Annotated in this window: 52 protein-coding genes, 1 tRNA gene and 2 pseudogenes (1 of these 55 running past the window's edge); 30 read left to right on the forward strand and 25 right to left on the reverse strand. The window is 62.5% G+C overall.

Annotated elements, in window-relative coordinates; all coding sequences use genetic code 11:
- Positions 1-18: 18 nt before the first annotated feature.
- The 5 genes from rplM to erpA all read left to right on the forward strand — a co-directional run bounded on the left by rplM (position 19) and on the right by erpA (position 3,218).
- Entirely contained in the window at positions 19-462 is a 444-nt protein-coding gene (gene rplM, locus WCY17_RS07345; protein ID WP_372701592.1) for a 50S ribosomal protein L13, read from the forward strand.
- Positions 459-851, forward strand: coding sequence for a 30S ribosomal protein S9 (gene rpsI / locus WCY17_RS07350; RefSeq protein WP_372701529.1), 393 nt, complete (start codon positions 459-461; stop codon positions 849-851). The genes rplM and rpsI overlap by 4 nt, the downstream gene beginning before the upstream one ends.
- Positions 852-1,024: 173 nt before the next feature.
- The gene (argC, locus tag WCY17_RS07355) at positions 1,025-2,083 is read left to right on the forward strand and encodes an N-acetyl-gamma-glutamyl-phosphate reductase (protein WP_372701530.1); all 1,059 of its coding nucleotides are present in this window, start codon (positions 1,025-1,027) and stop codon (positions 2,081-2,083) included.
- 41 nt (positions 2,084-2,124) lie between these two features.
- Positions 2,125-2,856 (forward strand): DUF6776 family protein, encoded by a 732-nt coding sequence (locus WCY17_RS07360; protein WP_372701531.1) that lies wholly within the window; start codon positions 2,125-2,127, stop codon positions 2,854-2,856.
- Entirely contained in the window at positions 2,856-3,218 is a 363-nt protein-coding gene (erpA, locus tag WCY17_RS07365) for an iron-sulfur cluster insertion protein ErpA (protein ID WP_372701593.1), read from the forward strand. Before WCY17_RS07360 ends, erpA begins: the two co-directional genes overlap by 1 nt.
- A 3-nt stretch (positions 3,219-3,221) precedes the next feature.
- Here the strand turns inward: erpA and WCY17_RS07370 are convergent, their stop codons facing one another.
- Together WCY17_RS07370 and WCY17_RS07375 are read right to left on the reverse strand one after the other, a co-directional pair.
- Positions 3,222-4,346, reverse strand: a complete 1,125-nt coding sequence (locus tag WCY17_RS07370; RefSeq protein ID WP_372701532.1) for an anhydro-N-acetylmuramic acid kinase — start codon at positions 4,344-4,346, stop codon at positions 3,222-3,224.
- Positions 4,315-5,688, reverse strand: coding sequence for a peptidoglycan DD-metalloendopeptidase family protein (locus WCY17_RS07375; protein ID WP_372701533.1), 1,374 nt, complete (start codon positions 5,686-5,688; stop codon positions 4,315-4,317). Before WCY17_RS07375 ends, WCY17_RS07370 begins: the two co-directional genes overlap by 32 nt.
- Before the next feature lie 199 nt (positions 5,689-5,887).
- Here WCY17_RS07375 and tyrS point away from each other — a divergent pair, with 199 nt between their 5' ends.
- The 8 genes from tyrS to WCY17_RS07415 all read left to right on the forward strand — a co-directional run bounded on the left by tyrS (position 5,888) and on the right by WCY17_RS07415 (position 13,133).
- Entirely contained in the window at positions 5,888-7,132 is a 1,245-nt protein-coding gene (gene tyrS, locus WCY17_RS07380) for a tyrosine--tRNA ligase (protein WP_372701534.1), read from the forward strand.
- Positions 7,129-7,761, forward strand: a complete 633-nt coding sequence (locus WCY17_RS07385) for a YbhB/YbcL family Raf kinase inhibitor-like protein (protein ID WP_372701535.1) — start codon at positions 7,129-7,131, stop codon at positions 7,759-7,761. The genes tyrS and WCY17_RS07385 overlap by 4 nt, the downstream gene beginning before the upstream one ends.
- 40 nt (positions 7,762-7,801) lie before the next feature.
- On the forward strand, positions 7,802-9,046 hold the full coding sequence (glyA, locus tag WCY17_RS07390; protein WP_372701536.1) for a serine hydroxymethyltransferase: 1,245 nt from the start codon (positions 7,802-7,804) through the stop codon (positions 9,044-9,046).
- 39 nt (positions 9,047-9,085) lie between these two features.
- Complete coding sequence (nrdR, locus tag WCY17_RS07395) at positions 9,086-9,556, forward strand: transcriptional regulator NrdR (RefSeq protein WP_372701537.1); 471 nt, start codon at positions 9,086-9,088, stop codon at positions 9,554-9,556.
- Complete coding sequence (gene ribD / locus WCY17_RS07400; RefSeq protein ID WP_372701538.1) at positions 9,540-10,694, forward strand: bifunctional diaminohydroxyphosphoribosylaminopyrimidine deaminase/5-amino-6-(5-phosphoribosylamino)uracil reductase RibD; 1,155 nt, start codon at positions 9,540-9,542, stop codon at positions 10,692-10,694. The genes nrdR and ribD overlap by 17 nt, the downstream gene beginning before the upstream one ends.
- A 44-nt stretch (positions 10,695-10,738) precedes the next feature.
- On the forward strand, positions 10,739-11,386 hold the full coding sequence (locus tag WCY17_RS07405; RefSeq protein ID WP_372701539.1) for a riboflavin synthase: 648 nt from the start codon (positions 10,739-10,741) through the stop codon (positions 11,384-11,386).
- Between the two features lie 49 nt (positions 11,387-11,435).
- Positions 11,436-11,526 (forward strand) — tRNA-Ser (locus WCY17_RS07410).
- Positions 11,527-11,630: 104 nt separating this feature from the next.
- The gene (locus tag WCY17_RS07415) at positions 11,631-13,133 is read left to right on the forward strand and encodes an aldehyde dehydrogenase family protein (protein WP_372701540.1); all 1,503 of its coding nucleotides are present in this window, start codon (positions 11,631-11,633) and stop codon (positions 13,131-13,133) included.
- A gap of 183 nt (positions 13,134-13,316) precedes the next feature.
- Here the strand turns inward: WCY17_RS07415 and WCY17_RS07420 are convergent, their stop codons facing one another.
- Genes WCY17_RS07420 through WCY17_RS07435 form a run of 4 tightly spaced genes read right to left on the reverse strand, consistent with a single transcriptional unit; the run spans position 13,317 to position 17,002 of the window.
- The gene (locus tag WCY17_RS07420) at positions 13,317-14,279 is read right to left on the reverse strand and encodes a dihydroorotate dehydrogenase (protein WP_372701541.1); all 963 of its coding nucleotides are present in this window, start codon (positions 14,277-14,279) and stop codon (positions 13,317-13,319) included.
- A complete protein-coding gene (locus WCY17_RS07425) occupies positions 14,272-15,057 on the reverse strand; it encodes a dihydroorotate dehydrogenase electron transfer subunit (protein ID WP_372701542.1) in 786 nt (261 codons plus the stop codon). Before WCY17_RS07425 ends, WCY17_RS07420 begins: the two co-directional genes overlap by 8 nt.
- Before the next feature lie 36 nt (positions 15,058-15,093).
- Complete coding sequence (locus tag WCY17_RS07430; RefSeq protein WP_372701543.1) at positions 15,094-15,795, reverse strand: GntR family transcriptional regulator; 702 nt, start codon at positions 15,793-15,795, stop codon at positions 15,094-15,096.
- Between the two features lie 40 nt (positions 15,796-15,835).
- Positions 15,836-17,002, reverse strand: a complete 1,167-nt coding sequence (locus WCY17_RS07435; protein ID WP_372701544.1) for a M20 family metallopeptidase — start codon at positions 17,000-17,002, stop codon at positions 15,836-15,838.
- Positions 17,003-17,321: 319 nt separating this feature from the next.
- Here WCY17_RS07435 and WCY17_RS07440 point away from each other — a divergent pair, with 319 nt between their 5' ends.
- Genes WCY17_RS07440 through argE form a run of 6 tightly spaced genes read left to right on the forward strand, consistent with a single transcriptional unit; the run spans position 17,322 to position 25,262 of the window.
- The gene (locus WCY17_RS07440) at positions 17,322-18,365 is read left to right on the forward strand and encodes a TRAP transporter substrate-binding protein (protein WP_372701545.1); all 1,044 of its coding nucleotides are present in this window, start codon (positions 17,322-17,324) and stop codon (positions 18,363-18,365) included.
- A gap of 59 nt (positions 18,366-18,424) precedes the next feature.
- Positions 18,425-18,937 carry a TRAP transporter small permease gene (locus WCY17_RS07445; protein ID WP_372701546.1) on the forward strand — a complete coding sequence of 171 codons (513 nt, stop codon included), beginning with the start codon at positions 18,425-18,427 and terminating at the stop codon, positions 18,935-18,937.
- A gap of 21 nt (positions 18,938-18,958) precedes the next feature.
- A complete protein-coding gene (locus WCY17_RS07450) occupies positions 18,959-20,242 on the forward strand; it encodes a TRAP transporter large permease (protein ID WP_372701547.1) in 1,284 nt (427 codons plus the stop codon).
- A 24-nt stretch (positions 20,243-20,266) separates the two neighbouring features.
- Positions 20,267-21,775, forward strand: a complete 1,509-nt coding sequence (gene xdhA, locus WCY17_RS07455; protein WP_372701548.1) for a xanthine dehydrogenase small subunit — start codon at positions 20,267-20,269, stop codon at positions 21,773-21,775.
- Positions 21,772-24,099, forward strand: coding sequence for a xanthine dehydrogenase molybdopterin binding subunit (gene xdhB / locus WCY17_RS07460; protein WP_372701549.1), 2,328 nt, complete (start codon positions 21,772-21,774; stop codon positions 24,097-24,099). The genes xdhA and xdhB overlap by 4 nt, the downstream gene beginning before the upstream one ends.
- A gap of 11 nt (positions 24,100-24,110) precedes the next feature.
- On the forward strand, positions 24,111-25,262 hold the full coding sequence (argE, locus tag WCY17_RS07465; RefSeq protein WP_372701594.1) for an acetylornithine deacetylase: 1,152 nt from the start codon (positions 24,111-24,113) through the stop codon (positions 25,260-25,262).
- 71 nt (positions 25,263-25,333) lie between these two features.
- On the opposite strand, the gene WCY17_RS07470 is transcribed toward argE, so the two are convergent.
- From WCY17_RS07470 to WCY17_RS07520, 11 genes are all read right to left on the reverse strand, one after another.
- Complete coding sequence (locus tag WCY17_RS07470; RefSeq protein WP_372701550.1) at positions 25,334-26,971, reverse strand: DHA2 family efflux MFS transporter permease subunit; 1,638 nt, start codon at positions 26,969-26,971, stop codon at positions 25,334-25,336.
- A 113-nt stretch (positions 26,972-27,084) separates the two neighbouring features.
- Positions 27,085-28,296 carry an HlyD family efflux transporter periplasmic adaptor subunit gene (locus WCY17_RS07475; RefSeq protein ID WP_372701551.1) on the reverse strand — a complete coding sequence of 404 codons (1,212 nt, stop codon included), beginning with the start codon at positions 28,294-28,296 and terminating at the stop codon, positions 27,085-27,087.
- A 6-nt stretch (positions 28,297-28,302) separates the two neighbouring features.
- On the reverse strand, positions 28,303-29,772 hold the full coding sequence (locus WCY17_RS07480) for an efflux transporter outer membrane subunit (protein WP_372701552.1): 1,470 nt from the start codon (positions 29,770-29,772) through the stop codon (positions 28,303-28,305).
- A 132-nt stretch (positions 29,773-29,904) separates the two neighbouring features.
- The gene (locus WCY17_RS07485) at positions 29,905-30,471 is read right to left on the reverse strand and encodes a MarR family winged helix-turn-helix transcriptional regulator (RefSeq protein ID WP_372701553.1); all 567 of its coding nucleotides are present in this window, start codon (positions 30,469-30,471) and stop codon (positions 29,905-29,907) included.
- Positions 30,472-30,656: 185 nt separating this feature from the next.
- A complete protein-coding gene (locus WCY17_RS07490) occupies positions 30,657-31,787 on the reverse strand; it encodes an acyl-CoA dehydrogenase family protein (RefSeq protein ID WP_372701554.1) in 1,131 nt (376 codons plus the stop codon).
- 34 nt (positions 31,788-31,821) lie between these two features.
- On the reverse strand, positions 31,822-33,639 hold the full coding sequence (locus tag WCY17_RS07495; RefSeq protein WP_372701555.1) for a long-chain fatty acid--CoA ligase: 1,818 nt from the start codon (positions 33,637-33,639) through the stop codon (positions 31,822-31,824).
- A 1-nt stretch (position 33,640) separates the two neighbouring features.
- Positions 33,641-34,447, reverse strand: a complete 807-nt coding sequence (locus tag WCY17_RS07500) for an ABC transporter ATP-binding protein (RefSeq protein ID WP_372701556.1) — start codon at positions 34,445-34,447, stop codon at positions 33,641-33,643.
- A 4-nt stretch (positions 34,448-34,451) separates the two neighbouring features.
- Complete coding sequence (locus WCY17_RS07505; protein WP_372701557.1) at positions 34,452-35,624, reverse strand: ABC transporter substrate-binding protein; 1,173 nt, start codon at positions 35,622-35,624, stop codon at positions 34,452-34,454.
- Between the two features lie 22 nt (positions 35,625-35,646).
- Entirely contained in the window at positions 35,647-36,687 is a 1,041-nt protein-coding gene (locus tag WCY17_RS07510; protein ID WP_372701558.1) for a branched-chain amino acid ABC transporter permease, read from the reverse strand.
- Positions 36,687-37,571, reverse strand: coding sequence for a branched-chain amino acid ABC transporter permease (locus tag WCY17_RS07515; RefSeq protein WP_372701559.1), 885 nt, complete (start codon positions 37,569-37,571; stop codon positions 36,687-36,689). The genes WCY17_RS07510 and WCY17_RS07515 overlap by 1 nt, the downstream gene beginning before the upstream one ends.
- Before the next feature lie 4 nt (positions 37,572-37,575).
- Entirely contained in the window at positions 37,576-38,436 is an 861-nt protein-coding gene (locus WCY17_RS07520) for an ABC transporter ATP-binding protein (protein ID WP_372701560.1), read from the reverse strand.
- 120 nt (positions 38,437-38,556) lie between these two features.
- Here WCY17_RS07520 and WCY17_RS07525 point away from each other — a divergent pair, with 120 nt between their 5' ends.
- From WCY17_RS07525 to WCY17_RS07575, 11 genes and pseudogenes are all read left to right on the forward strand, one after another.
- Positions 38,557-39,600: an AraC family transcriptional regulator gene (locus WCY17_RS07525; RefSeq protein ID WP_372701561.1), complete on the forward strand. Its 1,044-nt coding sequence runs from the start codon at positions 38,557-38,559 to the stop codon at positions 39,598-39,600.
- Between the two features lie 98 nt (positions 39,601-39,698).
- Entirely contained in the window at positions 39,699-40,457 is a 759-nt protein-coding gene (locus tag WCY17_RS07530) for a FadR/GntR family transcriptional regulator (protein ID WP_372701562.1), read from the forward strand.
- 107 nt (positions 40,458-40,564) lie between these two features.
- Complete coding sequence (locus WCY17_RS07535) at positions 40,565-42,298, forward strand: thiamine pyrophosphate-binding protein (RefSeq protein ID WP_372701563.1); 1,734 nt, start codon at positions 40,565-40,567, stop codon at positions 42,296-42,298.
- A 60-nt stretch (positions 42,299-42,358) separates the two neighbouring features.
- Positions 42,359-43,138, forward strand: a complete 780-nt coding sequence (locus WCY17_RS07540) for an SDR family oxidoreductase (protein ID WP_372701564.1) — start codon at positions 42,359-42,361, stop codon at positions 43,136-43,138.
- Positions 43,139-43,259: 121 nt separating this feature from the next.
- Positions 43,260-44,519, forward strand: coding sequence for a Zn-dependent hydrolase (locus WCY17_RS07545; protein WP_372701565.1), 1,260 nt, complete (start codon positions 43,260-43,262; stop codon positions 44,517-44,519).
- Between the two features lie 232 nt (positions 44,520-44,751).
- Positions 44,752-46,329: an ABC transporter substrate-binding protein gene (locus WCY17_RS07550; RefSeq protein ID WP_372701566.1), complete on the forward strand. Its 1,578-nt coding sequence runs from the start codon at positions 44,752-44,754 to the stop codon at positions 46,327-46,329.
- A gap of 29 nt (positions 46,330-46,358) precedes the next feature.
- Positions 46,359-47,366 carry an ABC transporter permease gene (locus tag WCY17_RS07555; protein WP_372701567.1) on the forward strand — a complete coding sequence of 336 codons (1,008 nt, stop codon included), beginning with the start codon at positions 46,359-46,361 and terminating at the stop codon, positions 47,364-47,366.
- A complete protein-coding gene (locus WCY17_RS07560; RefSeq protein WP_372701568.1) occupies positions 47,363-48,202 on the forward strand; it encodes an ABC transporter permease in 840 nt (279 codons plus the stop codon). Before WCY17_RS07555 ends, WCY17_RS07560 begins: the two co-directional genes overlap by 4 nt.
- A gap of 9 nt (positions 48,203-48,211) precedes the next feature.
- A complete protein-coding gene (locus WCY17_RS07565) occupies positions 48,212-49,882 on the forward strand; it encodes an ABC transporter ATP-binding protein (RefSeq protein ID WP_372701569.1) in 1,671 nt (556 codons plus the stop codon).
- Positions 49,879-50,166: a cupin domain-containing protein gene (locus WCY17_RS07570; RefSeq protein ID WP_372701570.1), complete on the forward strand. Its 288-nt coding sequence runs from the start codon at positions 49,879-49,881 to the stop codon at positions 50,164-50,166. The genes WCY17_RS07565 and WCY17_RS07570 overlap by 4 nt, the downstream gene beginning before the upstream one ends.
- An 18-nt stretch (positions 50,167-50,184) precedes the next feature.
- Positions 50,185-50,457, forward strand: a pseudogene (locus tag WCY17_RS07575) (histone deacetylase family protein); the annotation flags it as partial.
- A gap of 55 nt (positions 50,458-50,512) precedes the next feature.
- On the opposite strand, the gene thpR reads toward WCY17_RS07575, so the two are convergent.
- The 8 genes and pseudogenes from thpR to WCY17_RS07615 form a co-directional block, all read right to left on the reverse strand.
- On the reverse strand, positions 50,513-51,067 hold the full coding sequence (thpR, locus tag WCY17_RS07580; RefSeq protein ID WP_372701571.1) for an RNA 2',3'-cyclic phosphodiesterase: 555 nt from the start codon (positions 51,065-51,067) through the stop codon (positions 50,513-50,515).
- A gap of 53 nt (positions 51,068-51,120) precedes the next feature.
- Complete coding sequence (locus WCY17_RS07585; RefSeq protein WP_372701572.1) at positions 51,121-52,113, reverse strand: NADPH:quinone oxidoreductase family protein; 993 nt, start codon at positions 52,111-52,113, stop codon at positions 51,121-51,123.
- 20 nt (positions 52,114-52,133) lie between these two features.
- Positions 52,134-52,937 (reverse strand): enoyl-CoA hydratase/isomerase family protein, encoded by an 804-nt coding sequence (locus tag WCY17_RS07590; protein WP_372701573.1) that lies wholly within the window; start codon positions 52,935-52,937, stop codon positions 52,134-52,136.
- Between the two features lie 4 nt (positions 52,938-52,941).
- Positions 52,942-54,456 carry a class I adenylate-forming enzyme family protein gene (locus WCY17_RS07595; RefSeq protein WP_372701574.1) on the reverse strand — a complete coding sequence of 505 codons (1,515 nt, stop codon included), beginning with the start codon at positions 54,454-54,456 and terminating at the stop codon, positions 52,942-52,944.
- Positions 54,457-54,557: 101 nt separating this feature from the next.
- A pseudogene (locus WCY17_RS07600) lies at positions 54,558-55,541 on the reverse strand (NAD(P)H-dependent flavin oxidoreductase); the annotation flags it as partial.
- A 21-nt stretch (positions 55,542-55,562) separates the two neighbouring features.
- Positions 55,563-56,375, reverse strand: a complete 813-nt coding sequence (locus tag WCY17_RS07605; RefSeq protein WP_372701575.1) for an enoyl-CoA hydratase/isomerase family protein — start codon at positions 56,373-56,375, stop codon at positions 55,563-55,565.
- Between the two features lie 10 nt (positions 56,376-56,385).
- The gene (locus WCY17_RS07610; protein ID WP_372701576.1) at positions 56,386-57,633 is read right to left on the reverse strand and encodes an acyl-CoA dehydrogenase family protein; all 1,248 of its coding nucleotides are present in this window, start codon (positions 57,631-57,633) and stop codon (positions 56,386-56,388) included.
- A gap of 26 nt (positions 57,634-57,659) precedes the next feature.
- Positions 57,660-57,671 carry the final stretch of a phosphotransferase family protein gene (locus WCY17_RS07615; protein WP_372701577.1) on the reverse strand. Its footprint extends 1,035 nt past the window's final position, so 12 of the gene's 1,047 nt are visible here — the last part of the coding sequence; the start codon falls outside the window, past its right edge; its stop codon occupies positions 57,660-57,662.

Genomic DNA, 57,671 nt, shown 5'->3' on the forward strand with positions numbered 1-57,671 from the left:
TCATTCAGGAACACCATCATGAAGACCTTTGTGGCCAAGCCGCATGAAGTCCGGCGTGACTGGTTTGTGATCGATGCCCGGGGCAAGGTCCTGGGCCGTGTGGCCAGCGAAGTCGCACGCCGCCTGCGGGGCAAGCACAAACCCGAATACACGCCGCACGTCGATACCGGCGATTACATCGTCGTCATCAACGCAGCCGAAATCGTCGTGACCGGTGCCAAGGCACAGGACAAGCGCTACTATCGCCATACCAATTATCCGGGCGGTATCCGCGAAACGAACTTCGAAAAAATGCAGCAACGCTTTCCGGGGCGCGCCCTGGAAAAGGCGGTGAAAGGCATGTTGCCCAAGGGGCCACTGGGCTATGCCATGGCTCGCAAGCTCAAGGTCTACGCCGGCGCCGAGCATCCACATGCTGCGCAGCAGCCGAAAATTCTCGAAATCGAAGGGCGAGCATCATGACTGGAAACTGGAATTACGGCACGGGCCGGCGCAAGACGTCCGTCGCACGTGTGTTTCTCAAAAAGGGCTCAGGCAAGATCGTGGTCAACGGTCGGCCTGTCGATGAATACTTTGCGCGTGAAACCGGGCGCATGATCGTGCGCCAGCCCCTGGTGGTCACCGATCATCTCGAATCGTTCGATTTTCATGTGAACGTGCACGGTGGGGGCGAGTCCGGCCAGGCCGGGGCCGTACGTCATGGCATTACCCGTGCCCTGATCGATTACGACGAAACCCTCAAGCCCTCGCTCAAGCTGGCGGGGCTGGTCACGCGCGATGCGCGTGCCGTCGAGCGCAAGAAGGTGGGTTTCCACAAGGCACGTCGACGCAAGCAGTTCAGCAAGCGATAGTTCGCCTTGCCGCAGCTGTTCGGGTGCATGCAGCACCCGTATCGGTGCAGAACATCAGGCCCGGGTTTCCGGGCCTGATCCGTTCCGGTCATATCACAGGTGATTCCACTGTTTCGGGCGCATCACACGACGGTTCCACTACAATGAAAGGCTGAATCTTGTCAGAGGTCGTCATGGACACACGCCAGAGCATACGCGCCGGTATCGTAGGCGGCACCGGCTATACGGGGGTCGAACTGCTGCGCCTGCTGTCGCAGCATCCGCAAGTGAAACTGCATGCCATCACCTCGCGCAAAGAGTCCGGCCTGCCAGTGGCCGATCTCTACCCCAACCTGCGCGGTCATGTGGATCTCTGCTTTCAGGCACCCGAAGAAGCCGGGCTCGATCAATGCGATGTGGTCTTTTTCGCGACCCCGCACGGGGTGGCGATGGCCCAGGCGCAGGGGCTGCTCGAGCACGACGTGCGGGTGATCGATCTGGCAGCCGATTTTCGCCTGCAGGATGTGGCGACCTTCGAGCGCTGGTACAAGATGCCGCATCAGTGCCCCGATCTGCTCAAGGACGCGGTCTATGGCCTGCCCGAACTCGATCGCGAGCGCATCCGCCAGGCCCGGGTCGTGGGCAATCCGGGCTGCTATCCCACGACGGTCCTGCTGGGGCTGGCGCCTGTGCTGCAGGCGGGCCGTCCGCTCGTCGACACGGCGCATATCATCGCCGATTCCAAGTCGGGGGTGTCCGGTGCCGGCCGTACCGCACAGGTCAATACCCTGTACGCCGAGGCGGGCGACAACTTTGCCGCCTATGGGGTCGCGGGCCACCGCCATCATCCCGAAATCACCGAGTGTCTTGCGCGGATTGCAGGCCAGCCGGTAGGCATCACCTTCGTGCCTCATCTGGTGCCCATGATCCGGGGCATGTTCTCCACCCTGTATCTGCGCATTCTGCCCGAAGCCCTGGACACGGATTTCCAGCGCCTCTACGACGAACGCTATGCGGCGGAGCCATTCATCGACGTCATGCCCGCAGGCAGCCTGCCGCAGACGCGCTCGGTTCGCGCCTCGAACATGTTGCGTCTGGCCGTGCACCGGCCGTCTGGTGGTGATACGCTGGTCATCCTGGTGGTGCAGGACAATCTGGTCAAGGGGGCTGCAGGGCAGGCCGTGCAGAACATGAACCTGATGTTCGGCCTGCCGGAAACCACGGGCCTCGAACAGCCAGCCGTCCTGCCCTGAGTACGGCTGCGCATTCGCGCTCTTTCCAAGAGGTCACATCCATGAGTCGGCATGATTCCACCACGAACCCGGGCGGGCGCATGAGTCACTGGCTGGTGCGCATGCTCAGGCGCCTGTTGCTGTTGCTGCTGGCATTCGTCGCCGGCGCAGTGGCCATGCATGTGGGCATGCACGCAGGCGACGCGGATCACATGCGGATGCTCGAGTCCCAGGTGGCCGCCTTGCAGGCCGATCTGCTGCAGGCCCAGGCCGACAGGGCCGCCGATCAAAGCCGCGTGACAGCCGATTCTGCCGCCTTGCGCAGCTTGCAGGAAAAGACAGACGAACTCCAGGAGACCCTGGGCCGGACACAGGACCAGCTGGCGTTCTACGAGCAACTGATCCCTCCGGGGCCGGCGGGTGCGGTGGCCATTCGGGCGTTCGACATCGTGCCCGAGGGTGAGTTCCTGTCATACCGGGTGTTGCTCACGCGCAATGCGCGCCCCGATGCGGCTGAATTCAAGGGGCACCTGCGCTTTGTGGCACGCAGCATGAAAGATGGCAAACCCGTTAAAATAAGGCTGTTGCCGCCCGGGGCGCCTGATTCATCGGCACCGGATGCCGGGGCGCCAGATGCCCTGGTGCTCGATTTCCGCCAGTTCCAGCGCAGCACAGGCCTGCTTCAGGCCGTACCTGGGCAATCCATTGACAGCGTGCAGCTCGAGATCCTCGAAGGCGGTGTCGTCGTCGCTGCACAAGAGGCCCCTGTGGCCCAGAACGGGAAACAACCATGATGGCATCTTCAAGCATCTCCCGATCCAGCGTGTCGGCGGCGATCGGGCTCACTGCGGCAGCCCTGGCACGGCTGCGCCAGTTGCGGGCCGATCAAGGCAATCCGGCCCTGAAACTGCGCATTTATGTCGAAGGCGGTGGCTGTTCCGGTTTTCAGTATGGCTTTGGCCTCGAAGAATCGGCGGCAGCCGATGACCTCGTCATCGAGCAGGATGGCATGCAGCTATTGGTCGATCCGCTCAGTGTCGAGTACCTGACGGGGGCCCAGATCGATTACGAAGAAGCCCTGAAAGGCTCGCAGTTCGTGGTACGCAACCCCAATGCCGAAACCACCTGTGGTTGCGGCTCATCGTTCACGGCCTGAGGTTCAGGCGGGGTACAGGCATCCTGCGATAGTGGCGTGCCGGGCGCCGGTGACCTCGGGCAGGCAGGCCGCGCGCCCTTGCAGCCAGGCGTGGGCCAGCCAGGCGAATGCCAGCGCTTCCACAGCCTGTACAGGCACCCCTTCATCAGCCGTCGTGCGCAGTGCCACAGGCGCCAGCGCGCGGCCCAGACGCGCCATGAAAGCCTGGTTGAGCGCCCCCCCTCCGCAGGCCAGAACGGTCTGCACATGGTGTGCATGGCGCTGCAGCGCGTCGGCAATCGAGCGCACGCTCAGTTCGAGCAGCGTGGCCTGAACGTCCGCCGGTGCGAACGGCGTGCCCTGATGCGTGAATTTTTCCAGGTGGGCATGCAGCCACCCCAGGCTGAAAAGGTCGCGCCCCGTCGACTTGGGCGGTAAACGGGCGAACCAGGGCTCGGCCAGCATGCTGGCGAGCAGCGCGGGCTGGCAGCATCCGCTGGCGGCCCATTGGCCATCCTGATCGAAGGGCTGGCCCAGATGGGTCTGGGCCCATGCGTCCATGAGCATGTTGGCCGGCCCGGTATCGAAGCCGCGCACGGGGGACTCGAGCAGGGTCAGGTTGGCAATCCCGCCCAGGTTCAGCACGGCCCGGCCCCCACGGGTACCGAAGCAGGCCGCGTGGAAGGCGGGCACCAGGGGTGCCCCTTGCCCCCCCGCGGCGACATCCCGGCTGCGGAAATCGGCCACCGTGGCGATGCCACAGCGTTCGGCCAGGCGGGCGGGGGCATTGATCTGCACCGTATAGCCGGCGTCCGGCGCGTGGCGTACGGTCTGCCCGTGCGTGCCCAACACCAGGATATCCTGCGCTGACAGGCCCGCCTGGGCCAGCAGCGATTGCACCACGGCCGCCTGGCAATCGGCCAGTGCGTTGGCGGCCATGGCCGAGCGATGGAGTTCATTGGGCCCCGGAGCATTCAATGCCAGGAATTCGTCGCGCAGCGGCAATGGCAGCGGCAGGCTGGCCTGCGCCAGCAAGCGGATGGGGTGCGCAGCCAGATCGGCCAGCACCCCGTCGACTGCGTCGGTGCTGGTGCCGGACATGAGCCCTATGCAGTAACTAGGGTTCTTCGGTGGACTCTGTGGATTCAATCGTGTCTGCGCTGGCCAGCAGCAAGCGGTTGTCCTGCAGTTGGGCAAGCCGCTTCATCTGGGGGCGGTAGTCGGCCACCGTGGCCTCGAATGCCTGGCGTTCGGAGGCTTCGAGCGTGCGCCCTACGGGCAGGTCGACTGCCAGAGGATCGACTGGCTTCTGATCGATGCGGAATTCGTAGTGCAGGTGGGGGCCGGTCGCCCAGCCAGTGGCGCCGACATAGCCGATGATGTCGCCCTGACGCACCTTTGCGCCTTTCTTGAGCCCCTTGGCAAAGCGGCTTTGGTGGGCGTACAGCGTGGAATATGGGCCGTGATTCTTGAGGATGATCACATTGCCGTAGCCCCGCTGCTGGCCGATGAACTGTACGCTGCCATCTGCGGTGGCCCGTATGGGCGTGCCCGAAGGGGCTGCGTAATCGACCCCCTTGTGGCCGATCCATTTATTGTGGATGGGGTGCTGGCGCATGCCGAAGCGTGAACTGATGCGCGTGAACTTGATGGCGTTGCGCAGGAAAGCCCCTTGCAGGCTGGCGCCGGAGAAGTCGTAGTAGCCGCCCTGGCCTGCGCTGTTCTCGAACCACACGGCGCTGTACGTCTTGCCCTTGTTGATGAATTCGAGCGCCCGGATGCGCCCGGCCCCGACCGGGGCGCCGTCGTGTGTGTAGGCGTCGTAGACGATGCGGAAGCGGTCGCCCTTGCGCAGGTCGGTGAGGAAGTCGATGCGGCTGCCGAGGATTTCGACCATCTCGAGCGTGATGTGGTCTGGAATATTGGCGGCATCGGCCGCACCGAACAATGAATACTTGATTTCGCCTTCGGCCAGGCGGGTTTCGGGCATGGCCGCTTCGGTGAGTTCCTGGGCCGTGAAACCGCCGGCCTCATCGGGGCGGACTTCGAGCCAGCCCGCATCCATGCCACCGTCGGTGCGTGTGCCCGGTGTGTGCAGGTAGCGCAGCCAGACCAGATGGCCGGCATCATCCAGCGCTGCGCGCACATTGCGGCCCGGATACAGCTTGTAAATGGAGCGCGCGTCCTTGTTGGTGGTGAGGAAGGCCAAAAGCCCGTCTTCATCGACTTCGAGGCGGCGCAGCAGGTCGACCACCGTATCGCCACGCCGAATGCGCGTGGAGGTGATATACGGGGTATCCTGACGCTGGGTGAGCGTATTGTCGATGCGCAGGTCGAGGCGGGTGCGTGCTTCCATCAGCGGGCCTGGCGGCGGTGCCGGCGGCTGGACGACAGCCAGCGCGGCGGCGGTCAGGAACAGGCCCGATGCGGCCAGTAGCAGATTGCGGGTCAGGTGTCGGCGGCGTGGTGTGTGATGGGTGTCGGGCATCATGGACCAGGTGATCGGTTATGGAAATGCGCACCGGCGGGGGCAGGCTCTGCTAACATGAGACCCCGTCACTCGGAACGAGCGATTGAAACTGTTGAAGCGCTTGCATCTGTTGTGCACAAGCTGCAATCGCACGTTATGCTAACGCATGTCGGCAGTTTTTTCGAGCTTTTTTCTCTTTTTTTTGATATAAGCGTTCATCATGCCGTCTCCCATCGACCCTGCCGATCCGCAAATTGCGCACGACCTGCAGGTCGTGCAGCGGGGTTGCGACGAGCTGCTGGTGGCTTCAGAGTTCGCCGTCAAGCTGGCGCGCAGCCGTACGACCGGTGCGCCCTTGCGCATCAAGCTGGGCCTGGACCCCACTGCGCCGGACATCCATCTGGGCCATACCGTGGTGCTCAACAAGATGCGTCAGCTACAGGATCTGGGGCATACGGTGATCTTCCTGATCGGCGATTTCACGGCCCAGATCGGCGATCCCAGCGGGCGCAACAGTACGCGGCCGCCGCTCACGGCAGAGCAGATCCGTGCAAACGCCGAAACCTATTATGCGCAGGCCAGCCTGGTGCTGGATCCCGGGCGCACCGAAATCCGCTACAACTCCGAGTGGTCCGATCCGCTCGGGGCCCGCGGGCTCATCCAGCTGGCGTCACGCTACACGGTGGCCCGCATGATGGAGCGCGATGACTTCACCCGCCGCTTCAGGGCGGGCGTGCCGATCTCGGTGCACGAATTCCTCTATCCCCTGCTGCAGGGGTACGATTCGGTGGCCCTGCAGGCCGATCTCGAGCTGGGGGGTACCGACCAGAAATTCAATCTGCTGGTGGGTCGCGAACTGCAGAAAGAATACGGCCAGGCGCCCCAGTGCGTGCTGACCATGCCCCTGCTCGAAGGGATCGACGGGGTCGAGAAGATGTCCAAGTCCAAGGGCAACTATATCGGCATCACCGAGCCGGCCGACTCCATGTTCGGCAAGCTGATGTCGATTTCCGATACGCTGATGTGGCGTTACTTCGAACTGCTGTCCTTCCGTACTCTTGAAGAGCTCGCCACCCTGCAGGCCGAAGTGGCCGACGGTCGCAACCCGCGCGATGTCAAGGTCCTGCTGGCCATCGAACTGGTCGACCGTTTTCATGGCCAGGGCGCGGGCGCCCAGGCCCTGGCGCATTTCAATGCCCGGTTTCGCGATGGCGCCATCCCCGCCGACCTCCCCGAGGTCCGGGTGGCCGGCGCGCCGCTGGGCATACTCAAGGTGCTGCGCGCGGCGGGGCTGTCGGCTTCGGCATCCGAAGCGCAGCGCAATATCGAACAGGGGGGGGTGCGCATCGATGGGCAGCGCATCGAAGACAAATCCCTGCAGCTGCCTGCGGGTGTGTACATCATGCAAGTGGGCAAGCGCAAATTTGCCCGGGTGACCCTGGCCCGGGCTTCGGAGGCCTCATGAAACTGCATAGCCAATCTTTTCCCGATCACGGGGTGATTCCCGAGAACAACGCCTTCGGGCGTATCGATCCACAGGCACACGTGGCCCTGGCCGGCAATCGCAACCCGCACCTGGCCTGGTCCGACGTACCCGAGGGTACCCGGTCATTTGTCGTGCTGTGCGTCGATTCAGACGTGCCTTCGCGCCCGGATGACGTCAACCAGCCCGGGCGCGAGGTACCGGCCGATCTGCCGCGTACCGATTTTCATCATTGGGTGCTGGTCGACATCGCGGCTGACGTACGCCACATCGAAGAAGGCAGCTATTCCGACGGCATCACGCCGCGCGGCAAGGCCGGCCCCCTGGCACTGGATGGCACTCGCCAGGGCCTGAATGACTTCACCAGCTGGTTTGCCTCTGATCGCGACATGAACGGCGACTACTTTGGCTACGATGGCCCCTGCCCACCCTGGAATGACGCGCTGGTGCATCGCTACGTGTTCACCGTGTACGCGCTCGATGTGGCCGAGCTTGCCGTGACCGGCCGGTTCGATGGGGCCAGGGTGCGCGAGGCCATGCAGGGGCACATCCTGGCGCAGGCTTCGATCACGGGCACCTACACCCTCAACCCCAGGCTGCACGCCCTGTAAGCCTTTTCATTTCGTCTTCACTCTGTCAGGACCACACCCCATGTTTGATCGCTCTCGTACGCTCGATCAGGCCGACCCGGATATCTGGGCGGCCATCCAGGACGAAAACCTCCGGCAGGAACAGCATATCGAGCTGATTGCCTCCGAGAACTACGCCAGCCCTGCCGTCATGCAGGCGCAGGGTACGCAACTCACCAACAAGTACGCCGAAGGCTATCCAGGCCGGCGATACTACGGGGGTTGTGAACATGTCGATGTGATCGAACGGCTGGCCATCGACCGGGTCAAGCAGATCTTCGGCGCCGAAGCGGCCAACGTGCAACCCAATTCGGGGTCGCAGGCCAACCAGGGCGTGTACATGGCCGTGCTCAACCCCGGCGACAGCGTGCTGGGCATGAGTCTTGCCGAAGGCGGGCATCTCACGCACGGCTCGCCGGTGAATGCGTCGGGCAAGCTGTATCGGTTCCATTCCTATGGCCTGAACGCCCAGGAAGAGATCGACTACGATCAGCTCGAAGAGCTGGCCCGTCGGCACAAACCGAAGCTGGTGGTGGGGGGGGCTTCCGCCTATGCCCTGCGCATCGACTTCGAACGCATGGCCCGCATCGCACACGACAACGGAGCCCTGTTCATGGTGGACATCGCGCATTATGCGGGCCTGGTGGCGGGCGGCGTGTATCCCAATCCCGTACCGCATGCCGATTTCGTCACGACGACGACGCACAAATCCCTGCGTGGCCCGCGCGGCGGGGTCATCCTGATGAAATCCGAGCACGAGAAAATCATCAATTCAGCCATTTTCCCGGGGATTCAGGGCGGGCCGCTGATGCACGTCATTGCCGCCAAGGCCGTTGCGTTTGGTGAAGCCTTGCAACCCGATTTCAAGGTCTATGCCGCACAGGTTCTGGCCAATGCGCAGGTTCTGGCCGAAACGCTGGTCAAGCGCGGCCTGCGCATCGTCTCGGGGCGTACGGAAAGCCATGTCATGCTGGTCGACCTGCGCGCCAAGGGCATTACTGGCAAGGCGGCTGAAGCGGCCCTGGGCGAAGCCCATATCACGGTGAACAAGAACGCCATCCCGAATGACCCGGAGAAACCTTTTGTTACCAGTGGCATTCGTCTGGGCACGCCGGCCATGACCACGCGTGGTTTCCTCGAGGCCGAGGCCGAGCTCACCGGGCATTTGATCGCCGACGTGCTCGATGATCCAGACAACGCCGACAACCTGGCCAAGGTACGGGCCAGGGTCCATGAACTCACACAGCGTCTGCCGGTCTATCGCTGATTCTTACCGACGGGGGCATCGCAAGATGCCCTTTTGCACATGAAATGCCCATTTTGCCAGCACGCTGATACGCAGGTCGTCGATTCCCGGGTCTCCGAAGAGGGCGACACGATCCGGCGCCGGCGGCGCTGCATGGCCTGTGAGCGGCGCTTCACCACGTACGAGCGGGTCGAACTCATGATGCCGGCCATCGTCAAGCGCAATGGCAGCCGGGTCGAGTTCGATTCGGCCAAGCTGCGCGGCAGCATGGCCCTGGCCCTGCGCAAGCGGCCCGTCAGTGCCTCGGCCCTGGATGCGGCTCTGGTGCGCATCCAGGATCGCCTCATGGCCAGCGGCAAGCGCGAGGTGCCCTCTGAATTCGTCGGCGAACTGGTCATGACCGAACTGCGGGCCCTGGACCGGGTGGCTTACGTGCGTTTTGCGTCGGTGTACCGCAGTTTCGAGGACCTCAGCGAGTTCGTGCGCACCATCGATGAACTGGGTACCGAGCACCATGACGGCACCGACTGATTCAAGCGCATTTTCCACTCACGATCAGCGCTGGATGCGCCGGGCGCTCAAGGTGGCCGAGCAGGCGTGCACCTTGAGCAATCCCAATCCGCGTGTGGGCTGCGTGCTGGTGCGCGATGGCCATTGGCTGGCCGAGGGCAGCACCCAGAGGGCGGGGGAACGGCATGCCGAGGCCCAGGCCCTGTTCGAACTCGAGCGCCAGGGCCTGTCTGCAGAAGGGGCAACGGCCTACGTGACGCTCGAGCCCTGCAGTCACCAGGGGCGCACGCCGCCCTGTACCGGGGCCCTGATACGGGCGGGCATCCGTCGTGTGGTCGTCGGCTTGCGTGATCCCAACCCCCGGGTGGCGGGTCACGGCCTGGCCGCGCTGCGCGCAGCCGGGCTGCAGGTCGACGCCGGGCTGTTTGCCGAAGACGCGCTGGCGCAGAATCCCGGGTTCTGCGCGCGCATGGTGCGTGGCACCCCCTGGGTGCGCGTCAAGACAGCGGCCTCGCTGGATGGCCGCACTGCGCTGCCCGATGGCCGTTCGCAGTGGATCACGGGGGAGGCTGCACGGGCCGATGGCCACGCCTGGCGCGCGCGCGCCTGTGTCGTGCTCACGGGCCTGGGCACGGTGCTGGCCGATGATCCGCGCCTGGATGTGCGCGATGTGCCCACGCAGCGGCAGCCGATGCGGGCGGTGCTCGACAGCCATCTCGCCATGCCCGAACAGGCGCGCTTGCTCGATGGCCGGCCGGTGTGGATCTTTTCAGCCGAAGTGGATGCCGCGAAGGCCGGGCGTCTTGCCCGCAGGCAGGCCCGGGTCGTGCAGGTGCCGATGGCTGGCACAGGCCTGGATCTTGGCGCCGTGCTGCGCTGGCTGGGCGCTCATGACATCAACGAGGTCCATGTCGAGGCCGGGGCCCGCCTGACTGGCGCGCTGGTCGCCGGCGGGCATGTCGACGAATGGATCGCCTATGTAGCCCCGACCGTGCTGGGGGCGGGGCGGGGTCTGGTCGCGTTGACGCAGGCCGTGCAGCACCTCGAAGACGCCCCTGCATACGAATTTCTAGGCGCCGCAGCGCTGGATCGCGACATGCGCCTGCATCTGCGCCAGGCAGAGCACTGGCGCGCCCTGCGACAGGCCTGCGGGGTCTAACATCTTCGGGCGGCTGGCTCGACCGTTTCAGGAAAGCATTCATCATGTTCACAGGAATCATCACGGCGACAGGGCGCATCGACCAGATCGTGCCACTGGGCGATTCAAGCGATGCCGGTGTACGCCTGCGCATCCAGGCGGGTGGTCTGCCTCTCGAGCGCACGCGTGTGGGGGATTCCATCGCCGTGCAGGGGGCCTGCATGACGGTGGTGGCTCTGCATCCGCACGCATTCGAGGTCGATGTGTCGCGCGAGAGCCTGGACCGCACCTGCGGGCTCGATGCCGAGGGCGAGGTCAACCTCGAGCACGCGTTGCGCATGGGCGATAGCCTGGACGGGCATCTGGTGTCCGGCCACGTGGATGGTGTCGGGCGGGTCACCTGCCTCGACACGGTCGGTGAATCGCTGGATCTGCGCATCATCGTGCCTGCCCACCTGTCCCGCTATCTGGCCTACAAGGGCTCGATTACCGTCAACGGTGTCAGCCTGACCATCAATCGGGTGGATGACCAGGAAGAAGGCACCGAGATTTCCATCAACCTGATCCCGCATACGGTTCAGGTCACTACGTTGCGCAACGTGCAGGTCGGCTCATCGGTCAACCTCGAGATCGACATGATCGCCCGTTATGTGGAACGCATGGTCGGTGGGTTGGGGGTAGCGGCGCTGACCGGCGGCTCGGCGCTGGGCTGAACTCTGTTAAAATGGCGAGCTTCTTTGGGGCGTGACTGCTCGCCCTGCAGGACAGATGGCCGAGTGGTTGAAGGCGCACGCCTGGAAAGCGTGTATACGTGAATAGCGTATCGGGGGTTCGAATCCCCCTCTGTCCGCCAATAACCTGTTTTCAACATTTCTGCGCCTGACGAGCCCGCGCGCCCATTTCGTCAATGTCTGGACGACCCGCCCGCCACCGTATTCGATACACTGGGGATTCACAATGGCTTCCGACTCCACTGTCACACTCGACAAGGCCAGCAGCACCGAGCTGCAATCCATACTCTGGTTCGATCCGACCCGGATCCTGATCGACGGGCAGTGGCGCGCGGCCGCCTCGGGCCAGGTCCTGCCCGTGGAAAATCCGTCGACAGGCGGGATCATGGGGCAGATCGCGCGAGGCGGGGCGGCTGATATCGATGCCGCCGTTGCGGCGGCCCGCCGGGCCTTCGAAGGCCCCTGGGGGCGTACCACGGCCACCGAGCGCGGGCGCATCCTGATGAAGATGTCCGAACTGGTGCTGCAGCGGGCCGAGGCACTGGCCATGATCGAAGCCCTGGATGTAGGCAAACCGCTGCATCAGTCGCTGAACGACGCCAAGGCCCTGGCGCGCTACCTCGAGTTCTATGCCGGGGCCGCCGATAAGCTCATGGGCACCACCATCCCGTACCAGCACGGCTTCACGGTCTACACCTTGCGTGAGCCCCACGGGGTGGCTGGCATCATCATCCCCTGGAACTACCCCATGCAGATCGCGGGGCGCGGCGTGGCCGCGGCTCTGGCGGCCGGCAACAGCTGCGTGGTCAAGCCCGCCGAAGACGCCTCCGTGTCCACGCTGGCGTTCGCCGCCATCGCGATGGAGGCCGGCCTGCCCGCGGGCGTGCTCAACGTGGTGACCGGCCTGGGCACCGAGGCGGGCGCGGCGCTGTCCGAGCATCCAGGGCTGAATCACCTGTCATTCACGGGGTCGGTGGCCACGGGTCAGCGCATTCAGGCGGCCGCCGGCCGCAACGTGATCCCCGTCACGCTCGAACTCGGTGGCAAATCGCCCCATATCGTGTTCGATGACTGCGATCTCGATCAGGCCATGCCTACGCTGGTGGGTGCCTGCATGCAGAATGCCGGCCAGACCTGCTCGGCGGCCACACGGGTACTGGTGCAGCGTGGGCTGTACGACGAGGTGAAGCGTCGCATGGCCGACATGTACCGCGGGCTGGTCGCCGGCCCGGCCGCGGATGGCTGCGACCTGGGCCCGTTGATTTCGGCCAGGCAGAAAAACCGGGTCAGCCACTACATCGAACTGGGCAAGGCAGAGCTGAGTGTGGCGGCTGAAGGCAGTATCCGGGCCGATGCCAGTGCCGATGGTCATTTCGTGCGCGCCACGCTGTTTTCCGAAGTGCCGCCCGACCACCGTCTGGCCCAGGAAGAGATCTTCGGCCCGGTTCAGGTGCTCATCCCGTTCGAGGATGAGGCCGAAGCCCTGCGCATCGCCAACGGTACGGTGTATGGCCTGATTGCCGGCGTGTGGACGCGCGATGGCGGGCGCCAGATGCGCATGGCACGGCAGTTGAACGTGGGCCAGGTCTATCTGAACAACTATGGTGCCGGCGGTGGCGTCGAGCTGCCTTTTGGCGGCGTGGGGCACTCAGGCCATGGCCGCGAGAAAGGCTTCGAAGCCCTCAATGGCTTCACCCGCATCAAGACAGTGACCGCGCGTCATGGCTGAAGGGCCAGGGTTTCGGTTCGTGCAATATCTTTCTTCTGGGCTTTTCGGATTGCTGGCGGTTTTTACCTGAAACCCGACGATGGATGTGGCAGAGCCGTTCCCGGGGCTGGGTTCGGTCGATGTCTGGCCAGATTGCCTGGATTTTCAGCCTGCATCTGGCCCAGATCGCGCCTTGCTTCAGATTCAAAAGTGCGCAGCCCCGACCAGGTCATTGACATCGTCTATTTTTTCTTCTTTGAGAAAGAGACGCAAGTCCTTGATTGCCGTTGGCACCGCCATGGGGTTGACGTAATTGATCGTACCGAATGCCACGGCGCGTGCCCCGGCCGCCATGAATTCGACAACGTCGCGGTAATCATGGACCCCCCCCATGCCGAACAGCGGTATCTTGACCGCCTTGTACAGCTGCCAGACCATATAAATGGCCAGCGGCTTGATGGCCGAACCGGATAGGGCACCAATTTTGTTGCCGATGATCGGGCGGCGGGTTCTGTAGTCGATGCACATGGCTCGTGGCGCATTGACCAGCGCAATCGCATCGGCGCCAGCCGCTTCAACGGCCTTCGCCACGTTGACCAGAGACGAGTAGTCGGGGGCCAGCTTTGCGATCAGTGGCAGTGAGGTCACCTGGCGGGCACGGCGGATAAGATGGCCAGCTGTGTCCGGGTCGTAGCCGAAGTCCAGCCCACCTTGTTTCAGGTTGGGGCATGACAGGTTCAGCTCGATCCCCGAAAATATCCCAAGCGCAGAGCATTTCTCGACCAGTTCAACGTATTCATCTTCCGTGCGTCCTATGACGCTCTGGATGACCGGCAGCGAGAATGATTGCAATATCCTGGCATCGTTGGCGATGAATGTGTCCCAGTCGTTGCTGGGTATCCCCACCGAACTGTGCAATCCGGCAACGACCTCGTGTATGCGCGGAGCAGGGTTGCCCGGCCATTTGTAATTGCGGATGGTTTTCGGCACCAGCGCACCCAGTGTTTCCACGGGAAAGAACTGGCTGAAACGACCGTGATGTCCATAGGTTCCAGACCCCACGGTGAGCGGGTTCTTCATCTTGATCCCAGCGATTTCCACGGCCAGAATGGGCTCCGAATCCATGTGCGTCTCGGCTATCGGAGCGACGGTGACATCATCAAGCATGCAGGACCTCCCAGGTATTGAAAACGGGGCCGTAATGGCAGACTTCGCGCCAGGCCGTCTCGTTGCCCTCGGTGTTGACTTCGATGACACAGCCGTGGCAGTCGCCGAACCCGCAGGCCATGTCCTGCTCCATCGCAATTTCTGCAGGGACCTGCTGCGCGGCGGCGATCTGGTGCACGACGCGGGCCAGTCGGTTTGAGCCGCACACATAGAAGGCGTCGAATTTCATTGTCTTGCTCAGCGTGGCCAGGGGGGTGGTAACCAGTGCGCCCGGCTCCTGTTCATCGGTCTGTGTCACGACCGGGAACCCATATTCGGCAAAAATGTCCTCGGCCACGAGGTTGTCGCGGGTGCGGGCACTGAGAAAGCCGTGCACCTCGATGCCGCGTCGGGCGGCTTCGTCGACCAGTGTGGGCAACGCTGCGACGCCGATGCCGCGACCGACGACGGCAATGCGCCGCGCCTCGTCGGGCAGCGAGAAACCATGCCCCAGGGGGCCGAGTACATCACAATATCCCCCGGTCGGTATGGTCTGCGTCATGAGGCGTGTGCCCTCGCCGACGATTTTGTAGGCCACCTGGAGGCGGCGCCGATCTGCACTGACGCGGTAGACGCTGAATGGGCGGCGCAGATAAGGTGCCGGGCGGTCATCGACCAATATGTTGACAAACTCGCCGGGCCTGAGCGCGCCGGCGATCTGTGGAGCTTCTACTTCAAGCAGCCAATAGTCGCCCGTCAGGTGCCGGTTGAACGTGACGGGCGCGCGAGTTTGCTCCATGCTTCTTCCTCACATGCGGTTATTGAATGATGAAACTTAATTCTTGAAGTGGTCATGATCGGATTCTGCCAGGATGGCGACCTTGTCGACGTTGGCCATTGCATGTTGCCGCACGATTTGCTCGAGGTGCGTGGCATCCTTGAATTCGATTGCGCTGATCAGTTTCTCGTGCTCGAGGCCGAGAATTTCCATCTCGAGACTCTGGTTGTAATAATCCCGGTAATAGGGCAGCAACATGAGCCGCATCTTTTCTGTCTGGCGCGCCAGAAGTGGCCGTCGACTGAGCGAGGTCAGGTAATTGTGGAATGCATCGTGCGCCGCCATCCAGGTCGATAATGATGTGCTCGCAAGTTTCATTTTCGAGTTCAGATGCATCAATTCGTCGAGTTCGACTGTGCCGATGTTCGGCAGCGCGCAGCGCGCAGCCAGCCCTTCGAGCACGGCCCGCATCTCGATCAGCTGGGCGACTTCGGCGCGCGAGTATTTGGCGACCGCCGCCCCCCGGTTGGCGGAAATCATTACGGCGCCATCGCCCTCGAGGCGGCGCAACGCATCCCTGACAGGCGTGCGGCTGATACCCAGGACTTCGGCCACGGATTCGGTTGGAATTCGCATGCCGGCAGTCAGCTCGCCCGACAAAATGCCATTGAGTATGTATTGATAGGCCTGTTGAACAGGCGATAACGCTTTATCAATCATATCGGGGGGCAGGGCGGTGCTGGCTAATGACGGTTGCATGGGGCTTTCCTGGATCAACTGGGTGGTCCGGACCTGACGGTCACGGCGTTGGTGCAGACAGGCATTCGGCGATCAGCGCACGGTATGCATTGGCCATAGTAACGAAATCCGAAACAAGAACGTGCTCTTCGCTGGAGTGGAACTGATCGACTTCTCCAGGGCCCCACATGACTGCATCGATGCCCTGGCGGCAGAAATATCCGGCATCCAGCGCGAAGTTGCAGTGCATTGTTTCGGGCTGCTGGCCGCTGGCTTTCTGATATGCCGCTTTCAGATTCTGGTAGTAGGCGCTGTCCAGTGGCAGTTCATTGGGGTACATGACAGGCCCCGGCTTGCAGGTCGCCTGCCAGGGAGATTCCAGGGTAATGGCCTTTTGAATCGACGCCAGAGCGGCGTCTGGCTTTTCGCCCGGCAACAGGCGTCGATCATATGTGATGGTGACGGTATCGGGCACCGTATGGGTTGCCTTGGGGCTGCTGTCGATGGCGGTCGGCGTCAGGGTGGCGGGTCCGAAGGCGGGATGATCCGCAACCCCCAGGTCCAGCGAATCCAGTTGGGCAAGCACGCGCTGGGCGCCGGCAATGGCATTGACGCCGTGCCAGGGGGCCGAGCTGTGAGACGTTTTTCCCTTGATCACGACATCGAAGTCGATCCGGCCTTTATTGCCGATGGCGATCCGGTTGTCCGTACCGACGAGGATGACGACGTGCCTGGGCGGTTGTGGCAGAGATTTCATCACGCAGGCGATGGCATCGTGGCGGCCCGTCTCGCCGGCAGTGGTCAGCACGAGCGTCAGGCGCCCACCCAGCTGGCCATCACGTACGGCTTGCGTGAATGCGCCGAACGCGGCGGCCAGGGCCGTTTTTTGCTCTGCCACCCCCCGCCCGCGCACGGCCCGCCCCCGAGGCGTGTCAATCACAGTGGCTGAAAAAGGCTCTTGCATGCGCGCTGCCGGATGTGTCATGGCATAGCCTACGAACATCAGTGAGCGGCCAGTGTCTGTGGGACCCGCCTCGGCGATGAGATTCCCCATCTCATCATAATGCAGCGCGACCTCGAGCCCTTCGAGCTCGGGTGCTGCACATTCGCGGATGAAGGCCTTGACCTCGGGATCATCTTCATGCAGCTCGGTCTGCTGGCTTGGAAAGCGTACGAATGCTTGCAGGGTGGCAAGCAGTTTCGTTTCGCTGAGGGCGTCATGGCTCAAGGCGTTATCTCCCAGGTCAAAATTACATGCAAAAATACATGGATGTAATCTTAGCAGCGTTTTTCTATGCAATCAACGATTCTTCCAAGGGGAGAGACCGCCTGGCCCATCGCCCTGGAGCACACTGTAACCTACTGTATACTCCCACAATTAGCGCATAAGGGTAATCACCTGCTTGTTCCGGAAATATTGGCGTGATAACTTTCTGTCTCGTCCTCAGTTGCATACATTTATAAATGTACTCGAAGATGTGTCAATTCAACGAAGTGATTGGACATGTAACGGCAGCCGACGGCTGCAGAAAATGGAGATGAATCGCATGAAATTGCTCAATTTCTGTCGCGTGACAGCGGCCTCAATGGCGATTGCCGTTGCCGGGCTTGGGGCTGCATCGAATGCTGCAGCAGAGACCGTGCTCAGGCTCAGCCATACCACTGCAGAAAAGATGAACCAGGGTTCTCAGGCCTGGGCCGTCATCTTCAAAGAGATGGTCGAGCGCAATTCCGATCAGCAGATCAAGGTACAGATACAGGGCGCCAATGCTGCCGGATCTGAGCGCGAGCAGCTGCAAAAGGCACAGACGGGCATCAATCAGATGACCATCAACAGTGAAATCCTGATGCCCAGCTTCTTCAAGCCCGCTCAGGTTTGGGGCATCCCGTACCTCTTCAATTCTGATGCGGTCGCCTGGGAAGTGCTGGACGGGGAATTTGGCGATGCCTTCAATGAGGCCTGGCGCGAGGCAACCGGCTTGCGCATCCTGGGTGTATTCAATGCGGGCGTGCGCAGCTTTTTCAATGCCAAGCGTCCCGTGCACGGCCCCTCGGATCTCAAGGGGTTGAAGATCCGCACTGGAGAAAACCAGGGGCATATCGCCATGGTCCGTGCCCTGGGCGGCAATCCCGTGCCCATTGCCTGGTCTGAACTGTACACTTCGCTGCAACAGGGCGTGGTGGACGGCATGGAAAACCCCCCGGGGCTGGCTTACGCGATGAAACTGCACGAGCATCAGAAATACCTGACACTCGATCGCCATCTCTTCAGCATTCATGTCGCGATGATCAATGACGACGTTTATCAGTCGCTGACCCCAGAGCAGCAGAACATCGTCCAGGAGGCGGCCAGGACGGCGACAGTCGTTGCCCGTGCAACGGTTTTGCTCGACGAACGCGACGCCATAGAAGAGCTGCGCGAGGCAGGCATCGAGATCTATGCGCCCACGGCAGAGGAATACGCCGAGTATCGTGACCTGGGGCGTCCGCCGGTCGAGGAAATGGTTCGCAAGGACATCGGCGACGAATGGGTCGACAAGATGCTCGCCGGCATCAGCACCGCAGAGGCCAAGGTCGGGCAGGGCCAATAAGGACCATGGCGGCCGCCCGGCTGGCGGCGGCCGCCATTTCCGCATTCCATGGAAATACTATGCTGCGAAAATTCGATCAGTTGATTGTCGTCGCCAGCAGCGCGTTGCTGGTGCTGTTGTTGTTGCTCATGACAGGCGCCACGCTATCGGGCGTTTTTGCGCGCTATTTATTGAACGATGCGCCGGCCTGGTCTGAAGAGGTCGCTCGCTACAGCATGGTATGGCTTTCATTTCTCGGTGGCGGGCTGGTGTTTCGCCATGGCGGCCATATCGCCATCGATATGCTCATCCGCAAGATCCCGGGCCGGTTCTGGCAAAACGTTGTTTTCGGCTTTTCCCAGCTCGTCATATTTGCATTCCTGGCCGTGCTTCTATGGAAGGGCTGGGACATGTATGTACGTGGCGGACGCATGACGACGCCAGCGCTGCAACTGCCCATGGCACTGCCGTATGCGGCCGTGCCGGTCGGTGCGGCATTGATGATCTATCACCTCATGGTGGTTTCATTTCTTTCGTACCGCGGGCTGGCTGATCCTGCGCACGCCGCGCAGATAGAGCTGAAATCCGAATAAACTTCACGACAGGTTGTCTCGATGCTCGCAGCAACTCTTTTTGGATTGATGGCCGCTTTTCTGGTCCTTGGCGTTCCGGTAGTCTTTGCCGTGGGCGCAGCGGCTACGCTGGCCGTGGTGCTGCTTGTCGATACGATGCCGCTGCTGGTCGTGCCGATGAGCATGTTCAACGGCATGGATTCTTTCCCGATGATGGCGGTGCCCTTCTTCATCCTGGCCGGCGAACTCATGAACCGCGGCGGCATATCGCTGCGCCTGGTCAATTTCTCCAAGACGCTGGTTGGCCATATCACTGGCGGGCTGGGCCATTCCAATGTAGTGGCCAACGCGATCATGGCGGCCATCTCCGGTTCGGCGCTGGCCAACATTGCCGCGGTCGGCCGGGTGCTGATACCGGCCATGAAAAAAGAGAAGTATCCGGTAGAAATCGCAGCGAGCCTGACCATCTGTTCATCGCTTCTGGGGCCCATCATTCCGCCCAGCATCACGATGGTGATTTTTGCAGTCACCGCGGGCCAGTCGGTCGGCGCTCTGTTTCTGGGGGGCGTGGTTCCGGGCCTGCTCATTGCCTTGGGCATGATGGCCGTGATTTATTTTTGGTCGCGCCGGCGCGGCTATGGCGAAGTGCAGCCTTTCAGCGGCAAGGCAGTCTGGCGCGAGGCCAGGAATTCAGGGTTTGCCTTGCTGATGCCGGTCATCATACTGGGGGGTATCTTCACGGGAGTGATGACGCCCACCGAAGCGGCGGCGGTCGCCGTACTGTATGCCTTGCTGATCGGCATATTTGTGTATCGTGAGCTGACCTTCAGGGAACTGTGGCGGATACTGCTGAGTACCGGGATGACGACCAGCTTCATCATGCTGATCATCGGCGCCGCCAGGATTTTTTCGGATGTAATGCTTTCCGAGGCCGTGCCGCAGTCGATCGCGTCCGCCATGCTGGGGGTGTCCGACAATCCATATATCCTGCTGTTGTTGATCAACGTTCTGCTGCTGCTGGTAGGCTGTGTCATGGATACGACGGCCGCCATCATCATCCTGGTGCCCGTGCTGATGCCGGTCATCCAGAGCATCGGTGTCGATCCAGTGCTTTTCGGGGTCATCATGAGCCTGAACCTGGTGATCGGCATGGCAACGCCGCCGATCGGCGTTGCGCTCTACCTGGGGGCCGAGGTCTCGGGATGTCGGGTCGAGCGGATCATTCCTTCGATGAGTGTCCTGCTGGGCGTACATATATTCGTGCTGCTGCTGATCAGCTATGTTCCGACGGTGGCGCTGTGGCTGCCGCATGCGCTGGGGTACTGAAGCGGCGGCGCAGGTATTGATCATTTGTTTCACGATGAGGGGGTTCAGGTGCGCGATGCGATCGAATTTGTCTTCAATGGCCAGCTGCGCCGGCTGACCGATTTTGACCCGAATCTCACTGTCTTGCGCTACGTGCGCGAGCACGAACGGGCCCTGGGCAGCAAGGAAGGCTGCGCCGAAGGCGACTGCGGCGCATGCACGGCTGTGGTTGCCGAGCTGGCTGACAATGGCCTGCATTATCGGGCGGTCAATACCTGTATTCAGTTTCTGGCAACCCTGGATGGCAAGGCGCTGATGACGGTGGAGCACCTGGAATCGGATGCCGGCCTGCACCCTGTGCAGGAAGCGATGGCCGAGTCCCACGCATCGCAATGTGGCTTCTGTACGCCAGGCTTCGTGATGTCGATGTTCGCCGGAGCGCAGAACCATGTACCCCCGACACGCGTGGCGATCGATGAAATGCTTGCGGGCAACCTGTGCCGCTGCACGGGTTATACGCCGATCATCCACGCGGCCGAAAAAGCGCTGGCGCCCGCTTCGGGGGCCCAGATCCGGGAGGCCGATGAAGTATTGCTGAGACAGCAGCTGCAGGCTGTTTCCAGTCAGGAAGGCGTGAGCATCCACAGCCACGGCAAGCATTTCATCGCTCCGGCGACGCTGGCTGAGCTGGCAGAGATCTTGCTGCGCGCCCCCGATGCAACGCTGCTGGCAGGCGGTACCGATGTCGGGTTGTTCGTCACGAAGAAACATGCTGCGCTGGAGACCGTGGTCTACATTGGCAGAGTCGCTGAGTTGGCGCGTATCGAGGATACCCCCCAGGGGGTTCGCCTGGCGGCGGCGGTCACCTATGCTCAGGCAAGCGCAGGCCTGCAGGCGCTGTATCCGGATATGGGCAAGCTGATTTCCCGTATCGGTGCCGTGCAGGTGCGCAACCTGGGCACAGTCGTGGGCAATATTGCCAATGGCTCGCCCATAGGCGACATGCCGCCTGCCCTGATCGCCGCGGGTGCCAGGGTGGTCCTGCGCCGGGGAGACGCCACGCGTGAACTGCCGCTCGAAGCGTATTTCATTGCATACGGCAAGCAGGACAGGGTGCCGGGCGAGTTCATCGAAGCCCTTCTGGTGCCCCGGCCCGATCCAGGCGGTGTTCTGAAAGTCTACAAGATCAGCAAGCGTATCGATCAGGATATTTCGAGCGTATGCGGGGCTTTCAACCTGGGTTTTTCAGAGGAGGCCGGCGAGCGTGTCGTCAAAAGCGCCAGGATCTGTTTTGGCGGCATGGCCGGCACCCCGCTGCGTGCCTCGCAGTGCGAAGCGTTCCTGGTCGGGCGCGTCTGGGACGAGGCTACCGCCGAGCAGGCAGCCGAACTGTTGAGCGAGACCTACCAGCCCTTGAACGATGCGCGTGCGAGCGCAGCCTATCGCAACCGTGTGGCCGGCAACCTGCTGCGCAAGTTCTTTCATGAGACCCAGGCAGCGGATCAGGCGCCGCTGGGCGTGGTGCATGGTTCTTTTCAAGGAGCGCGTCGATGATGGTTCATGTTTCCAGGCGCCATGACAGTGCAGCCAAGCAAGTCAGTGGTGCCGCAATGTATATCGATGACCTGGCCGAACCGCATGGCATGCTGCATGTGGTCATTGCACAAAGTACGCTTGCGCATGCCGAAATCCTTGTCTGCGACCTGGCCGAGGTTGTACGGCAGCCCGGTGTCGCTGCCGTGCTGACACTTGCCGATATTCCGGGAAGCCCCGACCTGAGCTGTGTGCATGCAGGAGATGAACCGGTTTTTGCTGATCGGAAGGTCCAGTTTGCAGGCCAGGCGCTATATGCGGTCGTAGCTGAAAGCGTCGCGGCTGCTCGCCGGGCTTGCGCGTTTGCCAAACTCGAGTTCAAGGAATTGCCTGCGGTATTGTCCATAGAGCAGGCCATGGATCAGCAGAGCTTTGTTGTGCCTCCGCGTCGCGTCAGCCGGGGTGATTCGGCGCGTGCCCTGGCGCAGGCGCCCAATCGTCTGAAGGGTTGCCTGCGTACGGGCGGGCAAGAACATTTTTATCTGGAAGGCCAGATCGCGCTGGCGGAGCCGGGTGAGGACGGCGAAATTTCAATCTACAGTTCGACGCAGAACCCCAGCGAAATCCAGCACCTCTGCGCGCGGGTACTGAACATGCCGGATGCGGCGGTCAAGGTGCATGTACGGCGCATGGGAGGCGCCTTCGGTGGCAAGGAAACCCAGGCAGCACAATTTGCCATCATTGCAGCCTTGGCGGCACGCAAGACAGGGCGCGCTGCCAAGGTGCGGCTGGATCGCGACGACGACATGCGAATGACGGGGAAACGCCATGCCTTCGTCATCGACTATGACGTCGGTTTCGATGATGAAGGGCGTATTCAGGGCGTCGAGTTCGTGCAGAAGGTGCGTTGCGGCTATGCTGCCGATCTTTCGGGGGCCGTGGCAGATCGCGGGGTGTTTCACTGCGACAATGCCTATTTCCTTGAAAATGTCACGATCGATTCCTATCGCTGCCGGACCCATACCGTATCGGATACGGCATTTCGCGGATTTGGCTGCCCGCAGGGCATGATAGGCATCGAGCGCGTGATATTGGATATCGCGCAGCACTTGGGCAAGGATCCACTGGATGTCCGCCTGGCCAACCTGTACGATCCAGAACGTGCCCAGACGCATTACGGCCAATCGGTCTCCAATTTCATTTTGCCCGAAATCATCGAGCAACTCAGTACGCAGGCCAGGTATCACGAGCGGCGCAGGTCGGCTCTGGCATTCAATCAGAGCAATTCGTTCCTGCGCAAGGGTGTTGCATTGACGCCCGTCATGATGGGGATATGTTTCAGCCGGACGCACCTGAACCAGGCTGGCGCGCTGATTCATGTCTACAAGGACGGCAGCATTGCGCTGAATCATGGCGGGACCGAGATGGGGCAGGGGCTGTTCATCAAGGTGGCGCAGATCGTGGCCCAGGAGTTCGGCGTATCGCTGGATCGTGTCCGGCTGACTGCGACCACGACAGAAAAAGTGCCGAATACATCGGCCACCGCCTCGTCGGCCGGGGTGGATCTCAACGGCATGGCGGCCAGGGATGCCGTGAGCAAGCTCAAGCGCCGGCTGACCGACCTTGCGGTGGAGAAATATGCTGTGCCCAGGGAAACCATCCGGTTTGCCGACGATCACGTGGAAATCGGTTCGAAGCGCATCACCTTCGAAGCCCTGGTTGAGCAGGCTTACCTGGAGCGGGTTTCGTTGTCCGCCACGGGCTTTTTTCGCACGCCGGAGATCCATTTCGATCAGGCGGCTTTCCAGGGAAGGCCGTTCCTGTATTTTGCGTACGGTGCAGCGATTTCCGAGGTCCTGATCGACAGACTGACAGGCGAATACCGCGTGACGCAGGTCGATATTCTGCAGGATGTGGGGCGCTCCTTGAACCCCGCCATCGACATCGGTCAGATTGAAGGCGGGTTTATCCAGGGCATGGGCTGGCTGACGACCGAAGAACTGTATTGGGATGAGCGGGGCATCCTGAAAACACATGCGCCGTCGACTTACAAAATCCCCGCCATCGGCGATCGCCCGAAAGTCATGAATGTGATGCTCATGGACAACCCTGCCTTCCGGTCAGCGACGCCATATTTTTCCAAGGCAGTCGGCGAGCCGCCGTTGATGCTCGCCATTTCCGTTCATCAGGCGATGATTGAGGCGCTTTCATATGATGTCAGCCGGCCAGCTCTGGATACCCCGGCAACGCCGGAGCGTATCCTGCTGGTGCGGCCGATGCCGGCAGACGGAACAAGGACAGCGTCGTGTGCGCAGTCCTTGCTTCCGGCAGAAGAAAAGCTCTAGGTGGGTGCCGTATGGCCAGAAAAATTCCAGCGCTGCGCGAGATGATCGCGCAGCTGGTTGCCACGCTTTCTGTCAGCAGCAGTACCCCTGGGCTGGATGTCGGCAACGCCGAGGTCAATGCGTTGCTGGCGGGTTGGTGTGAGAGTCTGGGGTTCAGGACGCGCCTGCTTCCGGTGCCGGGCAAACCTGGACACGTGAACCTGATAGCCACGCTGGGCCGGGGAACAGATGGGTTGGTGTTGGCTGGCCATACGGATACTGTCCCTTTCGATCCACATCTATGGCAGTCGGATCCGCTCGCCCTTACAGAACATGAAGGCCGGTTGACCGGCCTGGGCATTGCGGACATGAAGGCATTTTTCGCTTTTGTGCTTGACGCCGTCGAATCCATTGATCCTGCCCGGCTGGGTGCGCCGCTGACACTCATCGCCACGGCCGATGAAGAGGCGGGCATGACCGGCGCCCGGGCGCTCACCTCTTTGCGTGAGTATGGCAGGCATGTCGTCATCGGCGAGCCGACGGGCGGTGTTCCGGTCCGCATGCACAAGGGAAACATGATGCATCGCTTGATTCTGATCGGGCAAAGCGGGCATTCCAGCGACCCATCTTTGGGCAGAAACGCGCTGGATGGCATGCATGCGGTCATGACCGACCTGATGGCGTTCAGGCAGTCCCTGCAGAATCAGTATCGGCATGCGGGGTTTTCTGTTCCCGTTCCAACGCTCAATTTGGGTTGCATTCATGGCGGCGACAATCCCAATCGCATCTGTGGCCATTGTGAGCTGTCATTCGACTTTCGCCTGCTGCCCGGAATGAATGGCGTCGAGATCCGGGAACGCATTCGCGAACGGGCGGTGCAGGTTGCTCACGCGCACGGGCTGGAAGCTCGTCTGGACGTGATCATGGACGTGGTGCCCGGAATGGAGACGCCGGCGGACGCGGCCATTGTGCTGGCGGCCGAACGCATTTCGGCGCAACCGGCTCAGGCGGTATCCTTTACGACCGAAGGGCCTTTCTATCGCGCCCAAGGCATGGATGTGGTGATCATGGGGCCAGGCGATATCGCCTGTGCGCATCAGCCTGGAGAGCACCTTTCAGTGGCGCGGATCAACCAGACAACGCGGCATTTGCAGGCATTGATCGGGGATTTTTGCTTGTCGTGATGGTGTCGAAAATTGATCCATCGTCGCCTGGGTCTCGCCACATGTCGTGATGCCGTTCGCCGACTTGCCCGTCATTTCGTTTCATGCGCCGTTGTCCCTGACACTGGTGAAGTGGCCGGGGTCGGCAATACAGGCTGGGCTGCCTGAGGCCGCGCCAGCCAGATCAGCCCGATCAGGACCATAAAAATGAAAGTGGAGGCCAGAAAGAAATCGGTGGCCGACATGGTCCAGGCCTGCTGGTGGATGACCTGATCCAGCAGGGCAGCGCCTTGTCGTGGGTCCACGCCATGATTCTGCAAGCCATTCATCAGGTGGTCGAAGGCCGGTTCACCCGGACGGGCAACTTCGGTGAGACGCGCGTGGTGCAGGATGGCACGATCATCCCACAGGGTCGTGGTGATCGAGGTGCCGAAGGCGCCGCAGACCAGGCGAAAGAAATTGGTCAGGCCGGCAGCGGCGGGGATGCGCTCCGGGCTCAGCCCGGCCAGCGAGATCGTGGTCAGCGGAATGAAGAATGCCGCCATGGCCGCGCCCTGGATGAACGTGGGCAGCATGACCCCGAACAGATCCACATTGGTGTTGTATTGCGCGCGCATCCAGCTGATCAGCGAAAAAATCAGGAAGGCGACGGTCGCGATGATGCGCGGGTCGTGGCGCGCCACCAGCTTGCCCACGACCGGTGACAGCACGATGGCCAGAATCCCCACGGGAGCCGCGGCCACGCCGGCCCAGGTGGCGGTGTAGCCCATGGTGCTCTGCAGCCACAGCGGCAACAGGACCACGGTACCGAAAAACACGCCGAACGCCACTGACAGGGCCACCGTGCCGGCGGTGAAATTGCGTTGTGCGAACAGGGACAGATCGACCACCGGATGGCTGGCCGTCAGTTCCCAGATGACGAAGTACACGAAGGTGATGGCGGAGATCACAGCGAGCGCGCAGATCAGCGGACTGGCAAACCAGTCCAGATCCTTGCCCTTGTCGAGCATCACCTGCAGGGCGCCCACCCAGACCACGAGCAGCGCCAGGCCGACGCCGTCGATCGGCAGGCGGCTGCGGCGCGACTCGCGTCTGCGGTAGATCTGCCATGAGCCCCAGGCAGCCAGCAAGCCGACTGGCACGTTGATGTAGAAGATCCAGGCCCATGCGTAATTGTCCGAAATCCAGCCACCCAGCAAGGGGCCGGCGATCGGGCCGACCAGGATGGTCATGGACCAGAGCGCCAGCGCCATGCCGGCCTTGGCCCGCGGGTAGCTGGCCAGCATCAGCGCCTGCGACAGGGGGATCATCGGCCCGGCGACGGCGCCCTGCAGTACCCGGAAGAACACCAGTGATTCGAATGACCACGCAAAACCGCACAGCCACGAACTCACCACGAACAGCAGGGTCGCCATCAGAAACAGCCGTACCTGCCCGAAATACCGGGTCAGCCAGCCCGTCAACGGTACGGTGATGGCGTTGGCCACAGCAAATGACGTGATGACCCACGTGCCCTGGGTGGTGCTCACGCCCAGATCACCGGCAATCGTCGGGATGGAGACGTTGGCAATGGAAGAGTCCAGCACGTTCATGAACACGGCCGCCGACAGGGCGATGGTCCCGAATGCGCGCGCACTGCCTTCAAGCGGCGGGTAATCGCCGGCCGGCGCTTGCCCGGCAGGCCGCGCAGATACGGGCGCAGATTCACGCGGGGGTTCAGATGCAGGCATGGGTCCGGCCGCAGACGTGGGCCCGGCCGCAGACGTGGGCCCGGATGCAGACGTGGGCCCGGATGCAGACGTGGGCCCGTCCGCGGGATCTTGCGTTGCCCTGATCTCAGTGCTCATGGGGCGAGGTTGGCGTTGATGATCTGCCGGATCATGTCATCGATCTGCGCCGGATCGTGTCTGTAGACCGCGGTGTCGTGCCGCGTGCCCGCGCTTGCGGATGGATCGGGTGGCGCATCATCGTGTGCGGATCCGGGCGTGGATGACAGATCCACCCGGGCAGTCATCGAGAGGCCGACGCGCAGCGGGTGGGCCTGCAGTTCCCGGGGGTCGAGGCGGATCCGGACCGGTACGCGCTGGATGACCTTGATCCAGTTGCCGCTGGCATTCTGGGCCGGCAGCAGTGCAAAGGCACCGCCGCTGCCGGCGGACACACCCTCGATCATGCCGTGGAAGGTGACCTCGTCGCCATACAGATCCGATACCAGTGTCACCTCCTGGCCCGGCTGCATGTGACGCAGCTGGGTTTCCTTGAAATTGGCTTCCACCCACAGGCTGTCCAGGGGCACGACTGTCATGAGCGGCGTGCCGGCTTGAATGCGCTGGCCCAGCTGAACGGCGCGCTGGGCAATCATGCCGTCCACGGGCGCAGGCACACGGGTACGCGATTGGGCCAGCCAGGCCTGCCGCACCTGCTCTGCCGCGTGCACGACATCCGGATGGGTGGCCACCGTGCTGTTGCGGGTCAGGGCCTGGTTGGTGGCCAGTTGCGCCTCGGATGCCGCCAGACCCGCCTGGGCCTGGGCGAGCGCGACTTCTGCGGATTTGACGGCCACCTGTGCATGCAGCAGTTCTTCACCACTGACCCCGCCCGAACTGCGCAATGCATTGCGTCGCTGAAGATCGTTGCGGGTCTTGTCCAGCTGGGTCTGCGCCTGCTCGACGTTGGCACGGCCCACCGCCACATTGGCTGCCAGCGCCTTGTTCTGCGCAAACAGCGTCTGCGTATGGCGCACGGTTTGCGCCAGGGCGGATTTCGCCTGGGCAAGGACGATCTCGGTGTCGCTGGCGTCCAGCGTCACCAGTTCAGCGCCCTGCGTGACGGTTTGCGTGTCGTCTGCACCGATGGCCACCACAGTGCCGGGAATCTGTGCGCTCACCGTGACCAGGTTGCCGTGCACGTAGGCATCGTCGGTGGATTCATAATGTGCAACGAACATGGTCCACCATACGCCGTACAGCAGGGCAATCAGAATGAACAGGCCGGTGGCGATCCACATCAGGCGCTTGCGGGTCGAGCCCGCGGTCTTGCTGCTTTCTTCAGTCATGGTGTGTCAGCTGGAATGATCAGGCCGCTGTGTCAGGCGTGCCGGGAAAGGCTGGGCGATGGGCTGCTGTGATCCGGTCGCCGCGGGCTCGAGGTATCCGCCGCCCAGCGCCGTCGCCAGCTGGATGTCCAGCAGGTAGGCCTGGGTATGCAGATCGCTGGTCTGCACGGTCTGCTTGAGGACTTCGTTCTGGGCCAGCAGTACCTGGATGAAATTGCCCAGCCCTGCCTTGTAGCGCTGCAGGGCCACGTCGTAGGCCGAGGTGATGGATTGGAGGCTGGCTTCCTGGTGCCGGATCTGTTCCTGCAGGGCCTGGATGGATGCACTCGCATCGGCCACTTCACGAATCGCGGTGACAATGGTCTGGTTGTATTGCGCAATGGCCTCATCGCGCGCCGCACGCCGGCCGGCCAATTGGGCGTTCAGGGCGCCGGCATTGAAAATGGGCAGCGTGATCACTGGCCCCACACTCAGGTTTCGGCTGTTGCTGCGCAACAATTGATCCAGACCCAACGACAGAAACCCTGCGGCGGCCGACAGGTCGATATTGGGCAGGAAATCCGCCTTGGCGGCGGAGATCTCGGCGCCTGCCGCCTGCGCCTGCAGGCGTGCGGCGGCAATGTCGGCGCGCCGTCCGAGCAGCGCCATGGGCATGTGCATGGGTACGCCAGCCGGTATCGCACGGTACGGCCGCAGGGCCGGTTGTGGCAGTTGTTCCGGTGCCTTGCCCAGCAAGGCCGCCAGCCGGTGCTGCAGCAGGACGGCGTTGTTGCGCACCTGACCCAGCTGCACCCGGGCGGCCGAGACGGCCGAGTCGGCCTGGTCCACGTCCACCTGGGTACCCAGACCGTTGTCATAGCGTGCCCGTGTGATGGCCAGGGCATCCTCGAGCTTGCCGACAATGTCCTTGATTGCCACCGCCTGTGCCTGGGCGTCCTGCTGCTGGAAATAGGCCTGGGCGACGGCCGACACCAGCAGGTTGCGGGCCTGCCGCTCCATCGCCTGCGCGGCTGCTGTACGCTGGCGCGCTGCGGTGGTCAGGGCTTTTTGTCGACCCCACAGATCCGGGTCGAAATTCAGTTGCAGGGACAAACCCGTATCACTCTGGTATGAACCGCCCAGTGGCGGCGGATAAATGTAGGATTCACTCAGGCGCTCGCGCGTGAACTGATACTGGGCGTTGATCTGCGGCCACTGCACCGCCCGCGCGCCGCGCGCGGCCGCCTGTGCGATCCGCACGCGCGCCATGGCCGCCTGCAGGTCGGGATTGCCCTGCAGCGCTGCGTCGATCAGGTCGTCGAGCTGGGTATCCGCGTAGCGCGTCCACCAGTGCGGCTCGGGCCATTCGACGCCTGCCGGGTCCTGTTCCAGTGCCAGATCGCCTGCATCGAGTGCTGCTGCGGCAGGGGCACCCGGGTCCATCGGAGCGCAGGCGGTCAGTGCCAGGAGCAACATGAGGGTGAGCAGGGGTTTCATGGGTTTGGCAGAACGGTTGTACGGGTCATTATCTGACCAGGCAGGTAAATAGTGGCATGCATGTCGTTGACGATGGGGATCAGGCACCGGGCGGCTGGAAGCCGCGCGCAGGACTGCGGGACGCTTCGGGGCCTATTCGAGAGTGGCTTCGCTGGCCTGGCGCAACTTGTGCTCGCCGTTGATGATCATGCGCCTGAGCAGCGCCAGCAGCATGTGCACCTCATCTTCGGACAAGCCCTGCAGATGCAGGTTCAATGCATCGGCCACGATGGGCAGGATCTGGTCGGTGAGTGCATGGCCTGCGTCGGTGAGAACGACCTTGACGACCCGCCGGTCCTGTGGAATGCGTTCGCGGCGGATGACGTCCTTGGCTTCGAGCCGGTCGAGCATGCGGGTGACGGCCCCTGTGTCCACATTCATGACGCGCGCCAGTTCGGCCGGGGTGTCCGTGCCCTTGTGCTTGATGAGCAGAAGGGGGCGCCACTGGTTGGCCGTGAGCCCCAGCGGCAGGGTGTCCAGGTCGATGACCTTGTTGATCAGCCCATGCAGGTGACGCACCAGTACGCCCACATTGCGATCGGCGGCCAGATCGCCGGGCGCGCGACCATAGAACCGGCCGCCCGACTGGCGGGGGGGCGAGCCGGCCAGCCCGGCCGGTTGCGATCGTGGCGTGTCTGAAGATGGGGTGATGTCCTGCATGCCGGGATTTTAACGCCGAACTATCTGACTAGGCAACTAAATGCTTGCCTTGTATGCTGCCCCGGGCCCGATCCCGCTGATCGGTCTGGCCGCACGCATCACGCAGCGGTCACCCGTGCGATGCCGAGCGCATTCACCGGGCACATTCACTGGGTACATTCACGGGGCGCATTCACCGCGTACATTCAGGCCAGTTCGCGGGCGATGATGTTGCGCTGGATTTCGGACGTGCCTTCGTAGATTTGCAGCACCTTGGCATCACGAAACAGTTTTTCGGCCGGGTATTCGGTCGAGTACCCCATACCACCGAAGATCTGCATGGTCTCGGTGGCTGCCCAGATCGCGGCATCGGCGGCATAGACCTTGGCCATCGAGGCCTGCAGGGTATTGCGCTGCCCATGGTCGAGCCGCCAGGCGGCCTGGTAGGTCAGCAGGCGAGCGGCTTCGAGGCGCAGGCGCATGTCGGCGAGGCGGTGTGCGATGGCCTGGTGGTGCAGCAATGGTTTGCCCATGGATTCCCGCTTGCGGGCGTAATCGAGGGATTCGTCCATGCAGCGCTGGATCAGCCCCACGCCAAAGGCCGCCACCATGGGGCGGGAGCGGTCAAAGACCTGCATTGCCAGCGCGAACCCTGCGCCTTCGTCTCCCAGGCGGTGGTCGTCGGGGACGAAGACGTCATCGAAGAACACCTCGGCCGTGGGGGCGGCCTTTTGCCCGAGCTTGGACAGGGGTTTGCCCACGGTCAGGCCCGGGCTGCCGGCGGGCAGGATGAAGGCGGACAACCCGCGGTAGCTGCCGTCCGGGTCCGTTTTGGCAAATGCCACGAAGAATTCGGCCAGATTGGCGTTCGAAATCCAGATTTTGCTGCCATTGAGGCGGTACCCTCCGGCCACGCGCTCGGCCCGGCTGCGTATGCCGGCTACATCCGAGCCGGCGTGGGGTTCGGTGAGGGCGAAGCTGGCCATGGCCCCGTCGGCCAGGCGGCGCAGATAATGCGCCTGTTGCTCGTGCGTGCCGGCAATCAGTATGGGTTCGGCAGCAAGCGCATTGATGCACAGGGCAGCGCCGATCCCCAGGCACCCGTAGCATAGGGCTTCGGTGATCAGGACGAGTTCGAGACAGCCCAGACCCGGGCCACCCAGGGATTCCGGCAACGTGGCATTGACCAGGCCCAGGCGCACGGCTGCGTCATGGACTTCGGCCGGGAAGGTGGCCAGGCGATCGGCTTCGACGGCACGGGGCAGAATCTCGCGCTGGGTGAACTGCTGGGCGAGTGTCTGGATCTGGCGCTGCTGCTCGGAAAGTTCGAATTGCATGGGTTCCCCGGGTCAGGTGTACAAGGCCTTGGCTTCAGGCGTACAGGGTCTCGATTTCGCTGGCGTAGGCGTCGTAGATGCTGGCGCGGCGGACTTTCATGGTGGCGGTCACTTCGCCATCGTCGTGGTCGAGCTCTTTGGTGAGCAGGTGGAAGCGCCGGATATTGGCTACCGGGGCGAGCGTGGCGTTGCCCGCGTCGATTTCAGCCTGTACCAGCGCATGCACCTGCTCGTGGGTGGCCAGCGAGCGGAAGTGGGTGAAGGCGATGCCGTGGCTTTCGGCCCACTTGCCGACGGTTTCAAAGTCGATCTGGATGAGGGCCGACACGAAGCGCCGGCCGTCGGCAATGACGATGCATTCCTTGATGTAGGGGCTGCCTTTCATCACGTTTTCGATTTCGGATGGCGTGATGTTCTTGCCCCCTGCGGTGATCATGATGTCTTTCATCCGGTCGACGATGTAGATCTGTCCATTGCGCTCGGTTGCCAGATCGCCGGTATGCAGCCAGCCATCGTGTATGGTTTCGTGCGTGGCGGCCTCGTTCTTGTAATAGCCTGCGAACACCATCGGGCCACGTACCAGGAGCTCGCTCGTGGCGGGATCGATGCGGCAGTCGGCATTCAGGATGGCCGTGCCTACCGATGTGGGCTGCGGGTTCGACAGCGGCTGCCCGGTGACCATGCCGGTGGACTCGGTCAGGCCATAGACCTCGACCAGGGGCACACCGATATTGCGGAAAAAGCGCACCACCGCAGGCGGTATGGGGGCGGCCCCGGTGAGCGCGACCCGGCAGCGGCGCAGACCGGTGAAGTTCTGCAGCGCACGCAGAATGATCCAGTACCAGAATGCGTACGTCAGGCGCTGCGCCAGCGTGCGGTCGGCCCGCCTGACGTAAGAGAGCGATTCCGTCGCTGCCAGCGCCCGGTGAAACAGCCAGCGTCGGATGCGCCCGGTCTCGGCGATCTTGATCATGATGGATGAGTGCAGCTTTTCCCAGATGCGTGGTACGCCCAGGAAAAGATTGGGGGCGATTTCGCGCAGGTCTTCCTGGACCGTGCGAATGGATTCGCCAAAATTGACCTGCGACCCCAGATAGATGGGTACGAAGGTGGTCAGCATCTGTTCGGCCACGTGGCACAGGGGCAGATAGGACAGGTGGCTGGAGGCCGGCGTGAGCTCGAGATGCGCAATGATCCCGGGCGATACCCCATGGATGTTGCGATAGCTGATCATCGCGCCCTTGGGCTTGCCGGTGGATCCCGAGGTATAGATCATCAGCCCGATGTCCTCCATGGACTGGGCCTCGAGCACTGAAGCGATGAACCCGGTGTGCTGGCGCTCGTACTCGCGCCCCCTGGCTTCGACGTCGTCGTAGAGCAGGGTGATCGCAGCGATGCGTGGGTCCGTGTTGCGAAAGCCGTCGGGTTCGATGACGATCACCCGGCGCAGGCGGGGCAGTTGCCCGATGGCTTCGGCGATCTTGTCGACCTGCTCCTGGTCTTCGCAGACCACGATCTCGACATCGGCGTGGTTGACGACGTATGCCACTTCGGGCCAGGGGCTGGTGGCATAGACACCCACGGTGATTGCGCCCACCAGGCCGCAGCCCATCTGGGCCAGTACCCATTCGGTACGGTTCTCGGAAAGAATGCCGACATGGTCCCCCGGCTGCAGGCCCAGCGACACCAGCCCCAGGCCAAACCAGCCGGCACGCTGGTAATACGTCTGCCAGGTCAGCGGCTGCCAGATGCCGAAATCCTTCTGGTGCAGGGCGATGCGATCAGGGTGCGCCTGAGCGCGTTCGCGCAGCATCTGAGGCAATGTCAGATCGGGGATCGTGTGGGCATGCATGTCACGACAGCCAGCGCTTGCGGCGCTTGTAGTGTTTGATGTTGCGGAAACTGCGAGATTCTCCCGCGCCGCCCACGCCCAGATAGAATTCACGTACGTCAGGGTCGTTGGCCAGGAAGTCGGCCGTGCCGTCGGTGACGATCTTGCCCATTTCCATGATGTAGCCGTAGTGGGCAACCGCCAGCGCGACCGACGCGTTCTGTTCGACCAGCAGCATGGAAACCCCTTGTTCGGCATTGACCCGGGCGATGATGCGGAAAATGCTCTCGACCAGCAGCGGCGCCAGGCCAAGCGAAGGCTCGTCGAGCAGGATCAGTTCTGGGCGTGCGATCAGGGCGCGGCCAATTGCCAGCATCTGCTGCTCGCCACCCGACAGATAGCCCGCCAGACTGGTGCGCCGTTCGAACAGGCGGGGGAAGTACTCGTAGACCAGATCGAAGTCGGGTTTGCCCTGCCTGCGCCCGGCCAGGGCGTAAGTGGCCGCCAGCAGGTTTTCCTCGACCGTCAGGTCTTCGAAGACGCGCCGGCCTTCCATCACGTGGAACAGGCCCGCCCGCACCAGATCATGGGGCTGGCGGGCCTTGGTGTCGATGTCGCGGTACCGGATGGCACCGCTGGTGAGTTCGCCATCTTCGAGCGGGAGCAGGGCCGAGACCGCCTTGAGCGTGGTGCTCTTGCCAGCGCCGTTGGAGCCCAGCAGGGCCACGATCTGGCCTTGCCGGACCTGCAGCGACAAACCACGCAACACCTGGACGCTCTTGTTGTAGAACACTTCGATGTTGTTGAGCTCGAGTACGGTGGCGGCCATGCACCTACTCCAGGATGATCCAGTCGGACACCGGCAGCATCTTGCCCTGGCTGACGTCGGCCTGATAGATGCGGCCCACGGGAATCGAATTGCCGCGGATCGTGATGGGCACGCCGATCAGACCCCCGGTATCGAAGTCCTCGAGCGAATTCAATGCCGCCTTCATGTTTTCGGCTGTCATCTCCTTGCCTTCGGCAAGTACGCGACGAGCCGATTCGGCATACAGCATGGCCGACAGGAAACCCTGGATATAGGGGACGTTCTGGTAGTCGGGGCGCATTTCACGGATCTTTTCCAGCATCGGCGCGGATTCGGAATCGTCGTAGTAGTAGCGATAAGGCATCACGCCCATGAACCCGTCGGCCACATCCTTCATCTGCATGACGGTGGAGTTGTCCATTGTCCAGAAGGTGCCCATGAACTTGGTGTCCATCCCCATCTTGCGGGCCTGTTCGATGAACTCGGGAATGGGCGCCAGGATGTATCCATGGAAGATGGTGTAATCGGGCCGTGCACGGCGCATCTTGGCGATTTCGGTCGAGACATCGACGCTGCCCGGTGGCGTCATGAGTTCTGCCACGACTTCCAGGCCGAGATCCTGCGCGGTCTTGCGGCTGGTCTCGATGGGGTCGCGGCCGAATTCGGAGTCGGAATAGACGAAGGCGACCCGTGCACCGGGGGATTCATCGGCGATGTGGCGCAGAAGAATGCCGAACATTTCTGTGTAATCGGGCCCGACCAGAAACTGATAGGGGTATTTTTCCGGATCGTTGAGTTCGCTGGCGAACGAGGCGCCCGACATGAGAATGCTGTTCTTGCGGTTGAGCTCGTTGTTGATGGTTTTGCTGAAACCGGTCGAGTCGCCGTAATAGAAGTTGACGTCGTTCTGGCTGGTGATTTTCTTGAAGGCGGCCACCGAGGCATCGACCTTGTAGCCGCTGTCCTCGGGCACGTAGCGCAGCATGTGGCCATCGATGCCGCCGGCATCGTTGACCATCTTGACGTAGTCCTGGATCCCGGCATGGATGCCGATGCCGGCGAAGGAAAACACCCCGCTCATGGGGATGGATCCGCCGATGACGATTTCCTTTTCTTCGGCGTGGGCGAGGCCGGCCGCGCCCAGCATGCCGGCAACGACCGCGCCGGCCAGCCAATGTTTCACGGTGTGGATGTTCATAGTGTCTCCTGCTTGCCTTGGTTCATGACCGGAATGGCCAGAGGTGGAAAAAACGCTGCGTACGTCGCCATACTTCCTGAAGACCCAGCGGTTCGAAGATCAGAAAGCCGATGATCAGCAGGCCATAGACGATGGTGCGCACCGGGGAGAGAATGAGGGTGGTGTCGGCCGAAATGGGCAGCCAGCCGATGATCAGCTTGAGCGCTTCCGGCACCATGGTGATGAAGGCGGCCCCGAGAATGCTGCCCAGCAACGACCCCATGCCGCCCACGATGATGGCGGTGAGAAAGAAAATGGACATCGACAGGGGAAAGCTCTCGGGCGTGATGATGCGGAAGAAATACGCCCACAGCCCACCCGCCACGCCGGCATAGAATGAAGAGATCCCGAACGAAAGCAGCTTGTAGCGCAGCAGCCGGATACCCAGGACTTCGGCAGAAATGTCACGGTCGCGGATGGCGATGAAGGCCCGCCCGGTACGCGAGCGGAACAGGTTGGCCGACCCCAGAAGCATCAGGATGGTGATGGGCATCACCATCCAGTAGAAGCGAAAGGATGTGTCGAGGTCCACGCCCAGGATGCGCGCAGGATTCACCATCAGCCCGCCGGTACCACCCGTGACCGACTGCCAGTTGGAAAAGACGAAATGCAGGATCATGGAGGCTGCAATGGTGGCAATCGCCAGGTACAGCCCCTTGACGCGCAGCGAGGGGATGCCGACGATGAAGCCGGCCACCATGGTGACGGCGCCGGCCGCCAGCAGGCTGATGACGACCGGCAGGTCGATGATCCCCTGCAGTACGGCCACGGTGTAGGCCCCTACCCCCATGAACGCCGCATGGCCCAGGCTGACCAGGCCGGTATAGCCTGTGAGGATGTTCAAACCGGCGGCGCTGCCGATGTTGATCAGCATGAGGCAGGCGAGATAGAGCCAGTATTCGTTGGCTGAAAACGGGAAAATCAGCAGAACCGCGCCCAGCGCCGCCAGCCACGCATATTGCGTACGGGTATCGAACAGGGCCTCATCGTGCCGGTAACTGAATCGTGCGGTGCCGATGCGCATCAGAGCCTCTCGATCTCGCGCGTGCCGAACAGCCCGTAGGGCCGGATCATCAGCACCGCGATCAGAATCATGAAGGTGGCCACGATCTTGAATTCGCCACCCAGAAACCCGCTGGCCCAGGCCTCGATGAGGCCAATGGCCAGGCCGGCGACCAGGGCCCCCAGAACACTGTCGAGCCCGCCGGCGATCACCACCACCAGCACCGACAGGCCAAACACGCCCATGGACGGCGAGATGCCCCCGACCGCGCCCACCAGGATGCCGGCCATGGTGGCAATCATGGCGGCCACGATCCAGGACAGCGAAAACACCCTGGGCACGTTGATGCCCATGGAATAGGCGGCCGCCTGGTCGAATGCGGTGGCCCGCAGCGCCACGCCACCGCGCCAGTAGCGGAAGACCAGCAGGACGATGGCGATCAGCAGCGCGGTGACGAGAAAGCCGTAGAACACCTTGGACGGCACGAAGGCTTCACCGATGAAGATGGCGTCATCGGGCAGGAAGGCTGGCATGCGGCGTGGCGATGCCGTCCAGACCAGTTCGACCAGCCCCACCAGGACGGCGGCCAGCCCCACGGTGATCATGAAGGTGGAAATGGGTGATTCGCCCACCATGGGGCGGATGGTCAGGCGTTCGATCAGCCCGCCGGCCAGCCCGCCCACGATGATGGCCGCAACAATGGCCAGCCAGATCGGCAGGCCGAGATCGACCGCGAAGCCGAAGCACAGATAGGCGCCCAGCATGAGCATTTCGCCGATGGCCAGGTTGACCACCCCGGTGCTTTTGAAGATGATGACGAAAGCCAGTGCCGTGAGGGCATACAGCCCGCCCGTACCCAGGCCCGCCAGGGTGACTTCGGCAAAGAAGACCCAATCGAACCCCATGGCATCAGGCGCCTTGGGGCGCGGGTTGGCGCAGCCGCGCGCGCAGATCGGCGACATCACCCGAGCCCAGGTAGGCACGGATCACTTCGGGGTCGGCCTGTACCTGCTCGGCCGTGCCATTGGCAATGACCTGGCCGAAGTTGAGCACCACGACGTGATCGGAGAGATCCATCACCATGCCCATGTCGTGTTCGACCATGAGTACCGTGATGCCCCATTCTTCACGTACATCGAGGATGAAGCGCGCCATGTCTTCGGTTTCTTCACGGTTCATGCCGGCCACGGGCTCATCGAGCATGAGGATCCTGGGCCGGATCGCCAGCGCGCGCGCCATTTCGACGCGCTTCTGCAGGCCATAGGGCAGCGCGGACACCGGATGGTGACGGATATGGTCGATTTCGAGAAAGTCGATGATGCGTTCCTCGATCTCGCGGCGCAGCTGCATTTCTTCGCGCCGGGTCCGGCCCATGTAGATCAGGTCATGCAGAATATTGGTGCGCAGGTGGGCGTGGCGGCCCAGCTTGATGTTGTCGAGCACCGTCATGCCCCGAAACAGGGCGATGTTCTGGAAGCTGCGCGCCAGGCCCAGGCGGGCCCGCTCGGGGGCCGGAACGTGGGTGATGTCGCGCCCCTCGAACAGGATGCGCCCCGTCTGTGGGCGATAGAATCCCGATATGGTGTTGAACAGGGACGTCTTGCCGGCGCCGTTGGGCCCGATCACCGTGGTGATCGTGTCGGGGGCGACGTCAAAACCCACGTCGGACAGCGCACGCAGGCCGCCAAAGGCCAGGGTCAGATTTTCCAACGCCAGGATGGGAGCCGGAACAGGGGGCTGCACTTTGTCTCCTGATGGTGTGGACACCATACGAATGTTTTGTGGCTTGTGCCAGACCTTCAATTCGGTATTCTAGGAGAGCGGCCGCTGGTTTTAAATGATATGGAATGACGAAAACTTTGCAAAAACGGCCACGATACAGGGTAATCCATGACTCGAGACATCCAGACGCTATCGATCCGCTTCGTCACTGATCTGCTATCAAATGTAGTTGATAATCCAAGGTTTAATCCGGAATGGCTGACCCTGCACGGTCTGACGCCCGAGTTGCTCGCATTGCCGGGTGCCCGGATCACATTGGAAGAATTTGCAAGTTTGTATCGCACCATTGCCGTTGCGATCGACGATGAGACCGTGGGCCTGTTTGCGCGCCCGCTGCGCAACGGCACGCTCAAATATCTGTGCATGCTCATGCTGCACGCACCCCAGTTGCGCGTGGCGCTGAACCGGTTTCGCAACTTCATGCGCCTGGTCAACGATGACGTGCTGTTCGAGGTCGGCCCCGAACATGGGGGCCAGGTCCGCATCATCCTGCATGAGCGCGCCGACCTGGGGGCCACCCGGCTTCTGGCGCTCGAGCTGATGCTGATGCTGGTGCAGGGTGTGGCCTCGTGGCTGGTGGCGCGCAAGATCCCGTTTCATCGCATTGCATTCCCGTTCGCCCAGCCGGTCCACGCATCCGACTATGAGTGTCTGTATCCGGGGCCGATCCGCTACGATCAGGGGCAGACTGCCCTGCACATGGACGCCGCATGGCTGTATGAGCCCATCCGCCAGGATCAGGCCACCCTCCATCATTTCCTGCAGGATGTCCCGCTGAACTGGTTCTATTTTTCGGACAGCAACCGGCCGCGCACGCACCTGGTACGCAATTTTCTGAAAGAGCGCCTGCATCAGGGGCCGACGATACTGGACGTGGCCGAGGCCCTGCATGCTTCGCCGCGCACACTGGCTCGCCATCTGTCGGCCGAGGGCACCAGTTTCCAGCGCATCAAGGACATGCTGCGGCGTGATGTGGCCATTGAACTGCTCAACAAGACCGCCCAGCCGGTGGCTGCCATCGGCAACAGCCTGGGGTTCGAGGATCCCGCCGCATTCAATCGGGCCTTTCGGCAATGGACGGGCAGCGCGCCGGGGGCCTATCGCAAGCGCCCGGCGAATACGAAGCTTCGGGTGGCGGACACTTCATCCTGAGTCAGGATTTGTGCTTTTCCGTCGGCGGATTTCTTGCGATAATGAAACAATTTCTTTACATGATTGGTCAGGCCTTCAGGCCTTTTGGCCATATGAGCATGAACCAACTCGATGCCATCTCTACGGTACGTCTGTATCGTCTCATTGCAGACCGGATTGCCGCAAAAATCGATTCGGGTGATTTTCCTGTGGGCGAGCGCCTGCCTGCGGAACGCCTGCTGTCGGACCAACTGGGTGTCAGCCGGGCTTCGGTTCGCGAAGCTCTGATCGCACTCGAGATCGAAGGTTATGTCGATGTCCGTGTGGGGGCGGGCGTGTTCGTTCGTGAGCGATCCGCGCGAGCGCAGGCGGATGCGCCAGTTCAGGCGCAGGGCGATCGGCAGGTCGAAGTCGGGCCCTTCGATCTGCTCGAAACCCGTTTGCTGCTCGAGCCCGAAGCGGCCGCGCGGGTGGCGGCGACCGCCTCTGGCGAACAGATCGCAGACATCGTGCTGGTACAGCAGCGCATGGATGCCGGTCCTCCCTATCATGATCATGACAGGGCATTCCATCTGGCCATTGCACAGGCCAGCGGCAATGCCGCGCTTGAATCAGCGATTGCGCACATCTGGCAACTCAGTGCAGACAATCAGGTGTTCCGGCGGCTCGACGAGCATTTCGTGAACTCTCAGGACTGGGATCGTGCCTTGCTGGAGCATCGGCAGATCGTGGCAGCATTGCGCCGGCGCAGTGCAGAACAGGCGCGTGCGGCGATGCAGGCGCATCTGGCCAACATCCTGATGCGCCTGCATCGAGATTTTGATGATCAGACAGATGCGGTGGGCCAGTCCGAGGCCGTTTCGCAGACGGCCGGCTGAGATGCGCCGCGTTTCAGTCCGGACAGTCTGCAGAGCTGTGGCTGGCGGGTCTGGCAGGTTGCAGGCGCACCTCGATGGGCAATTCAATGGCATACACGGCTGACTCAATGGCATGCACGACTGACAACTCCCGCCATGGAGGCCAGATCCTGATGCAGCAACTCAGGATCAACGGGGTGCGCAGGGTATTTCTGGTGCCTGGCGAAAGCTACCTGCCCTGCATCGATGCGTTCAATGAACATATCGGGGTCATTCAACCGGTGGTCTGCCGCCAGGAAAGCGGCGCGGCCTATATGGCCGAGGCCCACGGGAAGCTCACGGGTGCACCGGGTATCTGTTTTGTCACACGGGGTCCTGGTGCAAGCAACGCCAGCATCGGTCTGCATACGGCGTATCAGGATTCGACGCCCATGATCCTCTTCATAGGGCAGGTGTCCACCCGCTTCCTCGATCGTGAGGCATTCCAGGAAATCGATTACCGGCGCATGTTCGGGCCCGTCGCGAAATGGGTCGCCCAGATCGACCGAACCGACCGTATCCCCGAGTATGTTTCGCGCGCTTTTGCTGTCGCGACTGGCGGGCGGCCTGGGCCGGTGGTGCTCGCGCTGCCCGAAGACATGCTCTGGGGCCGGGCTGATGTGCCCGATCTGCCGCCTTCGCGGCGCGCGCATCTGCATCCGGGGCAAGGCGAACTCCAGGCACTCAAGGCCCAACTGGCCCAGGCGCAACGCCCTCTGATGATTCTGGGCGGCAGCGGCTGGTCGGCCCAGGCAGTCCATGACATCACGTGTTTTGCCCACTGTTTCGGCCTTCCGGTTTCGGTGGCCTGGCGCCGGTTGGAATGCTTTGATCACGCCGATCCTCATTTTGCCGGTCAGGTGGGCTGGGCCATGCACGACGCGCTTGCGGCCCGTGTGCGCGCGGCCGATCTGATCCTGGCCGTCGGGACCCGCCTGGGCGAGGCGACTACCATCGCCTATTCACTCATCGAAAGCCCCCTGCCACGGCAGAGGCTGGTGCATGTTCATCCGGATGTCTCCGAAATCGGCCGGGTCTTCATGCCGGCGCTGGCCATGGTGGCCGATGTGGCAAGCTTTGCGCGTGCGGCGTCGAAACTGGCCCCGGACAAAGCGCCTGATCTGTGTGCAGTACAGCAGGCGCACGCCGAATATCTGCAGTCGCTCGAACCATTGCCGGCTCCGGGGCCGCTCAGCCTCGATCAGCTGGCAGCGCATGTCAACCATGTCTTGCCGGATGACGCCTGCATCACGGTTGGGGCGGGCAATTATGCGCTGTATCCGCATCGTTATCGCCAGTTCCATGGCCCGGGCACGAGCCTGGCGCCTACCCTGGGCGCCATGGGCTACGGGTTGCCAGCAGCCATCTCGGCCAAACTCGAAGATCCGCAACGTGAAGTGATCTGCTACGCAGGCGATGGCTGCTTCCAGATGAACATGCAGGAACTGGGTGTGGCCATGCAATATGGGCTGGGTATCGTCATTCTGCTGTTCAGCAACAGCTGCTGGGGCACCATCAGGGCGCATCAGGAACGCGAGTTCCCCGGGCGCAGCGTGGCACTGGATTTCGTCAATCCCGAATTCTGTCAGGTCGTGCAGGCTTATGGCGGGCATGGCGAGGTGGTCGAGAAAACCGAAGACTTTCCGGCCGCCTTCGATCGTGCGCGTGCGTTTGCACGTGCACGGCATTTGCCGGCGCTGGTGGAGATCCGTTACGCACCCGAGGGGATCGCGCCAGGGGAAACACTTCGTGGCATCCGTGCCCAGGCGCTGGCTGCTGCCAGCGCCTCTGGTGCAACGGTGGCGCTGCCTCGGCCCGAATAGGCGGCGGGTTCAGCGCTCGGCCATTCAGGCATCGGTCACAATTCAGCAGGGAGGGGTCAGATGGATTTGTATTTGCAGGGCAAGGTGGCACTGGTCTGCGGGGCGAGTCAGGGCCTGGGATTTGCCTGCGCGCGGGCACTGGCGCTGGAAGGTGCTGTGGTCACTCTGGTCGCGCGGCGCGGCGATGTGCTGGCCAAGGCGGCAGAGCGCATCCGTGAGGATGGTGCCGTCGATGTGCGCACCGTAGCCGCGGACATCACCACGGCGGCAGGTCGTGACGCGGCACTGGTGACATCGGGCGCACCCGATATCCTGGTCACCAATGCGGGGGGTCCCAAGCCGGGTGATTTCCGTGAATGGACCCGGGACGACTGGATGTCGGCCCTCGACAACAACATGTACAGCCCCATTGCATTGATGCAGTCAGTGATCGATCCGATGATCGAGCGCCGTTTCGGGCGCATCGTCAATATCACGTCCAGCGCGGTGAAAATGCCCATCGACATCCTTGGCCTGTCCAATGGTGCGCGCAGTGGCCTGACCGGTTTCGTGGCAGGGCTGGCACGGCAGGTGGCGCAGTATGGCATCACCATCAACAACCTGCTGCCAGGGGCCTTTTCCACCGTGAGGCTGCAGGAGACCGCCCGCCGTGTCGCCGAAGACACCGGGGTCTCCCTCGATGAGGTGCAGCAGGGCAGGCTGATGGCGATCCCGGCCCGCCGTTTTGGCGATCCGGCCGAATTCGGCGATGCCTGCGCATTCCTGTGCAGCCCCAGAGCGGGTTATATCACGGGCCAGAATCTGCTTCTGGATGGTGGCGCTTTTCCGGGCACCCTCTGAGGATCAGGCCAGCTCAGGAACAGGGCTCCACCTCAGGACCGGGGCTCTATACTGGCCTCGCATGCCGACCGTGAATCCTGGTATTGGTCGGGATCAACGCATCTGAACCAAGGAAACACAAATGACACACCCCACTATGCTCAAAGTAAACGGTGCCCGACTCTGGACGTCGCTCATGGATCTGGCCCGCATCGGGCCGACGCCCAAAGGGGGCAGTTGTCGTCTGGCCCTCACTGACCTCGACACTCAAGGGCGGGATCTGGTCACGGGCTGGATGAAAGAAGCCGGCCTGGATATCCGTACCGATCAGATCGGCAACATCATCGGCCGCCGTGCAGGGCAGAATCCCGGCCTCAAGCCGGTGGCCATGGGCAGCCACATCGATACCCAGCCCACTGGCGGGCGCTTTGATGGCTGCTATGGCGTGATGGCGGGGCTCGAAGTCATGCGCATCCTCAATGACCACGGTGTGCGCACGCAGGCTCCGCTTGAACTGATGATCTGGACCAACGAAGAAGGGGCCCGGTTTGCGCCGGCCATGATGGGCTCGGGCGTATTCTGTGGGGCCATTCCGCTGCAGTCCGCGCTCGAGACGGTCGACCGGGATGGCAAGACCGTGGGCGATGAACTGGCCCGTTCCGGCTACGCCGGTTCGCTGCCTGTCCCGGGGGTGCTTCCGGACAGCTATTTCGAGGCCCATATCGAGCAGGGGCCGGTACTGGAAGACGAACGCAAGGTGATTGGGGTCGTGAGCGGTTCGCTGGCCTTGCGCTGGTATGAGATCACCGTGACCGGGAACGAAGCGCATGCCGGGCCGACACCCATGCATTTGCGCCAGGATGCCCTGTTTGCTGCAACGCATCTGATGCAGGCCGTGGTCCGGATTGCACGGGCCCATGCCCCTGAAGGGCGGGGCACGGTCGGCATCGTGGATGTGCGCCCCGGTTCGCCCAATGTCATTCCGGGTACGGTGCGTTTCACGGTCGATCTGCGCCACGAGGACCCGGCCCGCCTGGACGATATGGATGCACAATTGAAACTCGCCTGCCGGCAACTGTCCGAAACCGTCGGCTACGCTGTCCAGGCCAGCCTGAAGGAAACCTGGGATTTCCCGGCTACACCATTCGATGCACATTGCGTCGGCCTGGTGCGCGATCAGGCAGAAGCCCGTGGCTACAGCCACCGGGATATCGTTACGGGCGCGGGTCACGACGCCGTCTACATGGCCACCGTCGTGCCCACGGCGATGGTGTTCGTGCCGTGCAGAGATGGCATCAGCCACAACGAGGCGGAATATGCCGAGCCCGAACACCTGGAGGCCGGTGCCAATGTTCTGCTGGGTGCGGTGCTCGCCCGGGCCAGCGCCTGTGGTTTACCCTGAAAAGAGCTGGGCGTTCTTGCGTCGTTACCTATAGATGTTTAAATTATCGGTCAGGCCACCTGACCTTTTGCCGATGCGTCAAACGGTCGTTTCACGGTGGGTTCGGGCGCGGGTCAGCCTGGTCGCCTGGATCCGTATCAAAACCGGCAAACGAACATCGAGCAGCATGGCCTCGTTCTGAGGACCACTGTTTCGATCGTTGCAAAAATACAAGGGATACAAGGAGACAGCAATGGACAGACGTCAATTCATGATCACCGGTGCTTCGGCAATGGGTGCACTCACCACCGAACTTGCCCTGCCCACCTGGGCGCATGCGGCTGACAAGAAAGTATTGCAACTCATCATCCAGCCCGAGCCGCCCATCCTGATTGCTGCATTCAACCAGCAGGCCCCCACACAGTATGTCAGCGGCAAGATGTTCCAGAGCCTGATGACTTATACGTTTGATCTCAAACCCATGCCGGGCCTGGCCAAGTCCTGGGATGTTGCCGCAGACGGCCTGAGCATCACATTCCATTTGCAGGAAGGCGTCAAATGGCATGATGGTCATCCATTCAGCGCGGATGACGTTGTCTTCTCGCTGGCAGACATGTTGCCCAAGGTGCACGCACGCGCGCGTGCAATTCTGGATACGCATGCCAAGTCAGTCGAGAAAATAGACGATCTCACTGTGCGTCTCAACCTGAAGGCGCCATTTCCCGCTGTCATCCTCATGTTCGAGCCTGGCTTCGCGCCCATGCTGCCCAGGCATGTCTACGAAGGCACCGACTACATGACCAACCCGGCCAACCAGCATCCGATCGGGACTGGCCCATTCATGTTCAAGGAATGGCAGCGAGGCTCTTTCATCCATCTGGTCCGCAACCCGCATTATTGGAAGCCGGGCATGCCCTATCTCGACGAACTCATCTTCAACGTCATCCCGGATTCTTCCTCCCGGGCAGTGGCCTTCCAGAACGGGCGCATCGACGTCCTTTATGGCGGCGATGTCGACAACGTCGATATCAAGCGCCTGTCCGAGATCGATGGGGTCACGTATACCACCAAGGGCTGGGAAATGTTCTCGCCACTGGCCTATCTCATCTTCAACATGCGCAAGCCACCGTTCGACAACGTCAAGGTGCGTCAGGCCATGATGTACGCCATGAACCGCGAGGCCATCGTCAAGAATATTTTCTTTGGCCTGGGTCAGGTGGCCAACGGCCCCTTCGTGCCCACCGAACTGTATTACGACCCCAACCTGCCGCCCTACACGTTCGACCCCAGGAAGGCACGCGAGCTCATCAAGGAATCCGGCATCAATCCGGCCGACCACACCATCCGCCTGCTCAGCTTTCCCTACGGCTCCACCTGGGATCGTCTGGACGAATACACCCGTCAGACACTCGAGCAACTGGGCTTCAAGGTTGACCTGCAATCCACTGATGGTGGCGGCTGGGCCGCGCGTACGGGTGACTGGGATTTCGACATCACCACCACCTACTCGTACCAGTATGGCGATCCGGCACTGGGGGTCGAACGCCTGTACGTCGCGCGCAACATCGTCAAGGGGTCACCGTTTGCCAATGCCCAGGGCTACAACAACCCGGCGCTCGACAAACTCTGGTCCGAAGCGTCGGGCTCCACGGATCCGGTGCGCCGCCAGGCACTGTACTCCGAGATCCAGAAGACACTGGTCGAAGAGGTCGGCAACGGCTTTCTGGTCGACATGGAATTTGCCACGCTCTATCGCAGCAATATCAAGAACCTGGTCACTACGGCCATTGGTCTGAACGAAAGTTTCGACAACGTGCATTTCGAAGGCTAGTCCAGGCCTGTCGGCCGGGGGTGGCGCGCATGAAATTTCTTGGTTTCCTGACATCCAGAATCATCAAGGCATTGATTGTGGTGCTGGGTGTGGTGATCATCAATTTCTTTCTGATCCGGCTGGCTCCGGGCGACCCGGCAGCGGTTCTGGCCGGGCAGTCGGGTGCCAGCGACCCGGCCTACGTCGAACAGTTGCGCGAAGAGTTTGGCCTCGACAAACCCGTGCTGGTTCAACTGGGGGTCTATCTGTCCGGTGTGGTGCAGCTCGATCTCGGCTATTCGTATCGCAACAACATGCCGGTTCTGACCCTGATCGTCCAGCGCATTCCGGCGACCTTGCTGCTGATGTTCTGCGCCTTCCTGTTTTCTTTGGTATTGGGCGTGCTGCTGGGTGTAGTGGCCGCCAATGCCCGCTACAGCCGACGAAGGCGATGGCTGGACAACATCGTCATGGCGGTTTCGCTGCTGCTGTACGCCACGCCGCTGTTCTGGCTGGCGCTCATGGCCATCCTGTTGTTCTCGGTCGTGCTGGGCTGGTTGCCGGGTTTTGGCATGGAGACCGTCGGGGCGGGCTTCACTGGCTGGGCCTATATACAGGATATCGCTCTGCATCTGGTGTTGCCGACGGTCACCCTGGGGTGTTTCTTCATGGCCATGTATGTCATGCTCACGCGGGCCTCCATGCTTGAAGTCATCAACATGGATTTCGTCAAGACAGCGCGGGCAAAGGGTGTGGCGCCAAACACCATCATCCGCCGGCATGTCCTGCGCAATGCACTGCTGCCCGTGATCACGTTTGCCGGCATTCAGCTGGGTCAGATGGCGGGTGGCGCGGTGCTGACGGAAACAGTGTTTGCATGGCCGGGCATTGGGCGCCTGATGTTCGATGCTTTGCTGCAGCGCGACTACCAATTGCTGCTCGGGGTGTTTCTGGTCACCTCCTTCATGGTGGTCGTGTTCAATCTGCTCACCGATGTCGTCTACCGGTTCGTGGATCCGCGCATTGCCGCCGGCGCTCAACCCGGAGGGGTGCAATGAGCGGGTTCCTGCGGCGTTTCTCACGTAATTACGGCGCACTGGCTGGCACGGTCATCCTGTTGCTGGTGGTGTTGCTGGCGGCGGTGGCACCGGTTCTCTACCCGGATTCCCCCTGGATGATGGTGGCCGATCCGTTGATCCCGCCTTTTACCAATCCGGAATATCCATTCGGTACGGACATGCTCGGAAGGGATATCGCCGCTGGCCTTGCCTGGGGGGCACAGGTCTCGCTGCTGGTGGGCATTGTATCCACCATCATTGCGCTGCTGGTCGGGATTCTGGTCGGTTCCATTGCCGGCTATTATGGTGGCTGGGTCGATGACTTTCTCATGCGGCTGACCGAATTCTTCCAGACGATCCCGCAATTGGCCATGGCCGTGGTCCTGGTGGCGGTCTTGAGTCCGAGCATCTATTCGATTCTCGCCGCAATCGCGCTGGTGGCCTGGCCACCAGCGGCCCGTCTGGTGCGTGGTGAATTCCTGTCGCTCAAGCAGCGTGAATTCGTACAGGCCGCGATCGTGATCGGTCAACATCCCTGGCGCATCATTGGTTCGCAGATTCTGCCCAATGCCATGTCACCCATCATCGTGTCCACATCGTTCATGGTTGCCACAGCCATTCTGACCGAAGCGGCACTGTCTTTTCTCGGCCTGGGTGATCGCAACCTCATGAGCTGGGGGTTCATGATAGGGGCCGCGCGCACCATGATCCAGCAGGCCTGGTGGATGATCGTCTGGCCCGGCGTGGCCATACTGCTCACCGTGCTGTCCATCAACCTGATTGGGGGCGGGCTCAGTGATGCACTCAATCCGCATCTGCGTCGCCCCAACGAATAGGAGCCCGATGTGCCCGCCCACGACCCGGATCATTCTGCAAACACTTTGCTGTCCGTTCGCGGCCTGACCATTCCCCTGCCGCGCGGCGGTGATCGGCCCCATGCGATCCGCGACATTTCATTCGATGTGGGCGCACATGAAATCGTCTGCGTGGTGGGTGAATCGGGATCGGGCAAGTCCATGATGGCAAATACCATCATGGGTCTGCTGCCCGATTATCTGGTGCCGCAGGCCGGCGAGATTTTCTTCAAGGGGCAGGATCTGCTCACGCTGCCTGAAGATACCTTGCGTGGCATGCGTGGCAAGGATGTCGCCATGATCTTCCAGGAGCCACTTTCGGCGCTGAATCCGGTCATGAAGGTGGGCCAGCAGATTGCCGAAGTCATGAGTGCGCATCATGTGTATCCTGGCGCGGAGCGGGTGGGGCGCGTGCTCGATTTACTCAGCTTTGTCGGCCTGCCGGATCCATCCGTGCTCAGTCAGGCGTATCCGTTTGCCCTCTCGGGCGGGCAGCGCCAGCGTGTCATGATCGCCATGGCTCTCGCGCTCGAGCCGGCGCTGTTGATCGCAGATGAGCCTACCACGGCGCTCGATGTCACCACACAGGCGCAGATTCTGGCGCTGATCAGCGATATCCAGCGCCAGAAGGGCATGGGTGTGCTGTTCATCACCCATGATTTCGGCGTTGTGGCGGAGATCGCGGATCGCGTGGTAGTCATGGAGAAAGGCCGGCTGGTTGAGCAGGGGCCGGCTGCGCAGGTTCTCAATCAGCCTCGAGAGTCCTATACCCGACGCCTCATTGCAGCCGTCCCTCGCCGGCGTGCGCGCACTGGCGATACAGCGGCCCTGAGCGGCCCCGCATTGCTCGAGGTCCGCAATCTTCACAAGACGTATCGAATGGGGCGCAAGGGGCTGTTTTCCAGCGTTCGGGAAGTGCGCGCAGTCAATGGCGTGAGTTTCGAGGTCCGGGCGGGTCAAACATTGGGCATTGTGGGTGAATCCGGTTCGGGGAAATCCACCATTGGCAAGTGTCTGTTGCGCCTGATCCATGTGGATGGTGGCGAAATCCTGTTTGATGGTCATGACCTCACCCGGATGTCCCAAAGTCAACTCAGGCCGCTGCGAAAATCGATACAGATGATCTTCCAGGACCCCTTTTCTTCGCTCAATCCCCGTCACACGGTGGGCCGAATCATCAGTGATGGTCCGGTTGCCAATGGCATGGGGCGCCGCGAGGCTCAGGATCTTGCCCATCGATTGCTTGACATGGTCGGCCTCGATCGTTCTGCCTTCGATCGATACCCCAATCAGTTTTCCGGGGGGCAGCGCCAGCGGGTCGGCATCGCGCGTGCCCTGGCACTCGACCCCAAAGTGATCGTGGCCGATGAGTCGGTCTCTGCTCTTGATGTGTCAGTCCAGGCTCAGGTGCTTGAACTGCTGCGCAGCATCCAGCAACGTCTGGACATTGCCATGATCTTCATCACCCACGATTTGCGCGTGGCGGCCCAGATCTGTGACCGCGTCGCCGTCATGCATCGTGGGGTCTTTGCCGAATACGGCGATCCCGCGCAGATCTTCGAGCATCCATCTGATCCCTACACGCAGGAACTGATCGCGGCGATTCCGGGGAAAGACTGGGATCCGGATCTCTGCGCCATTACTGAAGGAGAAACGCCATGAACCGCGCCCAGGCCATGCCCGTCGTACACATCGATAACGAATTCACGCGGGTCACACGCTGGACGTTTCCGCCCGGCTCCGAAACCGGCTGGCATCGTCACGAACTCAGCTATGTCGTGGTGCCCGTGATCACGGGGATTCTGCAGATCGAAACCCGCGATGGCCAGCGTACGCCTTCGCCCATTACGGCCGGGCAACCTTACGCACGCTCAGCTGGTGTGGAGCACAACGTCATCAATGAAAGTGGCCTGGAAGTCGCCTTCATTGAAATCGAAATGAAGTGAGTGCATCAAGAACTTACCATGGATACTTATTTTCACCCTGATCAATTTCTGCACCACCCCAAAAGCTATTTTTCTCGTGGGCAGATGCGTACACCCCAGGAAATTCCGGCACGGGCCGAACGCCTGCTCCAGGGCATCGAGTCACTCGGACTTTCCGTACGCACCCCGGATGATCGCGGCCACAAGCCCCTGCTGGCCGTGCATGACATCGCTTATCTGCGTTTCCTGGAATCCGCCTATCGACGCTGGCATCAGGTGCCCGAAGACTGGGGTGATGAGGTCATGTCCAATTGAACTTGCCCATGCCGCCTGGTTCGCTTGAATGTGTGTTCTTTGAACGTCTCGATCAGGGTACGGGCGCAGGCAGCCACTGCTCGCCAAGCCTCTCGTAGTGCGGGCCTGTGGCACGCGGGGCCGATGCCACCAGTACCAGCCGCCGCGCCTGCCAGGTGATGGCCTGGGCCGCCGGCCAGGCTGGCAGTGCGCTGCGCTCGACCTTGCGCAACAGCGACACATGGGGCCGGAAGCATTCATCGGGCCGGCGGATTCCCAAAGCGTCGATGTCGTTCCAGAGGCCATCGTGCAGGTGGCGCAACCAGGGTGTGGGTGCCGATGACCCGGCCCAGACGATGCGCGGCCCACGAAAATGGCCGAAGCGATCCAGCACCAGCGTACCACCGGTTCGCCGGCCAGCCTGCAGCAGGCCAATCAGTGCCGGGATCCGGCCTGTATCGACCGAACCCAGAAACGCCAGGGTCAGATGCAGCGTGTCCAGGCGCATGATACGCCCGCCACATGCGGTGCCCGCCTGCCGAGCCCGGGCATGCAGGGCGCGCGCTGTATCTGCATCAGGCCACAATGCGAAGAACAGGCGGCACGTGGATTCATGGGGCGGCGGCATGAGCGGGACGCGGTATGGGCTGCGGGGGTATCATCCGTGCGGCTGGCCGCTCTTCAGGAATCCGCCCGCCCCTGCGGTACGACGACCCACTTGCCCACCACCTGGCGTTGTTGCATCGCTTCGAGTGCCGCGGGGGTTTCGGCGAGTGTCAGGTGGCGCGTGATGGCGGGCCGGATGCGGCCTGCCTGATACCATTCTGCAAGCGTCTGGATGTCAGCCTGCACTGCGGCGCGTTCGCGTTTCAGGTAATCACCCCAGAACACGCCCACAATGGCGCAACCTTTGAGCAGGGGCAGGTTCAGTGCAATGCGCGGGATTTCGCCGCTGGCAAAGCCGATCACCAGGAATCGCCCGCGCCAGGCCGTGCTGCGCAGGGCGGCCTCGCTCAGCGGGCCGCCCACCGGGTCACAGACCACGTCCACGCCCCGGCCTGCGGTGAGTTCCTTGAGCCGGGCGCGCAGATCTTCGCCTTGGTAATCGATCACGGCATCGGCGCCATGGGCAAGACACGATTCAAGTTTTTCGGGGCTGGACGCTGCGGCGATCACCCGCGCCCCCAATGCCTTGGCCAGTTCGGTCAGGGCACTGCCCAGGCCACCGGACGCGCCGAGGACCAGCACGGTTTCGCCCGCGCGTAATTGGGCGCGGTCGGTCAGCGCGTGCCAGGCGGTGCCGTAGGTCATCAGCAAAGACCCGGCGATGTCGAAGGGCAGCCCGTCGGGAACGGTGAAAAGCGCATCGGCCGGTACGGCAATCTGTTCGGCAAATGCACCCCAGCCGGAAAACCCCAGTACGGCCTGGCCAGGCTCGAAGCCGCGGGCTTCGGCGCCAAGTGCACGGACGCGTCCGGCGAATTCACCCCCTGGGCTGAAGGGCAGCGGTGGCTTGAACTGGTAGCGATTCTCGATGATGAGCGTATCGGGATAATTGAGCCCGGCTGCGTGGACATCGACCAGCACCTGGCCTGCCTGGGGTTCCGGTGCGGGGCCGTCCTGCAGGGTGAGGGTGGAGGGGGGGCCATACTGGCTGCAGATGAGTGCTTTCATCAGGGTTCCGAAAAAAGGCGTCAGGATGTGGAAAACGTGGGCGCACGTTTCTGCACGAAAGCCTGGATGGCCTCCTGGAAATCGGCTGTCATGAGCCCCAGAACCTGGGCGTGATTTTCGAGTTCCAGGGCGGCCTGCAGGCTGGCGGCATCCAGATTCTGCCAGAACACGCGCTTGCTGTGCGCACTGGCGTAGGGCGGCAGGGCGAGAATGGTTCGAGCGCGCTCGATGGCGGCATCCTGCAGCGTATCATGCGGGCATATGGCCGACACCAGGCCGATGTCCAGTGCCTCCTGGGCGGCTATGGGGCGGCCTGTGAGCATGACGTCCGCCGCGCGCCCCGCACCGATCAGCCGCGGCAAATGGTAGCTGATGCCGCATTCGCCTGCCGTCAGCCCCAGTTTGACGGCGCCGATATGGAAACTGGCCTGGGGGCTGGCCAGACGCAGATCGGCCGCCAGCGCCAGGCCCATGCCAGCGCCCACTGCAACGCCATGCACGGCCGCGATCACGATGGCGTCGGCGGCACGCAGGCGCGCAATCAGGCCTGCAAAGCACAGTTGCAAGGCCATGGCGCGTGCCGGATCGGGTGCATGACGGCCCTGGTCATCGAGCAGGGATTTCAGATCCAGACCCGCACAGAACGACGGCCCATCACCTGTGATGATCAATACCCGCAGCGCTGAATCCGACAGTGCCTGATCCAGTGCGCGGTGCAGCGCCTGGGCATCGGCCACCCTCAGGGCATTGCGCTGTGCCGGACGCTGGATACGGATGCGCGCCAGGCCGGGTGCCAGGGCGTCGTGGACGATGGTCTCGTTCATGGGATCAGCTCGGGTCGGTGGGTTGCACACGCTCACGCAGCAAACGCTTGAGCAGCTTGCCATTGGCATTGCGTGGCAAGGGTTCGGTGCCCAGGGTGAATGTTTCCGGCACCTTGTAGTCGGCCAGGCGCTGAGCGCAGAACGCCTGCAGGGCATCGCCCGTGAGGTTCGAGCCGGCACGGGGCACCACGAATGCGTGGACCCGTTCGCCCAGCACGGGGCATGGGGTCCCCACCACGGCGGCCTCGACCACATCGGGGTGCTCGCTCAGGCAGTTCTCGACTTCCACGCTGTAGATCTTGTAGCCGCCGCGGTTGATCAGGTCCTTGTACCGATCCTTGACATACACGAAGCCCTGCGCATCCATGTAGCCCACATCGCCGCTGCGCCAGTAGCCGCCGACGAAGTTGTCTTCCGTGGCCTGTGCGTTGTGCCAGTAACCCTTGGCCACCATCGGGCCCTTGAGCCAGAGCTCGCCGACTTCGCCGCGCGGCAGTTCGCGGCCTTCCGGGCTCATGATGAGCACCTCGGCCACGGGCAGTGGAGGGCCCACGCTGTCCAGGTGATCGTGCGTGAGATGGGCCGGCATCACGGTGACGGGCGAAGTGGTTTCGGTGGCGCCGTAGCAGTTCGACAGGCGCAGATCGGGCAGCCACTGGTGCAGCTGATCGAGCACTTCCGGGGGCATGGGTGCGCCGCCAAAGCCACCGACCGCCCATGCGGACAGGTCGTGGCGCCGGTAGTCTTCCTGGAGCAGGCAGAGCCGGTACATGGCCGGTACCATGAGGGTATAGCTCATGCGCTCTTGCGCGGCCTGTACCAGGAACTCGCTCGCCTTGAAGCGCGATGCGATCAACAGCGTACCCCCCAGGCCCAGCACCACTGCCATCAGGGCGACCAGGCCAGTGACGTGGCTCAGCGGCACCACGGCCATGCCGCGTACGTGCTCATCCAACTGCAGGACCTGGGTGTAGTTCAGGACCGAATGCACGATATTGAAATGCGTCAGGACGGCCCCTTTGGGAAAGCCCGTAGTGCCCGAGGTGTACAGGATGACGGCCATGTCTTCTTCAGCCACGCGGGCACAGCTGGCCAGAGGGGCATGCTGCAGCAGCTCGGCCCAGGCGATGCCGCCACCCCTGGCCAGGGTGTCGGTGTGTACTTGGTGCCGCAGCGCAGGCGTATCCGGCGCGGGCGGGACCAGCGCCTGCAGGTTGGCGTCGTGGATCAGCAGCCGGGCTTCGCAATCCTGGAGAATGTAGCGGATGCCCGGCATTTGTTCGCGGATGTTCAGCGGCACCACGGCGGCCCCCAGCGCCCAGACGGCATAACAGGCCAGCACGAACTCCGGCCTGTTCGACAACAGCAGCGCGACCCGATCGCCCTGGCCGACGCCCAGCGCCTGCAGCCCGGCCGCTGCGCGCATCACCCGGTCATTGAACTGCTGCCAGTCGAGCCGCAGCGCATCGTGCACCAGCGCTTCCCTGGCCGGGTCCCGGCTGGCGGCGGCGTGCCGCATGTCGTTCAGATTTGCAGGTCGGTCCTGGAAGCAGAGGATCACACGATGACCGAAATGCTGTTCCCTGCGCGTTGCCAACATGAATTCACCTCCGTATGCGTTCAGGGCGCCGGGGCGGCCAGAAGACTCGCGTGCTGCAACGCAGCGCGGCATTCGGCCACGATGCGCTGGATCAGGACTGCGCAACTGGGGATGTCGTCGATCAGGCCGATGACCTGACCCGCCCATACCAGCCCCGCATCCAGGTCTCCAGAGGCCAGCGCCTCGCGCCCGCGCTGGCCGCTGACCAGCGGCTGGATGTCCGGGAATTCGCAGCCACCGGGCTGGTTTTCCAGGGCGACCACCTGATCGGACACCGCATTTTTCAGAACCCGGCCCGTATTGCGGAAACTGCGCAGGATCAGCTGGGTTTCCTGCTCGGTGGCATTCACCAGCGCCTGCTTGATGTTGTCGTGGATCGGCGCTTCCAGCGTAGCGCAAAAACGGGTGCCCATGTTGATGCCTTCGGCCCCCAGGGCCAATGCCGCTGCCATGCTGCGGCCATCGACCATGCCTCCGGACGCAATGACCGGGATCCGCAGGGCACGGGTGGCCAGCGGAATGAGGATCAGGCCTGGAATGTCTTCTTCGCCCGGATGGCCTGCGCATTCGAAGCCGTCGATGCTGATGGCGTCGACCCCCCGCCGTTCGGCCGACAGCGCATGGCGCACGGTCGTGCACTTGTGCACGATACGGGCGCCAGCACGTCGGGTCTTTTCGGTCAGCGCCTGGGGGTGATTGCCCGCCGTCTCCAGGATGCGTACCCCGCTGTCCAGGATGGCATCCAGGTAGGCTTCATAGGGCGGCGCCTTGGATGTGGGCAGAATGGTGAGGTTGACGCCGAACGGCTGGTCGGTCTGCTCGCGGCAGCGTTCGATCTCGCGTGCCAGGTGTTCGGGGCTGGGTTGTGTCAGTGCTGTGAGAATGCCCAGGCCGCCGGCATTGGAGACCGCCGCGGCCAGTTCGGTGGTGCCCACCCACTGCATGCCGCCCTGGATGATGGGATAGCGGATGCCCAGCAGGTCGGTGATGCGGGTCTTCATCGGATTCTCCTTGGGTGGGTCGGCTCAGGCGCCTTTGAATTGCGCCGGGCGCTTTTCGACAAAGGCAGCCACCCCCTCGCGGAAGTCCTGTGTCGTGGTGCACGTGATGAAGCCCGCGGCCTCTGCATCGAGATGGGCGTCGAGATCGTGCTGCAGGGCAGTGCGCAGCAGGCGGCGCAATTGCCCGTAGGCGATGGTGGGCCCTTTTGCCAGGCGCTGCAGCAGCCGTTCTGTGGTCGATGCCAGTTCGGAACCATCCAGCACCTGGTTGATGAGACCCAGGCGCAGGGCTTCTTCGGCTTCGATCATATCGCCCAGAAGAGCCAGTTCAGTGGCCTTGCGCAGGCCCACCATGCGCGGCAACAGCCACGATGTGGAGCAGTCGCAACTGGTGCCGATGAGCGGATAGGCCACACCAAAGCGGGTTGCGCGGTCTGCCAGCACGAAATCGGCGTTCAGCATGACGCCCAGGCCTGCTCCGGCCACGGCACCCTGTACCGTACAGACAATGGGGGCGTTCTGCTGTGCAAGCAGGCGCAGGGCATCGTGCAGGCTGCGGATCAGGGCAGCGGCCACGGCTTCGGGCGCCGCGCGCATGGCCTGAACGTCGCCACCGGCCATGAATGCGCGGCCTGCTCCGCTCAGGTGGATGACGCGTACCCGGCGTTCCTGGGCCAGCGTCCTGCAGCACTGGAGGAACGCGTCGGCCATGTGGGTGTCGATGGCATTCAGGGCCTGGGGACGATTGAATCGGATCCGGGCAATCCCGTGATCATCCAGTTCATACAGAAGCGGGGATGCTGGGGCGGTATCCGCCGGCTTGGCAGTGGTTGGCATGACGATGACCTCAGGATACGCGGTAATAGGGGGCGGTGGAACCCAGCGACTGGCGCGCGCGGGCCAGTTCATCGCGGGCGATGGTACGCAGGTGGACCTCGTCGGGGCCGTCGAAATAACGCATCGCGCGGCCCCAGGACCACAGGTAGGACAAGGGCGTATCCGGTGTGACCCCCATGGCACCAAAGACCTGCATGGCCCGATCCAGCACCTGTGTCTGCAGGCGTGCGGCCACCAGCTTGATGGCCGAGACGTCGACATGGGCCGCCTTGTTGCCGAGCACGTCCATTCGCCAGGCGGCGCGCAGCACCAGAAGGCGGGCCTGGTCGATCTCGATGCGCGACTGCGCAATCCAGTCGCGGATATTGGCATATTCGGACAGGGCCTTGCCAAAGGCCTTGCGGCTCAGGGCCCGCTCGCACATGAGTTCCAGCGCCAGCTCGCATTGGCCGATGCTGCGCATGCAGTGATGTACGCGACCCGGCCCCAGGCGGGCCTGGGCCAGGGCAAAGCCGGCGTGCTCCTGGCCCAGCAAGGCACTGGCAGGTACCCGGACATCTGCGTACCGGATTTCACAGTGGCCCTCGGTGGCGTGGTGGTGCATGATGGCCACATTGCGCTCGATGGTGACCCCGGGCGTGTCCAGTGGCACGATGACCATCGAATGGCGCTGGTGCCGGGGTGCATCCGGCGCTTCGTTGCTCACGCCCATCACGATGGCAAAGCGGCAATGCGGATGCAGGGCCCCTGTCGTGAACCACTTGCGCCCGTTGATGACATAGTGATCCCCGTCGCGCCGTATGGTGGTGCTGATGTTGGTGGCATCCGACGAGGCCACATCAGGTTCGGTCATCGAGAAGCACGAGCGGATTTCGCCTTCGAGCAGGGGATTCAGCCAGCGCTCGCGCTGTGCTTCGGTAGCAAACAGGTGCAGCAACTCCATGTTGCCCGTATCGGGTGCATTGCAATTGAAGATTTCCGACGCCCACGGGATGCGCCCCATGATTTCAGCCAGAGGCGCATATTGCAGATTGCTCAGGCGCGTGCCGGGTTCGTCGTCTTTCAGGCCCGGCAGGAACAGGTTCCAGAGGCCCGCTTCGCGTGCCCTGGCCTTGAGCGGTTCGAGAATGGCGACGGGATGCTCGCCCTGGGCGGCCTGGGCTTCGTAGGCGGCATATTGGGGCAGGACATGGCGCTGCATGAACTGTTGCAGTGTCTTCTGCATCGCCTGGGTTTCCTGGGGGTAGTCAAAATCCACGAGAGACTCCTTTGTGCATCATTCGGTCAGAGGGCGGC

Source organism: Castellaniella sp. (assembly GCF_041677825.1).
Taxonomy (GTDB): Bacteria; Pseudomonadota; Gammaproteobacteria; order Burkholderiales; family Burkholderiaceae_B; genus Castellaniella.

Bases quoted from the DNA above. Each gene is read 5' to 3' on its own strand.
- rplM (WP_372701592.1), top strand. From the start codon at position 19: ATGAAGACCTTTGTGGCCAAGCCGCATGAAGTCCGGCGTGACTGGTTT.
- rpsI (WP_372701529.1), top strand. From the start codon at position 459: ATGACTGGAAACTGGAATTACGGCACGGGCCGGCGCAAGACGTCCGTC.
- argC (WP_372701530.1), top strand. From the start codon at position 1,025: ATGGACACACGCCAGAGCATACGCGCCGGTATCGTAGGCGGCACCGGC.
- WCY17_RS07360 (WP_372701531.1), top strand. From the start codon at position 2,125: ATGAGTCGGCATGATTCCACCACGAACCCGGGCGGGCGCATGAGTCAC.
- erpA (WP_372701593.1), top strand. From the start codon at position 2,856: ATGGCATCTTCAAGCATCTCCCGATCCAGCGTGTCGGCGGCGATCGGG.
- WCY17_RS07375 (WP_372701533.1), bottom strand. From the start codon at position 5,688: ATGATGCCCGACACCCATCACACACCACGCCGCCGACACCTGACCCGC.
- tyrS (WP_372701534.1), top strand. From the start codon at position 5,888: ATGCCGTCTCCCATCGACCCTGCCGATCCGCAAATTGCGCACGACCTG.
- WCY17_RS07385 (WP_372701535.1), top strand. From the start codon at position 7,129: ATGAAACTGCATAGCCAATCTTTTCCCGATCACGGGGTGATTCCCGAG.
- glyA (WP_372701536.1), top strand. From the start codon at position 7,802: ATGTTTGATCGCTCTCGTACGCTCGATCAGGCCGACCCGGATATCTGG.
- nrdR (WP_372701537.1), top strand. From the start codon at position 9,086: ATGAAATGCCCATTTTGCCAGCACGCTGATACGCAGGTCGTCGATTCC.
- ribD (WP_372701538.1), top strand. From the start codon at position 9,540: ATGACGGCACCGACTGATTCAAGCGCATTTTCCACTCACGATCAGCGC.
- WCY17_RS07405 (WP_372701539.1), top strand. From the start codon at position 10,739: ATGTTCACAGGAATCATCACGGCGACAGGGCGCATCGACCAGATCGTG.
- WCY17_RS07415 (WP_372701540.1), top strand. From the start codon at position 11,631: ATGGCTTCCGACTCCACTGTCACACTCGACAAGGCCAGCAGCACCGAG.
- WCY17_RS07420 (WP_372701541.1), bottom strand. From the start codon at position 14,279: ATGCTTGATGATGTCACCGTCGCTCCGATAGCCGAGACGCACATGGAT.
- WCY17_RS07425 (WP_372701542.1), bottom strand. From the start codon at position 15,057: ATGGAGCAAACTCGCGCGCCCGTCACGTTCAACCGGCACCTGACGGGC.
- WCY17_RS07430 (WP_372701543.1), bottom strand. From the start codon at position 15,795: ATGCAACCGTCATTAGCCAGCACCGCCCTGCCCCCCGATATGATTGAT.
- WCY17_RS07440 (WP_372701545.1), top strand. From the start codon at position 17,322: ATGAAATTGCTCAATTTCTGTCGCGTGACAGCGGCCTCAATGGCGATT.
- WCY17_RS07445 (WP_372701546.1), top strand. From the start codon at position 18,425: ATGCTGCGAAAATTCGATCAGTTGATTGTCGTCGCCAGCAGCGCGTTG.
- WCY17_RS07450 (WP_372701547.1), top strand. From the start codon at position 18,959: ATGCTCGCAGCAACTCTTTTTGGATTGATGGCCGCTTTTCTGGTCCTT.
- xdhB (WP_372701549.1), top strand. From the start codon at position 21,772: ATGATGGTTCATGTTTCCAGGCGCCATGACAGTGCAGCCAAGCAAGTC.
- argE (WP_372701594.1), top strand. From the start codon at position 24,111: ATGGCCAGAAAAATTCCAGCGCTGCGCGAGATGATCGCGCAGCTGGTT.
- WCY17_RS07470 (WP_372701550.1), bottom strand. From the start codon at position 26,971: ATGCCTGCATCTGAACCCCCGCGTGAATCTGCGCCCGTATCTGCGCGG.
- WCY17_RS07475 (WP_372701551.1), bottom strand. From the start codon at position 28,296: ATGACTGAAGAAAGCAGCAAGACCGCGGGCTCGACCCGCAAGCGCCTG.
- WCY17_RS07480 (WP_372701552.1), bottom strand. From the start codon at position 29,772: ATGAAACCCCTGCTCACCCTCATGTTGCTCCTGGCACTGACCGCCTGC.
- WCY17_RS07485 (WP_372701553.1), bottom strand. From the start codon at position 30,471: ATGCAGGACATCACCCCATCTTCAGACACGCCACGATCGCAACCGGCC.
- WCY17_RS07490 (WP_372701554.1), bottom strand. From the start codon at position 31,787: ATGCAATTCGAACTTTCCGAGCAGCAGCGCCAGATCCAGACACTCGCC.
- WCY17_RS07495 (WP_372701555.1), bottom strand. From the start codon at position 33,639: ATGCATGCCCACACGATCCCCGATCTGACATTGCCTCAGATGCTGCGC.
- WCY17_RS07500 (WP_372701556.1), bottom strand. From the start codon at position 34,447: ATGGCCGCCACCGTACTCGAGCTCAACAACATCGAAGTGTTCTACAAC.
- WCY17_RS07505 (WP_372701557.1), bottom strand. From the start codon at position 35,624: ATGAACATCCACACCGTGAAACATTGGCTGGCCGGCGCGGTCGTTGCC.
- WCY17_RS07510 (WP_372701558.1), bottom strand. From the start codon at position 36,687: ATGCGCATCGGCACCGCACGATTCAGTTACCGGCACGATGAGGCCCTG.
- WCY17_RS07515 (WP_372701559.1), bottom strand. From the start codon at position 37,571: ATGGGGTTCGATTGGGTCTTCTTTGCCGAAGTCACCCTGGCGGGCCTG.
- WCY17_RS07520 (WP_372701560.1), bottom strand. From the start codon at position 38,436: ATGGTGTCCACACCATCAGGAGACAAAGTGCAGCCCCCTGTTCCGGCT.
- WCY17_RS07525 (WP_372701561.1), top strand. From the start codon at position 38,557: ATGACTCGAGACATCCAGACGCTATCGATCCGCTTCGTCACTGATCTG.
- WCY17_RS07530 (WP_372701562.1), top strand. From the start codon at position 39,699: ATGAACCAACTCGATGCCATCTCTACGGTACGTCTGTATCGTCTCATT.
- WCY17_RS07535 (WP_372701563.1), top strand. From the start codon at position 40,565: ATGGCATGCACGACTGACAACTCCCGCCATGGAGGCCAGATCCTGATG.
- WCY17_RS07540 (WP_372701564.1), top strand. From the start codon at position 42,359: ATGGATTTGTATTTGCAGGGCAAGGTGGCACTGGTCTGCGGGGCGAGT.
- WCY17_RS07545 (WP_372701565.1), top strand. From the start codon at position 43,260: ATGACACACCCCACTATGCTCAAAGTAAACGGTGCCCGACTCTGGACG.
- WCY17_RS07550 (WP_372701566.1), top strand. From the start codon at position 44,752: ATGGACAGACGTCAATTCATGATCACCGGTGCTTCGGCAATGGGTGCA.
- WCY17_RS07555 (WP_372701567.1), top strand. From the start codon at position 46,359: ATGAAATTTCTTGGTTTCCTGACATCCAGAATCATCAAGGCATTGATT.
- WCY17_RS07560 (WP_372701568.1), top strand. From the start codon at position 47,363: ATGAGCGGGTTCCTGCGGCGTTTCTCACGTAATTACGGCGCACTGGCT.
- WCY17_RS07570 (WP_372701570.1), top strand. From the start codon at position 49,879: ATGAACCGCGCCCAGGCCATGCCCGTCGTACACATCGATAACGAATTC.
- thpR (WP_372701571.1), bottom strand. From the start codon at position 51,067: ATGCCGCCGCCCCATGAATCCACGTGCCGCCTGTTCTTCGCATTGTGG.
- WCY17_RS07585 (WP_372701572.1), bottom strand. From the start codon at position 52,113: ATGAAAGCACTCATCTGCAGCCAGTATGGCCCCCCCTCCACCCTCACC.
- WCY17_RS07590 (WP_372701573.1), bottom strand. From the start codon at position 52,937: ATGAACGAGACCATCGTCCACGACGCCCTGGCACCCGGCCTGGCGCGC.
- WCY17_RS07595 (WP_372701574.1), bottom strand. From the start codon at position 54,456: ATGCGGCACGCCGCCGCCAGCCGGGACCCGGCCAGGGAAGCGCTGGTG.
- WCY17_RS07605 (WP_372701575.1), bottom strand. From the start codon at position 56,375: ATGCCAACCACTGCCAAGCCGGCGGATACCGCCCCAGCATCCCCGCTT.